The 56552-nt window shown below is 71.2% G+C and carries 56 protein-coding genes and 2 pseudogenes (1 of these 58 running past the window's edge); 26 read left to right on the forward strand and 32 right to left on the reverse strand.

The genetic code is table 11. The features are described from left to right. Nucleotides 1–62 precede the first annotated feature (62 nt). Nucleotides 63–857: a peptidase gene (locus FED44_RS14250; protein ID WP_138460969.1), complete on the reverse strand. Its 795-nt coding sequence runs from the start codon at nt 855–857 to the stop codon at nt 63–65. 23 nt (nt 858–880) lie between these two features. Next, on the reverse strand, nt 881–1417 hold the full coding sequence (locus tag FED44_RS14255) for a hypothetical protein (RefSeq protein WP_111701234.1): 537 nt from the start codon (nt 1415–1417) through the stop codon (nt 881–883). 230 nt (nt 1418–1647) lie between these two features. On the opposite strand from FED44_RS14255, the gene FED44_RS14260 reads away from it, so the two are divergent. Continuing rightward, nucleotides 1648–1914, forward strand: coding sequence for a transposase (locus tag FED44_RS14260; RefSeq protein WP_262367410.1), 267 nt, complete (start codon nt 1648–1650; stop codon nt 1912–1914). A gap of 12 nt (nt 1915–1926) precedes the next feature. Here the strand turns inward: FED44_RS14260 and FED44_RS14265 are convergent, their stop codons facing one another. Continuing rightward, nucleotides 1927–2586: a recombinase family protein gene (locus FED44_RS14265; protein WP_117408152.1), complete on the reverse strand. Its 660-nt coding sequence runs from the start codon at nt 2584–2586 to the stop codon at nt 1927–1929. 202 nt (nt 2587–2788) lie between these two features. Next, nucleotides 2789–3397, reverse strand: a complete 609-nt coding sequence (locus FED44_RS14270; RefSeq protein ID WP_111701231.1) for a TetR/AcrR family transcriptional regulator C-terminal domain-containing protein — start codon at nt 3395–3397, stop codon at nt 2789–2791. 62 nt (nt 3398–3459) lie between these two features. On the opposite strand from FED44_RS14270, the gene FED44_RS14275 reads away from it, so the two are divergent. Beyond that, nucleotides 3460–4125 (forward strand): DUF998 domain-containing protein, encoded by a 666-nt coding sequence (locus tag FED44_RS14275; protein WP_138460970.1) that lies wholly within the window; start codon nt 3460–3462, stop codon nt 4123–4125. Here the strand turns inward: FED44_RS14275 and FED44_RS14280 are convergent. The 4 genes from FED44_RS14280 to FED44_RS14295 all read right to left on the reverse strand — a co-directional run bounded on the left by FED44_RS14280 (nt 4084) and on the right by FED44_RS14295 (nt 7121). After that, the gene (locus FED44_RS14280) at nt 4084–4425 is read right to left on the reverse strand and encodes a hypothetical protein (RefSeq protein ID WP_138460971.1); all 342 of its coding nucleotides are present in this window, start codon (nt 4423–4425) and stop codon (nt 4084–4086) included. The two genes, FED44_RS14275 and FED44_RS14280, sit on opposite strands and share 42 nt — an antisense overlap. A gap of 411 nt (nt 4426–4836) precedes the next feature. Continuing rightward, a complete protein-coding gene (locus FED44_RS14285) occupies nt 4837–5415 on the reverse strand; it encodes an RICIN domain-containing protein (RefSeq protein WP_138460972.1) in 579 nt (192 codons plus the stop codon). 193 nt (nt 5416–5608) lie between these two features. Then, nucleotides 5609–6136, reverse strand: coding sequence for a DUF1524 domain-containing protein (locus FED44_RS36400; protein WP_316246891.1), 528 nt, complete (start codon nt 6134–6136; stop codon nt 5609–5611). Nucleotides 6137–6683: 547 nt separating this feature from the next. Further along, on the reverse strand, nt 6684–7121 hold the full coding sequence (locus tag FED44_RS14295) for a hypothetical protein (RefSeq protein WP_138460973.1): 438 nt from the start codon (nt 7119–7121) through the stop codon (nt 6684–6686). A 760-nt stretch (nt 7122–7881) separates the two neighbouring features. Here FED44_RS14295 and FED44_RS14300 point away from each other — a divergent pair. Beyond that, nucleotides 7882–8325 carry a tyrosine-type recombinase/integrase gene (locus tag FED44_RS14300; RefSeq protein WP_138460974.1) on the forward strand — a complete coding sequence of 148 codons (444 nt, stop codon included), beginning with the start codon at nt 7882–7884 and terminating at the stop codon, nt 8323–8325. 55 nt (nt 8326–8380) lie between these two features. On the opposite strand, the gene FED44_RS14305 is transcribed toward FED44_RS14300, so the two are convergent. From FED44_RS14305 to FED44_RS38435, 4 genes are all read right to left on the reverse strand, one after another. Then, nucleotides 8381–8713: a hypothetical protein gene (locus tag FED44_RS14305; RefSeq protein ID WP_138460975.1), complete on the reverse strand. Its 333-nt coding sequence runs from the start codon at nt 8711–8713 to the stop codon at nt 8381–8383. After that, nucleotides 8713–9060 carry a hypothetical protein gene (locus tag FED44_RS35785; RefSeq protein ID WP_167521471.1) on the reverse strand — a complete coding sequence of 116 codons (348 nt, stop codon included), beginning with the start codon at nt 9058–9060 and terminating at the stop codon, nt 8713–8715. The genes FED44_RS14305 and FED44_RS35785 overlap by 1 nt, the downstream gene beginning before the upstream one ends. 402 nt (nt 9061–9462) lie before the next feature. Continuing rightward, nucleotides 9463–10023 carry a hypothetical protein gene (locus tag FED44_RS14315; protein WP_133306021.1) on the reverse strand — a complete coding sequence of 187 codons (561 nt, stop codon included), beginning with the start codon at nt 10021–10023 and terminating at the stop codon, nt 9463–9465. A 237-nt stretch (nt 10024–10260) separates the two neighbouring features. Further along, on the reverse strand, nt 10261–10878 hold the full coding sequence (locus FED44_RS38435) for a phosphotransferase family protein (protein ID WP_167521472.1): 618 nt from the start codon (nt 10876–10878) through the stop codon (nt 10261–10263). Between the two features lie 204 nt (nt 10879–11082). Here FED44_RS38435 and FED44_RS14325 point away from each other — a divergent pair, with 204 nt between their 5' ends. The 4 genes and pseudogenes from FED44_RS14325 to FED44_RS38440 form a co-directional block, all read left to right on the forward strand. After that, nucleotides 11083–12585 (forward strand): DUF3375 domain-containing protein, encoded by a 1503-nt coding sequence (locus FED44_RS14325; protein WP_187406062.1) that lies wholly within the window; start codon nt 11083–11085, stop codon nt 12583–12585. After that, entirely contained in the window at nt 12578–13249 is a 672-nt protein-coding gene (locus tag FED44_RS14330) for a DUF4194 domain-containing protein (RefSeq protein WP_138460977.1), read from the forward strand. The genes FED44_RS14325 and FED44_RS14330 overlap by 8 nt, the downstream gene beginning before the upstream one ends. Before the next feature lie 2 nt (nt 13250–13251). Further along, complete coding sequence (locus tag FED44_RS14335) at nt 13252–16590, forward strand: ATP-binding protein (RefSeq protein ID WP_244301999.1); 3339 nt, start codon at nt 13252–13254, stop codon at nt 16588–16590. Beyond that, nucleotides 16587–17777 (forward strand): annotated as a pseudogene (locus tag FED44_RS38440) (Wadjet anti-phage system protein JetD domain-containing protein); the annotation flags it as partial. The gene FED44_RS14335 and the pseudogene FED44_RS38440, both read left to right, overlap by 4 nt. Nucleotides 17778–17840: 63 nt before the next feature. Here the strand turns inward: FED44_RS38440 and FED44_RS37305 are convergent. Beyond that, nucleotides 17841–18821: an alpha/beta hydrolase fold domain-containing protein gene (locus tag FED44_RS37305; protein WP_138460979.1), complete on the reverse strand. Its 981-nt coding sequence runs from the start codon at nt 18819–18821 to the stop codon at nt 17841–17843. Nucleotides 18822–19043: 222 nt separating this feature from the next. Between FED44_RS37305 and FED44_RS14350 the strand changes: the two genes are divergently transcribed. The 3 genes from FED44_RS14350 to FED44_RS14360 are packed head-to-tail and all read left to right on the forward strand — an operon-like array spanning nt 19044 to nt 21467. Continuing rightward, on the forward strand, nt 19044–19850 hold the full coding sequence (locus FED44_RS14350; RefSeq protein ID WP_244301924.1) for an ABC transporter permease: 807 nt from the start codon (nt 19044–19046) through the stop codon (nt 19848–19850). Nucleotides 19851–19856: 6 nt separating this feature from the next. Next, complete coding sequence (locus FED44_RS14355) at nt 19857–20645, forward strand: ABC transporter permease (RefSeq protein ID WP_111701221.1); 789 nt, start codon at nt 19857–19859, stop codon at nt 20643–20645. A 21-nt stretch (nt 20646–20666) separates the two neighbouring features. Further along, complete coding sequence (locus FED44_RS14360; protein WP_138460980.1) at nt 20667–21467, forward strand: ABC transporter ATP-binding protein; 801 nt, start codon at nt 20667–20669, stop codon at nt 21465–21467. Here FED44_RS14360 and FED44_RS14365 read toward each other — a convergent pair. Both FED44_RS14365 and FED44_RS14370 read right to left on the reverse strand, forming a co-directional pair. Further along, nucleotides 21397–21867, reverse strand: a complete 471-nt coding sequence (locus FED44_RS14365; RefSeq protein WP_138460981.1) for a hypothetical protein — start codon at nt 21865–21867, stop codon at nt 21397–21399. The two genes, FED44_RS14360 and FED44_RS14365, sit on opposite strands and share 71 nt — an antisense overlap. 103 nt (nt 21868–21970) lie before the next feature. Further along, entirely contained in the window at nt 21971–22999 is a 1029-nt protein-coding gene (locus FED44_RS14370; protein WP_138460982.1) for a saccharopine dehydrogenase family protein, read from the reverse strand. Nucleotides 23000–23107: 108 nt separating this feature from the next. Between FED44_RS14370 and FED44_RS14375 the strand changes: the two genes are divergently transcribed. Beyond that, on the forward strand, nt 23108–24073 hold the full coding sequence (locus tag FED44_RS14375) for a helix-turn-helix domain-containing protein (RefSeq protein ID WP_138460983.1): 966 nt from the start codon (nt 23108–23110) through the stop codon (nt 24071–24073). Here the strand turns inward: FED44_RS14375 and FED44_RS14380 are convergent. Genes FED44_RS14380 through FED44_RS14390 form a run of 3 tightly spaced genes read right to left on the reverse strand, consistent with a single transcriptional unit; the run spans nt 24063 to nt 27296 of the window. Further along, nucleotides 24063–25187: an ABC transporter permease gene (locus FED44_RS14380; RefSeq protein ID WP_244301926.1), complete on the reverse strand. Its 1125-nt coding sequence runs from the start codon at nt 25185–25187 to the stop codon at nt 24063–24065. The genes FED44_RS14375 and FED44_RS14380 overlap by 11 nt on opposite strands. Beyond that, the gene (locus FED44_RS14385; RefSeq protein WP_187406063.1) at nt 25174–26178 is read right to left on the reverse strand and encodes an ABC transporter ATP-binding protein; all 1005 of its coding nucleotides are present in this window, start codon (nt 26176–26178) and stop codon (nt 25174–25176) included. The genes FED44_RS14380 and FED44_RS14385 overlap by 14 nt, the downstream gene beginning before the upstream one ends. Beyond that, entirely contained in the window at nt 26175–27296 is a 1122-nt protein-coding gene (locus tag FED44_RS14390) for a LolA family protein (protein WP_244301927.1), read from the reverse strand. The genes FED44_RS14385 and FED44_RS14390 overlap by 4 nt, the downstream gene beginning before the upstream one ends. Nucleotides 27297–27452: 156 nt before the next feature. On the opposite strand from FED44_RS14390, the gene FED44_RS14395 reads away from it, so the two are divergent. From FED44_RS14395 to FED44_RS14405, 3 genes are read left to right on the forward strand one after another with little or no spacing between them, the layout of a single operon-like run. Further along, nucleotides 27453–28127 carry a response regulator transcription factor gene (locus FED44_RS14395; RefSeq protein ID WP_111697230.1) on the forward strand — a complete coding sequence of 225 codons (675 nt, stop codon included), beginning with the start codon at nt 27453–27455 and terminating at the stop codon, nt 28125–28127. A 2-nt stretch (nt 28128–28129) separates the two neighbouring features. After that, entirely contained in the window at nt 28130–29689 is a 1560-nt protein-coding gene (locus FED44_RS14400; protein ID WP_138460985.1) for an ATP-binding protein, read from the forward strand. A 20-nt stretch (nt 29690–29709) separates the two neighbouring features. Then, the gene (locus FED44_RS14405; RefSeq protein WP_138460986.1) at nt 29710–31167 is read left to right on the forward strand and encodes a pyridoxal phosphate-dependent decarboxylase family protein; all 1458 of its coding nucleotides are present in this window, start codon (nt 29710–29712) and stop codon (nt 31165–31167) included. 78 nt (nt 31168–31245) lie between these two features. Here the strand turns inward: FED44_RS14405 and folP are convergent, their stop codons facing one another. Both folP and FED44_RS14415 read right to left on the reverse strand, forming a co-directional pair. After that, a complete protein-coding gene (gene folP, locus FED44_RS14410) occupies nt 31246–32127 on the reverse strand; it encodes a dihydropteroate synthase (RefSeq protein WP_138460987.1) in 882 nt (293 codons plus the stop codon). 120 nt (nt 32128–32247) lie between these two features. After that, a complete protein-coding gene (locus tag FED44_RS14415) occupies nt 32248–33117 on the reverse strand; it encodes a LysR family transcriptional regulator (protein ID WP_111697233.1) in 870 nt (289 codons plus the stop codon). Nucleotides 33118–34417: 1300 nt separating this feature from the next. On the opposite strand from FED44_RS14415, the gene FED44_RS37310 reads away from it, so the two are divergent. The 5 genes from FED44_RS37310 to FED44_RS14440 all read left to right on the forward strand — a co-directional run bounded on the left by FED44_RS37310 (nt 34418) and on the right by FED44_RS14440 (nt 39883). Continuing rightward, nucleotides 34418–35365 (forward strand): neutral zinc metallopeptidase, encoded by a 948-nt coding sequence (locus FED44_RS37310; RefSeq protein ID WP_244302000.1) that lies wholly within the window; start codon nt 34418–34420, stop codon nt 35363–35365. Nucleotides 35366–36078: 713 nt separating this feature from the next. Continuing rightward, nucleotides 36079–37470 carry an LCP family protein gene (locus tag FED44_RS14425; protein ID WP_244301928.1) on the forward strand — a complete coding sequence of 464 codons (1392 nt, stop codon included), beginning with the start codon at nt 36079–36081 and terminating at the stop codon, nt 37468–37470. 100 nt (nt 37471–37570) lie between these two features. Next, complete coding sequence (locus FED44_RS14430; protein ID WP_111697236.1) at nt 37571–38932, forward strand: S8 family peptidase; 1362 nt, start codon at nt 37571–37573, stop codon at nt 38930–38932. Nucleotides 38933–39047: 115 nt separating this feature from the next. Then, entirely contained in the window at nt 39048–39320 is a 273-nt protein-coding gene (locus tag FED44_RS14435) for a hypothetical protein (protein ID WP_244301929.1), read from the forward strand. After that, on the forward strand, nt 39317–39883 hold the full coding sequence (locus FED44_RS14440) for a P-loop nucleotide/nucleoside kinase family protein (RefSeq protein ID WP_138460990.1): 567 nt from the start codon (nt 39317–39319) through the stop codon (nt 39881–39883). The genes FED44_RS14435 and FED44_RS14440 overlap by 4 nt, the downstream gene beginning before the upstream one ends. A 9-nt stretch (nt 39884–39892) precedes the next feature. Here the strand turns inward: FED44_RS14440 and FED44_RS14445 are convergent, their stop codons facing one another. Then, complete coding sequence (locus FED44_RS14445) at nt 39893–40528, reverse strand: TetR/AcrR family transcriptional regulator (protein WP_244301930.1); 636 nt, start codon at nt 40526–40528, stop codon at nt 39893–39895. A gap of 144 nt (nt 40529–40672) precedes the next feature. Here FED44_RS14445 and FED44_RS14450 point away from each other — a divergent pair, with 144 nt between their 5' ends. Beyond that, nucleotides 40673–41635 (forward strand): zinc-binding dehydrogenase, encoded by a 963-nt coding sequence (locus FED44_RS14450; protein ID WP_138460991.1) that lies wholly within the window; start codon nt 40673–40675, stop codon nt 41633–41635. A 29-nt stretch (nt 41636–41664) separates the two neighbouring features. Here FED44_RS14450 and FED44_RS14455 read toward each other — a convergent pair whose 3' ends face one another. From FED44_RS14455 to FED44_RS14470, 4 genes are all read right to left on the reverse strand, one after another. Then, complete coding sequence (locus FED44_RS14455; protein ID WP_138460992.1) at nt 41665–42261, reverse strand: HD domain-containing protein; 597 nt, start codon at nt 42259–42261, stop codon at nt 41665–41667. 45 nt (nt 42262–42306) lie between these two features. After that, nucleotides 42307–43095, reverse strand: coding sequence for an ion transporter (locus tag FED44_RS14460; RefSeq protein WP_111697240.1), 789 nt, complete (start codon nt 43093–43095; stop codon nt 42307–42309). A gap of 304 nt (nt 43096–43399) precedes the next feature. Beyond that, complete coding sequence (locus FED44_RS14465; protein ID WP_138460993.1) at nt 43400–44815, reverse strand: PQQ-dependent sugar dehydrogenase; 1416 nt, start codon at nt 44813–44815, stop codon at nt 43400–43402. Between the two features lie 466 nt (nt 44816–45281). Further along, complete coding sequence (locus FED44_RS14470) at nt 45282–46433, reverse strand: ROK family transcriptional regulator (protein ID WP_138460994.1); 1152 nt, start codon at nt 46431–46433, stop codon at nt 45282–45284. A gap of 244 nt (nt 46434–46677) precedes the next feature. Between FED44_RS14470 and edd the strand changes: the two genes are divergently transcribed. Genes edd through eda form a run of 3 tightly spaced genes read left to right on the forward strand, consistent with a single transcriptional unit; the run spans nt 46678 to nt 50188 of the window. Continuing rightward, on the forward strand, nt 46678–48519 hold the full coding sequence (gene edd, locus FED44_RS14475) for a phosphogluconate dehydratase (RefSeq protein WP_244301931.1): 1842 nt from the start codon (nt 46678–46680) through the stop codon (nt 48517–48519). Next, nucleotides 48516–49571, forward strand: a complete 1056-nt coding sequence (locus FED44_RS14480; protein WP_138460995.1) for a glucokinase — start codon at nt 48516–48518, stop codon at nt 49569–49571. The genes edd and FED44_RS14480 overlap by 4 nt, the downstream gene beginning before the upstream one ends. Further along, nucleotides 49571–50188, forward strand: coding sequence for a bifunctional 4-hydroxy-2-oxoglutarate aldolase/2-dehydro-3-deoxy-phosphogluconate aldolase (gene eda, locus FED44_RS14485; protein WP_111697242.1), 618 nt, complete (start codon nt 49571–49573; stop codon nt 50186–50188). Before FED44_RS14480 ends, eda begins: the two co-directional genes overlap by 1 nt. 352 nt (nt 50189–50540) lie before the next feature. On the opposite strand, the gene FED44_RS14490 is transcribed toward eda, so the two are convergent. Together FED44_RS14490 and FED44_RS14495 are read right to left on the reverse strand one after the other, a co-directional pair. After that, nucleotides 50541–50918: a GntR family transcriptional regulator gene (locus tag FED44_RS14490; protein ID WP_111697243.1), complete on the reverse strand. Its 378-nt coding sequence runs from the start codon at nt 50916–50918 to the stop codon at nt 50541–50543. Continuing rightward, complete coding sequence (locus tag FED44_RS14495) at nt 50915–51730, reverse strand: hypothetical protein (RefSeq protein ID WP_138460996.1); 816 nt, start codon at nt 51728–51730, stop codon at nt 50915–50917. The genes FED44_RS14490 and FED44_RS14495 overlap by 4 nt, the downstream gene beginning before the upstream one ends. Nucleotides 51731–51974: 244 nt before the next feature. Here FED44_RS14495 and FED44_RS14500 point away from each other — a divergent pair, with 244 nt between their 5' ends. Next, nucleotides 51975–53159 carry a hypothetical protein gene (locus tag FED44_RS14500; protein ID WP_138460997.1) on the forward strand — a complete coding sequence of 395 codons (1185 nt, stop codon included), beginning with the start codon at nt 51975–51977 and terminating at the stop codon, nt 53157–53159. Between the two features lie 16 nt (nt 53160–53175). Here the strand turns inward: FED44_RS14500 and FED44_RS14505 are convergent, their stop codons facing one another. Further along, the gene (locus tag FED44_RS14505; RefSeq protein WP_138460998.1) at nt 53176–54141 is read right to left on the reverse strand and encodes a ketopantoate reductase family protein; all 966 of its coding nucleotides are present in this window, start codon (nt 54139–54141) and stop codon (nt 53176–53178) included. A gap of 90 nt (nt 54142–54231) precedes the next feature. Here FED44_RS14505 and FED44_RS14510 point away from each other — a divergent pair, with 90 nt between their 5' ends. Then, nucleotides 54232–54801: a TetR/AcrR family transcriptional regulator gene (locus FED44_RS14510; protein WP_138460999.1), complete on the forward strand. Its 570-nt coding sequence runs from the start codon at nt 54232–54234 to the stop codon at nt 54799–54801. Nucleotides 54802–54840: 39 nt separating this feature from the next. On the opposite strand, the gene FED44_RS14515 is transcribed toward FED44_RS14510, so the two are convergent. From FED44_RS14515 to FED44_RS14525, 3 genes are all read right to left on the reverse strand, one after another. Beyond that, entirely contained in the window at nt 54841–55320 is a 480-nt protein-coding gene (locus tag FED44_RS14515) for a helix-hairpin-helix domain-containing protein (protein WP_244301932.1), read from the reverse strand. Nucleotides 55321–55533: 213 nt separating this feature from the next. Next, on the reverse strand, nt 55534–55761 hold the full coding sequence (locus tag FED44_RS14520; RefSeq protein ID WP_138461000.1) for a hypothetical protein: 228 nt from the start codon (nt 55759–55761) through the stop codon (nt 55534–55536). Between the two features lie 15 nt (nt 55762–55776). Further along, the gene (locus FED44_RS14525; RefSeq protein WP_138461001.1) at nt 55777–56088 is read right to left on the reverse strand and encodes a DUF6247 family protein; all 312 of its coding nucleotides are present in this window, start codon (nt 56086–56088) and stop codon (nt 55777–55779) included. Nucleotides 56089–56234: 146 nt separating this feature from the next. Between FED44_RS14525 and FED44_RS38615 the strand changes: the two are divergent. Then, nucleotides 56235–56531: pseudogene (locus tag FED44_RS38615) on the forward strand (IS701 family transposase); the annotation flags it as partial. Here FED44_RS38615 and FED44_RS14530 read toward each other — a convergent pair. Further along, on the reverse strand, nt 56528–56552 hold the end of the coding sequence (locus FED44_RS14530; protein WP_138461002.1) for a hypothetical protein. It continues 749 nt past the right edge of the window; the window shows 25 of its 774 coding nt (coding positions 750–774); its start codon lies beyond the right edge, outside the window — the gene reads right to left on this strand; it ends in the stop codon at nt 56528–56530. The pseudogene FED44_RS38615 and the gene FED44_RS14530 sit on opposite strands and share 4 nt — an antisense overlap.

The raw sequence follows: 56552 nt of genomic DNA on the forward strand, positions 1-56552 counted from the left end.
ACGACCTGGCAGAGCGGGGAGTCGTCCCAGATGACGGGAGTTCCTGAACTTCCCGGACAGGTCTATGCGCGCGTGTGAGAAGAGTTTCTGGACTTTCCCGAAACAGGTCTACGTGCATGCGCGAGCGTGGTCCCGGTCTGCACGGTGAACGGGCCCGCGTGCAGGCTTTTGCCTGACAGGCTCAGTTCGCCGCTGAGGTCCAGGGCGCGGCCGCCGGTGTTGCGCACCTGCGCTGACACGATCTGCTGCCCGGTAGGCGCGCGCTGGGCGGTGAGGGAGTCGATGGTGAAGTCCGCCGCTGGCGGGTTGCCGCCGCCGACCGACAGGTACATGCGGATGCCGACACGGTTGATCTCCCGCACGCCTCCGCCAGGCGGCGGGTCTTTGGTCATCTCGGCCCAGATCATCGAATAGTGCTCGCCCGGCGCGGCGTCCTTGGGCACAGTGACGGTGGCGGTGACCAGTGAGCGGGTGTGCGGGGCCAGTATCACCTCGTGCCGGTTGATGCTGGTCCAGGTGGACAGCTCGTTGGCGGTGTGGCCGGGGGCGAACTGGAACTTGTGCTGCTGGATCTGTGCTCCGGCCGGGTACAGCGCGACATGCTGGGGCGAGCGAGTGGTGTTGGACACCTCCAGCCGTCGATGGATGACCGTCCCCGGCGCCAGGTGGTCGATGATGTAGCGGCGGGCCCGGGAGTCGGCGCGCAGTTCGACTGGCGCGTCGACCAGGCGGATCCCGATCCAGCCCGTACTGGAGTGCGCCACAGGCGCAGGCGGCGCGGGAGTGGTGAGCGTGCTGGTGGCCGAGGTCAAGGCCCCGGCCATCAGCAGCCCAGCGGCGATGTTGTGAAGGCGCACGGTCGCTGTGGGATCGGTTTTGGTCAGCCGACTGAGTGGGTGACGGTGCCGGTGTAGGTTCCCGCGACGGTCCCGGACGGAATGTTGATCGTCAACGTCGGGTTCCAGGTCGCAGAGTTGTTCCCCTGCAATTCGGTTCCGGTGAACGCCACCCGCGGCACGTTGATGATGCCGCCTGGGCCGGGGGTGAAGGTGCCGGTGCCGGTGGTGGCGGTGGCCGGGCCGGGTGAGTAGGTGACGTTGATATTGGGGATCGTCTCGTGTGGGGTGGCTCCGCCGGTGGTGAAGTCGGTGCTGATAGCGGTGGCGGTCCAGGTGCCGTTCAGGGTGCCGCGCTGGTCGGTCACCGTGACCGGGCCTATCTGCCCAGAGATGCTGGTGGCGCCCGATACCACCGATCCCAGGTTCACCGAGGCCGGTGCGCTGATGGTCAAAGAGCCGCCGGTGATGGTGAAGGTGACGACGGTGTCAGCGGTGTCGGCCAGCGCCGGCAGGGCAGTCGCTGTCATCAGGCCAAGGGCCAGGCTGGCGGCTGCGGCCAGGAAAAACGGTCTGCGCATCGTTGATCCAATGTTCAAAGCGGATGTAAGAGGCGATGCCAAGTTCGACCACCTGACCCCAGGGTGTTCGAGCACACCGACGCGTCGCTACGCCTCGCAGCAGACAATAACGATCAGTAACCAAATCGCGATCAAGGACGCGGCCGCGTGTTCGTCTGGAGTGCTGAAAATCCCAAGAAGATCATGACCTGTTCACCGAAGCCGCCCCCTCGCCCTGCACGGCTGGGCTCCTGCCCGCCCCCGTCCGACACCAGGGCGAGCACCGCGGCGAGGAGCATCAGGAGGTCTCCATGCTCAGCCTTCACCTGCTCCAGTCGGCGCTGGTCTTCATCAACACCTTGCTGGTTCAGTCCGTCCTCAAGGACCCCGCCTGGCGGAAGAAGATGACCGACGCCGACAAGCGAGGACTCTCGCCACTGTTCTGGTCCAACGCCAACCTCTACGGCACCATCGACATCGATATGGGCCGCCGTCTTGACCTCGACCTGGTCGCCTGACCCTTCAGTCGATCACGCCGATGGCCGAGGCAGGACGCCCTGGCCGGGCAGCAGGTCGGCCAGGGCGGTTCGCACGGCCGCCCGGCTCACCCCATGAGCCCGTGCCAGGGCCGCGATCGAGGCGCCCTCGTGGAAGGCCGCCCGCACGTCCTCTCGCCGGTCACCGTCCAGCGCGGGCGGCCGGCCGCGGTAGCGGCCTTCGGCCTCGGCGGCGGCGATCCCCTCGACGGTGAGCTCGTTCTGGATGTCACGTTGGAACTGGCCGACAGCGGTGATCACGTTGATGATGACGGCGGTGGTGGCGTCGCCTGCGGCGAGGTCGTGGAAGTTCGACAGTGGTCCGGACAGGACGCGCAGGGCGACGCCGCGGGCTTGGCACCAATTGCGGACGGCGTGGATGTCGAGCAGGTCGCGGCAGAGCCGGAACAGCTCCGAGACCGTCAGGGTGTCGCCCGGGTGCGCCTTGGCGGCGATCTTGCCGAACGCGGGCCGGTCGAGGGCGGGGATCTTGGAGGTGGTGGCGGGGTCCTCGAAGAGGAGGACGCCGTCGGCTGGCCGGAATCCCTCGGCGACGCCTTCGGTGCGCACGAGAAGGCCTGCCTCGGTGAGGATGTGGCGCTGCCGCAGCAGGGACTGGGCCGCGGTGGAGACGCGGGAGTAGACGATCTGCACCAGGCTCTCCTCGGGAAGGGCTGGAGCCCGATTCTTCTGTCGGAAATCCTGTCGTCAATTCGTGTGCGGAATCGGCCATCCGGCGTCACGGTTCGTCGCTCGATGTCCGATTTTCGAGAGGGCTTGCGAGGCTCGATCAGAGGGTGTCGTTAAATCTTCTAATCCCGACAGGTCATCCTGTCCGAGAGCCAGCGCGTATCGATCAGCTGTCCAGGCCGTTGATCAGGGCACACAGGCCGTGTTCGAAAGTCTCCTCGCTGTACGCCGCACCGCCCTCGCCAATCGCCTTGAGGAGCGTGGGCGCCTGCTCCAACAGCGGCAGGAGATCGTCGGCCGGAGGGCGGGCGGCTTGCTCCTGGAGCACAAAGCCATTGACGTACTGCGTGCATGCGGTAATCGCGCGCAGGGCGGACAGCGGCGTGAGGCCTTGCGCGACCAGGGCGGACAACTCCTGCTCGAACAGCTTGAGCGTCTCGGTGCTTAGCCGAGTGGCAGTGGCGACGATGCGGGCGCTGTCGCGGTGGGCCAGGAGCGAGCGGCGGTAGGCGCGGGCACGCCGGGCGAGCCAGTCCTGCCAGGCCTCGCCATCGCTTGGCGGGCCCATCCCGGCAGCCAAGATGATCGCGTCGGCGATGCCGTCGAGCAGTTCCTGCTTGCTGCGGATATGCCAGTAGAGCGCCGGGGACTGCACTCCCAGCTCGCTGGCGAGCCTCCGCACGGTCAGCCTGTCCAGCCCGACCTCGTCAAGCAGGCTAAGCGCCGTTTCGATCAGGGCGTGTCTGCTGAGCGGCGGGCGCTTGATCTCGCTCATCGATTGACAGCTTAGCAGTGCTAAGGAAGCATGGTCCCTTAGCACTGCTAAGGAGGTAGAGGATGAGACTGACCAGAGCCCTATTGACATGCGGTGTTGTCGCCGGCCCCCTGTTCATCGCTCTGATCCTGATCCAGGACTACACGCGTCCCGGCTTCGACCCCAGACGGCAACCGCTCAGCCTGCTCAGCCTGGGCGACTTGGGATGGGTCCAGATAGCCAATTTCATCGTCACCGGACTGCTCTATGGCGCATTCGCCGTGGGCATGATGCGCTTACTCCACCCGGATCGCGGAGGGACATGGGGGCCACTGTTGATCGGCGCATTCGGAGCCGGCCTCATCATCGCTGGCGTCTTTCGCACAGCACCCGGGTGGGGCTATCCGGCGGGGGCGCCATCCGGCATACCCACCGAAACCAGCGTGAGCTACGTACTGCACGGCTTCGGCTTCTTCGTGGTGCTGGTGTCCCTGATCGCAGCTTGCTTCGTGTTCACCCGGCGGTTCGCGGCGTTGGCCGATCGACGCTGGGCGATCTCATGCGCGGTGACCGGGGCGGTCCTGCCGACGATCTATGTACTCTCCGGCGTACTGTCGCAAGGCGGCGAGCACCCGCAGCCCCTGAGCCTCCTTCTTCGCCTGCTGGCGTTCGTGGGCTGGGGATGGGCATCGCTTCTTGCAGTACGGCTATGCCGAGAAGCCACAGCCGGGCAGCGTCCTCGTGCTTGACCGGGATGCCTTGGGCCCGCTACCTGGCGGCTGGGGACGTGTTCGGGAGCGGAGGGCCGTGTCGGCATTGCGCGCGGTGTAGTACACCGCCACCAGAGCGACCAGCCCGGTCGTGATCGCCAGCGCCCGCCCCCGGATCGCGTCCAGCGCACCCGCCAGATCCTTGCCGGTGAGCGTGACCCCGTCGAAGTGCACCAGCACCCACGCCGCGCCCGGGCCGAGCACCCACACCAGGCCGGCCAGCACCGCCACACCCAGCACTGCCAGGACGGCCCGGGGAAGCCATCGCCAACGCCTCATCCCGCAACGCTGACCCATCCCCAACCACCGGCACCCGACCTCCACCACAGCGATGGCCGATCGTGATCACCCGGTGATAGCGCAAAGCGCGCCGTTACCTGCTGCACGCACATCCCCGGGGGTAATTTCCAGCCCGACAAAACAGCCAAAAGGTCAGAATGGCGGCTCGTCGTTGGTGACCTCACCGGGCCACCCGCCGACCGAGCCGTTCGCCACGGCGGCCGCGGAGCCTCCCGGTACGGGACGACGCCCCGTGACTCCGCCGACAGCCGTTGCGGCCCGGCCTGGTACCCCTGGCATTCCGCGGCCACGGGGCCGTTGGGGCCCCTGGCCCAGCCGGGTAAAAGCGAGGCCCTCACCGCCGAAGCGGTGAGGGCCTCATCCGAAAGAACAGGCCGACAACGGCCTGCCTCAGAGATGCCAGGGCTCGTCGTTGGGGGCGATCCGCCACAGGCGGTCGGCGCTGGGGTAGGCGGTGCCCAGGTGCAGGGTGTCCCAGCTGCCGTCGTTGTAACGGTTCAGCGTGATAGCCACGTTCTTGTTGACCTTCGGCCGCCATACCCACCAGCCGGTGTACTTGCCGTCGACCTTCTCGCCCGCCAGGATCCATTTTTGCAGGTCTGACCCGTCGCAGTTCTTGACCACGATGGCGGTGCCGCGCTGCGAGGCGGCGTCCGCGGGCTGCAGGCACTTGTTGGCGGCCTGATTTTTCAGCACGACGGTCCATGTGCCGGCCTCGTCAGCCTGCCATTTGGCGTCTTGCTCCCACACCTCGGTGCGGTACTTCCACGCGGGGTCCCGCAGGGTGATGGCGATCGCCCCCTCCGCGGTGCTGTCACCGTACAGGGCCAGCCGGCCTCCGCTGGTCTTGTTGATCACGTCGTGGTCGGGGGCCTGCGCGGCTGAGGCCGGTGTCGGTCGAAGCGCCAGGCCGCCTGCCAGGCAGGTGGTGACGGCGAGTACGGCGGTGGTGGCAGTACTGATGCGCACGGGGTTCCTTTCGTTGCCGGGTCACCGGTCCTTGGCTGCGTGGCCGAGGGGTCAGCGGTCCGGGCTGGGAATCGGCTGGTCGGGGCAGGCGCGGGCGAGGGCGGCCAGGGCGTCCTTTTCGGCGGGGTCCGCCGACAGCCGCCAGCGGAGTTTGACCGCGGTCCATTCGGCGGCGTACCGGCAGCGGGCCGGCTCATGCGGGGGCAGCCACTGGGCGGGGTCCTTGTCTGCCTTTTGCCGGTTGCTGCGCGGTGACCGCGACCAGGTGGTACGGCTCGTCCAGGTCGTTGGCGTATGCCTCGCGCTGAGCCGGGCTCCAGGCGTGGGCGCCCGAGTCCCATGCCTCGGCCAGCGGGACGAGGTGGTCAGCGTCCAGTTCGGAGGCATTATCGATGAGTTGGTCGTCGTAGTAGGAGTGCCAGGTTCCGCCCGCCAGCACGCAGCCGGGGCCAATGTCTGGCGGGCTGAGCGCCTCGTCGATCAGGACCTCTGCGCGGGTGCTGCAGCCGTCGTGGTCGGCGTCGATCCAGTGGCGGAAGCTGGCGCGCTTGTAGCCGGTGCGTTCCTCCACCGCCACCGGCAGGCTCTGCACCGCCTCCCGCAGTAGCGGACCTTCGGCGGTCGGGACGGATGACGCCGATGCTGCGGTCGGGGCGGCGGCGTATCCGCTGACAACAGTGGCGGCCAGGAGCGCCGCGATGGTCGCCAGGGTGCGCCGCACGGGGACAGGCATGATCCTCCAACCGGAAACGGATGTCACCCAGAGTCGCGAATGATGACCTTAAGTAATCAACATTGGCGAGCATGCGTCACTGGCGTCACAGTGATAGATGCCTGTCCCCTGCGTGAAGGCGACGTGGACGGTCAAGTGGCGGTCCCGGGCCGGGAGGCGGGTGCCCGGCGGCCATGTAGATGGGCCTCGACAAAGACCTGCTCGGCCGCGACGCCGAGCATCACCAAGCAGGCCAGGTAGCAACCGCCCCGCCGTGGTGCCGCCGCGGTCCCGGTAGGTCTACGCGGTCTCGTCTGGGCTCCCGCTGGACTACATGACAATCTCCCGCCTACCCAGTACATGCAGGAAGTCTTCGGGGTGATGTTCCGGCGGGTGATTGTGTCCGTCGGTAGCAGCAACGTTTGTTCATCGGTTCGAGTGACGCCGACGAGATCCGGGAACGATGGCCGTCCGTCGTTCCCGGTCTCTCCGCTGCGGCCGTCGGCGGCTAGTCAGACCCCGTGTGGTGCCGTGGCAGGCAACGCTTTGGTTCGGCTCAGGTTGGGCTCACCCAGTGCGCCGTGACTGTGGTCCGTCCGTCGGAGTTGCTGTAGACGGCGGCGGTGCCGGCCTGCCCGATGCGGAAGGCGTGGAGCGTCACGGCGTCCCCGGCGGCGAAGGTGTCGGTGACCGTCTGCCCGATGGTGTTCTGGGTTCCCGGGACGTTCGAGGTGAGGAGGCCGGACAGTGCCTCACTTCCGGGGATGAGCCCGCCGTTCTTGAACAGCGCTGTGGTGACCCACAGTGCCGTGTTCGCGGTTGGGTAGGTCGCTGTGCGGGCGTGATAGGAGATCTCCCACACGCCGGGAAAGGGGATCGTGAGCGCCGGAACCTCGGAGACCTTCTCGTAGACATTGTTGGCGCCGGTGAGAGTGTGGCTGAAGGTGAGCGGGCCGGTCTGGACCCATTCCTGCCCTCCCGATCGGGAGGGCACGGTGGCTGCGGATGCGCGGGCTTTGCCGGAGACGTTCGGCATTCCGCCAGCGTGAGCCGGCGCGGCCATGAGGGCCGTCAACAGCGCGCTGCCGACGGCCGCGTTGACGACGGCGATTGACCATCTGGATCGAGTGTGGGTTCGTGTGGTTGCTGCCCGCATGGAGGATCTCCGTATCTGTTCGCGGCTTCGAGGCTGGTGCACCCTTGCCGGGTACCGTGTGCCACTGAATCATTACCATGTGTTACCGAGCGCATCGATCACCAGGCCCATGCGGTGCGGCGAGCGCGGCCAGGGCCACGCGGTGAGCGGCCGCGACCGGTTACGGCCTGGCGGCGAGCTCGCGCTCGGCACAAACCTTGTGGCAGGGGCGGCGCCCGGCGCACCTACCGCTCCCGCGTGCGCATGTTCCTGGCCTGGCTGGCCGACTACACCGCCACCTACACCGCCGATCCCCTGACCGACCGCCAGGCCCGTGACTGGGCCGTGCGCGACTACCGGATGTGGCTGCTGCGCGACGGCCCCGCCAGGCGCAGCCGCGTGTACGTCAACTCCACCCTCACCGCGCTGGACGACTTCTGCACCCGCCGGGGCCTTGGCAAGGCCGACATCGCCCGCGAAGACCTGCCCAAGAACGCGCCCCGCGCCCTGGAGGAACGCGCCCGCATCCGCTGGCTGCGCGCCGTGGAGGCGCATCTGTCGCCCCGTGGCCGGTGCATCGCGCTGATCCCGTACTACGCCGGCGCCCGCATCAGCGAGGTTGTCCACCTCGACGTCGACGACGTCCAGATGTCGGCCCCGCAAGGGCAAGCTGCGCCTGTACGGCAAGGGCGGCAAGTTCCGCGAGGTCGATATCCACCCCAAGCTCCGCACCGAGCTACAACTCTGGCTGGATGAACGCCCCAACTGGCCCCGCGCCGACGACAACCGAGCGCTATTTCCCAACGCCAAGGGCGGGCGGCTGAGCGCCCGCGCCGCCGGCGGCATCATCGCCGAGATCGCCCGCACAGCCGGGCTGGACGACCCCACCGCGGCGCACGTCCTGCGCCACACGCTGGCCACCACGCTGGTTCGCGGCAAGGCCGACCTGGTCCTGGTCGCCGAGATCCTCGGCCACGCCCGCCTGGAGACCACCCGGCGGTACAGCTTGCCGTCCGACAAGGACAAGGAAGACGCCCTCAAACTGATCACGGTTGACCGCTGACCGTACGTCTGCATGGGGAACTGGCGTCAAGATCGACTCATGGCCGGTTTTCCCGCTATCTCGGCTGGACCCGATCCTTGGGGCGGGAGGTGCCAGCATGCTCTACCGGATCCTGGCGGACACGATCACGAGCTGGGTGGACGCGGACATCCCCCGCGACGACGCGCCGCCCGCCGACGCTCTTGCGGAAGGGGCCGGCGGCCGGGCGCACCGCCTTGATCAGCCGCTCGAACCGCCGCACCGGCGCCTCGGAGGAGTGAAACACCACACCTGCTACGATCAGCAGCACCGCCAGGGCCACCACCCCGAGCGCCACCGCGGCCGAGGGCGAGACCGCGGCCGCCGCCAGCGTCCCGCCGCCGCCCAGCACTGCGGCCGCCCTGCCCATCACCCCACCACCCGATGCCCGGGCGCCTTGCGGCGCAAGACCCACCCCATGCTCACGGCGCCACGCAGCTGAGAGACCACGAAGCGAGCCCGGGCCCGCCGGGTGCCGAGCTCGGCCAAGGTGTTGGTCCACTCCTCGCGGTACCGCTCCCGCGCCCCGGTCGGCAGCAGCACGCACGCCGCCTGCACCAGACGCCGCGAGCCCTCCCCGCGCCACCGGCCCCGCCGTACCACCCGCCCCTGCGGGTTGTTGCGGAGCCGCCGCCCCACCTTCGCGGTAGCCTGCAGCGCAACGACCGCGGCCCTCAGCGCCTCGATCGCCGCCGCCTCCATATCAGCTTCTGCCATGTCCACCGCGTGGGCCGCACGATACGCCACGATCTCCGCCGCGTCCGCCGCATGGGCCGCCCGAAGGGCCGCCGTGTTCGCCGCATGGACCGCCGCCGTGCGTGTCGGGTCCGTTGCACGGGCTGCCGCACGGGCCGCGTCCGCCGCCGCACGGGCCGCGCTCGCCGCACGGGTCGCCGCAACGGCTGCATCCGTTGCACGGGCCACATCCGCCACACTGCAACCGGGGCGCGCCACGCCTGCGGCGAAGCGTTCAGCGAGGGGATCGCCAGGAAGGATCGTGACCTTTGGAGACTGCCGGCGCTTCTCAAGTTCGGCCTTCGCTTCAGCGACCCACGCGGCCACCACATTGTCACGAGGAGCGATCAAGCGACAGTGCCGCCGCAAGCAGGCTCCGTCATCTCACAGCCGCTCCCTCAAATCAGAAAGAGAGTTTCGAACGACCGCATCACACCCACGCATATCAGGAAGGCTGGATACCGACTCCAAGAAGAAGACCGCTCGTTCGGTCATACCTCTATCGAAAAGCCCGCACGCCGTGATCAAATCGATGCAAGCTGTTCGCGCGTCCATATTCGAACCCGTCTCAAGTATCTCCGCATACATACTGAAGCCAAGCGAGACCTCATTTAGGCACTGCAGATGGACCGCCGAATAACGCCCACCTTCCGACTCATCCTCTTCGAATCCAGCTGCAATATCGCAAAGCAAGCCGAGAGCGAGATCAATCACGGTCTCGTCGCAACGCCAGAGCCCATGCACAAGCGCCGACGCCGTCGCCACCGACGCTTCCGACAACTTCTCGCCTGTCGGCAGAACCCGATTTATCCTGCGAACAGCCAGTTCAGCCGCCCCGCGCTCAGACGAAGTACACAACTCCCGGATTGCCTCCGGAAGAGTAACCGCATCTGAGTACGGACTGCCGAGCGTCGGCCAGTCATGACGCGCCAGCTCAAATTCCATCGCCACCCAAACCACTCGAATAGGCGTAGCACATCAGTGTCAAACATCGTCTCGGCCAAGTGCTTCACCGGCACAAGCATCAGGAACAAAATTGAGATGGACGGATGGTGAGGGTAGGCTGCCTGCTCGGCTCTATAGAAAGGATGAGACCCCTTCGGATTTCGCCGATAAGACGTGAAGTCTCTGCAACTGCGAACAGGCCATCCGTCACACGAGGTACGTTGACGTGCCCGTCGGTCAGGTGCACACCGACCCCGGAGGGGTGGACACATACGATCCACACTCGACGACACAGCCGACGAGTTCAGGCGGTAAACAGCCCCACCATGAGGCGGCATGCCATGGATGTCTCTGGCTTCTACCATGACGCCCGCACCCCCTCCCTCGATTGCGCCAGCCGCTTCGAGGAATCGATCTTCCCATGCGGAACATCCCACTCCACCCGGGAACAGCGTGAATGGGGGCACGTCGCGGCCGCTGCGGCCCCCATCGGTTCAGAGTGCATTCCACCCGCGTGCGCTGTCTGCTGTCATGAGGGAGAACAGCCGGTTGAGCAGCTCCTTGCGGGCGGCCGGGTTGTGTTCGGGCGCCGCGGATGAAGGCGCTGAGCCTGCGAACCCGCGAATTTGTGCCAGGTTCAGGTCGCCGTCCTCCACTGGGTCGGTTTCCTAGGCCGTACAGAAGCCGTGCCATAACGAGTGCGGGTAGGCGAAGCGGGGGGCGCAGGTAGATGGGCATGAAGTCGTATGCGGGCGGGCCGAGGCCGACGGAGTCCCAGTCGATGAGCACCCAGCCACCTTCGGGATGAGGGAGAAGGTTGTTGGTATGGGCATCGACTATCACTGGCTGGGGCACGTCGAGCGGCCTCAGCGTGGGAAAGCCCTGCTCGGCGAGCCAGGCGGCGGTCTCTTGGCCACCTCGACGCGGGCTTCAACGACGAGACGACCGAGAAAATCGCAGGTGAGAGCGCCGTAGATTTGCGACGTGTCTGACCAGGGGCACGTACCGAATCTCGGCGCAGGCGCCCCTTGTCGTACCCCGGTCGTACGCTACATGGCGATGGGTACACGAGGTGTAGAAGGCGCTTACCAGGGCGCGCTCCGGGCGTTCCAGAATCCGATGCTCGCCCTGCTCCACCAGACGCACGCGCCGTTCGTCGTGACGGTGTTGGCGATGGTCTTCACCGCGGAGCGGCCGAGGGTGGCGGTGGCGGACTCGCACGCGGAGATCAACGACGCTCTCGACCAGTTGCGGGCCGCGGGCTACGGCGACGAGGACAACCAGCCGCTGCCCACCGGGAACGCACGGGACCTGTGCAGGCAGTGGGTGCAGGCCGGCTGGTTGGTGCGGCAGGTGTCCGACGACGACGTCGAGGTGTACCGGCTGTCCGCGTACGGCGTCGGTGCGCTCGAGGTCGCCGGGCGGGTCGGCGGAGCGCGGACCAGGGTGTCGGAGTCCCGGGTCAGGACCCTGCTGGAGGCGATCGAGCGACTCGCGCAGGACGCCGATCCGGACGTGATGGCCCGGATATCGCGCCTCCACGAGGAGATCCAGCACCGTCAGAAGGAGCTCACCCGGCTTGAGCAGGGTGGCGTCGTCGAGACCGTCGAGGACGAGCAGCTGCTCGAGGCGGCCGAGAACGTGCTGCACCTGGCGCGGGAACTGCCTGCGGACTTCGCCCGTGTGGCGGAGTCGATCAAAGCCATCCAGCGCGACGTCGTCGCGGAGTTGCGGCACGATGCGCGGCCGACCGGTGAGGTGCTCCGCGAGTACCTGGCCCGCGGCCGGCGCATCCTGGACGCGACACCGGAGGGCCGTGCGTTCGCGGGGGCGTTGCGTCTGATCGGCGACCCGGCGCAGATCGAGGACCTGTGGAACCAGCTGCGCACGGTGCTGCGGCACCGGTTCACCGGTCTGCTGCCGGAGCAGCAGCGGCGGGAGCTCACCGAGATCTCACGCCGGATCGAGCAGGGCGTCAAGGAGGTGCTGACCGCGCAGCGGCAGGCATCCCATGTGATCACCACTCAGGTCCGCAACCACGATCCGATGCGGGATCGCCAGGTGGACGAGCTCCTGAGGGACGTGATGTCCGGTCTCCACAAGTGGGTTCCCGGTTCACGCCGCGGTGAGGCCGTCGAGCCGCTCCGTCGCCTGCCGGTTGCCGATGTCGGAAACCTGCGGCAGCGGACGAGCGACCTGCGGCCACCACAGCCGCCCGCGCCGTTGGCGGAATGGGACGAGGCCGAGGACATGCCGGCCGCGGACACCCGGGCATGGGGTGGCCCTCGGTACGCCGAGTTGCGCGCGCACCTGGCGTCGTTCGCGGGTGACGCGGACAGCGTGGACGTCATAGCCGCGTTCCGAGCGGCGGGCGAGGACATCCGGCGGCCGGTCGACCTGCTCGGCCTGCTGGAAATCGCCCACGACGCCGGGATGACCGAGACGGCCGAGGTCGCGGTGGTCGACACGGTCCGGCCCGACCGGACCCGGCGACGGTTCGCTCTCGGCGGTGTGGTGGCGGCGAACCCGGCGAACGCGGACAGGAGCGGTGGCGATGAGTGAGCCGGACGGCGCCGACGACGGCTGGTCGGCGGGCACGCGGACCGGGTTCATCGACCCGATCTCGATGGAGGACGATCCGGCCGAGTTGTACGCCGGCGACGCGGGCACGCTGGACGCGGACGTGCGGCGGGTGCTGGTCCAGTTGTTGCGGCGCAGGTTCCTGCTGGCCGAGAAGAACCCCGCGCAGTGGCGCACGTTGCTGGAGAACCAGCAGATCATCGAATCGCGGATGCACGACCTGTTCGTCCGGCTCGTGGTCGACCACGACCGAGGCGTCGCCTACAAGCAGCAGGTGCGCTCGGCGGAACTGGACGTGCCGATCCTGCTCAAGGACGACCCCTACACCCGGGCCGAGACCTTGGTGCTGGTGCACCTGCGGACCGTCTTCCAACGGGAGCGCGGCACGGGCGAGGCGTCCGTGAGGGTGGACATCGAGGAGCTGGAGCAGACCGTGCTGACCTACTTCGATCCGAACGACCACAATCTGGCCCGCGGCCAGCAGGAGGTCCGCAACGCGGTGCAGCGGCTGGTCACCGAAGGTCTGCTCACGGAGGAGTCCGCAGGCCGTTATCGGATCACCCCGATGGTGGAGGTCGTGCTGAGTACCGCGAGGCTCGCCGAACTGGAGCAGTGGTTGCGCGGACAGAACGAGGCCACGGCGTGAGCATGATCGACACGCTGTTCGGGTTGATCCCGGCGGCGTCACGGGGCCAGCAGTGGGTGGCGCGGGCCCTGCAACTGGTCAACTGGGGCGGCTACGACGGATATCACCACCTGCGGCTCGCACCTGGCGCCACCCTGTTCAGCGGAGGTTCCGGATCCGGCAAGTCGACGCTGATGGACTCCTACATCGCGCTGCTCATGCCGCACACGACTCCCTTCAACGGGGCCTCCAACGGCGGGGTGGTCGGCAGGCCCCGGGGCAAGGACCAGCGCAACATCCTCTCCTACGCGCGCGGCAAGCTCGACGAGTCCCGGACCGACGGCGAGACGAGGTCGCGGGTGCTGCGCGGGGACGGCCGCGACACCTGGTCCGCCATCGCGATGACATGGGCCGACCACACCGGCGCCGAGTTCACCGCGCTCCGGGCCTGGTACGTCCTGTCGTCCGCCCGCAGCCTCGACGAAGTCGTGGCGGTGCGCGCCACCTGTGACCGCTCGTACGATCTGCGCACGCTGGAAGGCCCGGCGAACAAGAAGCTCGCCCGTGCCGAGGTCGAGGCGACCGGCTTGAAGTGCTTCGACACCGACCGCGATTTCACCGCGCGTCTCCACACCACGCTCGGTATCGGCGCCGCGGGCGACGGGCACAAGGCGGTCGCGCTGCTGGGCCGGATCCAGGCCGGTCAGCAGATCACCACCGTCGACGCTCTCTACAAGACGATGGTCCTTGAGGAGCCGTCCACACTGGCCACGGCGGACGCGGTGGTGCAGCAGTTCGACGAACTGTCCGGCACCCGGACCAGGATGATCACCGCCCGCCAGCAGGTGAAGGCGTTGACCCCGATCCGCGAACACCGGCGCACCATCGACGAGGCAGTGGACCGGTCGCGCCTCATCGACGAGGTCGGATCGTTCGCCGACACGTCGTCTCCTGCCGCGTTGTGGCGTCATGAACGCCGCCTCGACCTGCTGCGCGCCGCTGAGAAGGACCTGGCTGAGCGGCACCGCCGAGCCGAGGACGAACTGTCGGAGACCACCGCCCTGGTCAAGGCGACCGAAGTACAGCGTGATGGGGTGGCTGACACGCTTCGCGCGTCCGGTGGTGATCGCCTGGACACCGCACTCCGGGAGATCCGCGGCGTGGAGCAGCGACTGGCCGATGTCGAACGCTCGCGGGAGCGGCTGAACCGGGCGCTCGCCACGATCGGCGCCGGCGTGTCGAACGGCGATGACTTCGCCGCACTGGTCGAGACGGCGCATCGGTCGTTGGCCGACGCCGACGCCAGGAGGGCCGTCCATGAGCGGTTCGCCGACGCGAGGTCGGAGAAGAAGGACGCCGACCGCGAGCTGGCCGGGTTGCTCGCCGAGCACAAGGCGGTCGAGAACCGGCGGGGCAACATCCCGACCGAGCTGCACGTGGCTCGCGCGGCGTTGGCCGAGGCCGCCGGGCTCAGCCCGGACGACCTGCCGTTCGTCGGCGAGCTGATCGAGGTGCGGACGGAGTTCGAGCCGTGGCGCGAGGCGTTCAACCTGGCGCTCGGCGGATTCGCCACGCGGATGCTGATCGACATCGGCCGGCTGAACTCGTTCCGTGAGGCGATCAACGCGGTGCCGACCGCCCGGCGTATCCAGTTCGAGGGCGTGCGTACCGGTCTGCGGGACGAGGTCGGGCTGAACGACAAGACGCTGCCCGGCCGGCTCGACTACCGGCCGTCGCCGTTCACCCCCTGGCTCAAGAGCGAGTTGGCCCGGCGGTTCGACTTCGTCTGCGTCGAGACGCCCAGGCTGCTGGGGCAGTACCCCAAGGCACTCACGATCACTGGCCAGACGTCGGAGAGCGGTCGGGGCGCGCACGGCGGCCACGGCCGCGCCAACCTGCTCGGTTTCACCAACACCAGGTTGCTTGCCGACCTTGAGAACCGGATGAGCCTTGCGCGGGAACGCCGTGACGAGGCCGTCGCCCGGGCGACGAAGGCGGAGGAGGACCTCGACTCGGTCGAAACCAGACGCATGGCCTACCAGATCCTGACCGAGTTGTCCTGGGACCAGGTGGACGTCGAGTCCGTCACGGCGGAACGGGACCGCTGGAAGCGCATCGTCGACGAAATCCGCGCAGGCGATCCGCGCATCGACCAGATGCAGCGCCAAGTGGACGAACTAAAGGAGCAGGCCAGGGAACTGACCGAACGCGTCGGCCGGCAGAAGGAGAACGTGCGGATACTCGGTGAGTCCTGGCAGGCGACCGTCGACGAGGTGGACCGCGCACAGCAGGCCCTCGACACGGCCGCGGAGACAGGCACTGATGTCGGTCAGGAGCATCGGGCTTACCTGGAGGCGCTGTTCGGCAGCGACCCGGACGGCACCGCCCCGGCGGGGGCGCTCGCGGAGTTCGACGCGGCGGTGAAACGGGCCGCCGAGCGGCTCCGCGCCGACCGGCAGGCCGCGGCGGAGGCGATCGGCAGGTCGAAGAAGGCGCTGCTCGACACGTTCTCGACGTTCGTCGAGCGCTGGCCGAACCCGAACCTCGGCATCGACGCGGACGACTCGTACCGCGACTTCGATCGCCTGCTCACCGACCTGGAGACCAGCGGGCTGCACGAACTGGAGATCGAGTGGCGGGACAGCCTGCTCAAACTGTCCGGCAACGACCTGACCGGCCTGGACAGCGAACTCGCCGCCGCTGTCCGGGAGATCCGCGACCGGATCGACCCGGTCAACCGCATCCTCGCCGAACTGCCGTTCGCCGACGACAGGCACCGGCTGCGCATCGACCCGCAGGAGAGCCACTCCACGGTGCGTGCCCGGTTCCGCAAGGAACTGCGCGAAGTACGCGCCTTCATCGACCAGGCGGCGACGGACGAGGACCGGGAGCGCGCCTATCACCGGATGGCCAAGGTGATCGACCGCATCCGACGCACCGCGCCCGACTTCGCCGACCTCGTCGACGTGCGCAACCATGTTCGGATCAGTGCCGAGAAACGCGATCTCGAGGGTGGACACGTCGCTGTGTACGACCACATCGGCGAGAAGTCCGGCGGCGAATCGCAGGAGCTGGTCGCGTTCATCGTCGGGGCCGCATTGCGGTACCAACTGGGCGACGCGGGTGCCGACCGCCCCCGCTACGCCCCCGTCTTCCTCGACGAGGCGCTGATCAAGGCGGACGCGCACTTCACCGGCCGGGCCATCGGCGCGTGGCGTGGTCTCGGCTTCCAGCTCGTCATCGGCGCCCCCAACGACAAGCACAGCGCGATCGAGCCGCATGTGGACGCGGAGTACCTGATTCTCAAGAACTCCCAGGGCCGGTCCTGGGCGAAACCCCTGGTCGGTGTTCCGGACGCATGAGCGTACTCGTCACCCCGAAGGACGCCGTCGAGGCCGTCCGCCGCAAGATCGACCAGAAGTGGGCGGAAGCCGTGTGCGCGGGCCTCGGTGTCGGCGACCAGGTCGTGTTCTCCGTTCCGCTCCGCCCCGGCGTGTCGACGGGCAAGGCCGTCGAGCGGCTCGGGCACGCCGCCTGGCACGAGTGGCACATGCAGTGGCGCGAGTTCGCCGGCCGGCTCCCCACCGGTGTGGAACTCGTCCTTAAGGCGGTGACCATCCGAGGAGTCTCCGGCGACTTCCCCGCCACGCTCATCGCGGACCTGGACGGCGCCGTCTCGCTCATGGCCGACGCCCGTACCGGTGCCGAACCTCTGGCCGTGGACATCGACCGTGCCCGTGCGCTCGCGTCGGCGCTGCGGTCCGCCGGAGCGATCCTCACCCCGGCCACGCTCCGGGCCGTCTGCCGTCTTGCGGCCGTCGACATGGAGGTTCTGGTCAGTGCCGTGACCTGGCTACGCCGGCACCCCGACGCCGGCGCGTGGACTCTGCGGCAACTCCCGGTCCCCGGCATACACACCAAATGGCTCGACACCCACGGCGCATTACTGCGCGACGTCGCCGGACGCGATGTACGAGGGGAAGTCCGGCCCCGGCCGACCGTCATGCACCTGACCTACGTCGACCCTGACCACGCCGCGTCCGGCCGCCGCAGGCACGACGCCTGGACCACCGGTGACGTGCACGACATCGCCTACCGCCCACGCGTGGTCCTCGTCGTCGAGAACCGCGACTCCCGCCTCTGGTTCCCGCCGGTCAAGGACACGATCGTGGTCGAGGGCGGCGGCAAGGCCGCAGCTCCCCTGCTCGCGAACGTGCCGTGGATCCGCGCGGCGGACCATGTCGTCTACTGGGGCGACATCGACGCGGACGGCTACACGATCCTCGACCGGTTCCGCGCCGCACTGGCCGAGCCCACCCCCGACGGCGCACCGCCGAAGCCCGTCGCCTCCATCCTCATGGACGCCACCGACCTGCACCAGTACTCCGAGCACGGCGTCAACCACGACAGGGCAGGCCGCCCCATCAAGCCGTCACCGGCGAACCTCCCGCACCTCACCGAAGCCGAGAGCATCGCGTACGACACCATCGCGACCGCAGGCTCCACCCCGTTCCGCCGGATCGAACAGGAAGCCATCCCTCTCACCCACGCCGTAAGCCGACTGCTAAAGATCTTGCCCGACCCAGCAGTGCCTTCCGTCCCTGACCGCTGGTCAGGCGGCCTCGGGGGCGGCGGTGGCGTGGTGGTCGCGGACGGCGTCGAGGAAGCGGGAGACGTGCTCGAAGAACAGGCGGCCCTCGGGGAGGACGTCGGCGAGGAGGGGGAAGATGTGCGGCATGCGGGTCCACTCCTCGTAGGTGACCTGCACGCCGTTCTCCCGGGCGCTGAGGGCGACGCGGCGGGCCTCGTCGCGCAGGACCTCGGTGGAGCCCGTGACGATCATCAGCGGGGGGATCCCGGTGTAGTCGCCGTACACGGGGGACACGAGGGGGTCGCGGCAGTCGAGGCCGTCGGTCCAGCGGCGGGCCAGCCAGTCGACGCGGCCCGCGGGGAGCATGGGGTCGGACCAGACGTTGACGCGGCGGCGGCTCTCGCTGAGGTCGGTCCAGGGGGAGAGGCAGACCCCGGCGGCGGGGAGGGGCATGCCTCGGTCGCGGAGGGCCAGCAGGGTGGCCAGGGTGAGGTGGCCCCCGGCGGAGTCCCCGGCCAGCAGGATGTCCTTGGCGGCGTACCCGAGGTTTAGCAGGCACTCGTACGCCTGAAGCGCGTCGGCCAGTGACTCGGCGAGGGTGTGGACGGGCCCCTGGCGGTAGTCGAGGGAGAAGACCGGGCTGCCCGCGGCGGCCGACAGCCGCCAGGTGATCGGCCGGTGGGTCGCCGGGGAGCAGACGAAGTAGGCCCCGCCGTGGAAGTAGAGCACCACCTTCCGCTCGTCCAGGTACGGCCCGCCGTACACCCACTCGCCCGTGCACGAGCCGAAGCCGTCGGGGACGACGGACACGTGGCCGGGCAGGATGCCGGGAACGCGCTCACCGAGGCACATCAGCCGGCTGGCCACCGCCATCCCCGTGGTGTTGCGGACGAGTAGGGTCGAGATCGGCTTCATGGTGCCGCGGAGCACGCCGTTGATCGCGGCCGCCTGCCAGCTGACCGGATATTCCGGACGAATATCAACATTAAGCTCATCTACCATGCAAGCCTCCTAAAAGGGATGTTCCCAGTTAGGCAATCCGTTCTACCGGTAGGTAGGTTTCATCCCCATTACGACGATGTTACGACAAGGTAACATCCGCAGGTCATGGGTTCCCCATGCGGAGATCCCGAAAACGGCTCGAAAACGGTCCGCTGCCCCACGCTCACGCCGTCAGTCCCCCAGTGTCGCGGCTCCGGGTAAAGTTTTCGCAAAACGCGCGGCGTGGAGGCGAGTTTGACGAGCGGCGCGGCGCTTCCCCTCTATCCCCGGCTGGCCTGGTACGGCTTCCGCAGGCATGCCGCCTACTGGCCGGCGGCCCTGGCCGGGGCGTTCACCAACACCGTCTTCGGGGTGCTGCGCGCGTACGTGCTGATCGCGCTGTGGCAGGCCCGGCCGGGCCTCGGGGGGTACTCCGTCGCGGACGCCGTGACCTTCTGCTTTCTCACCCAGGCGTGCATCGGCCCGATGCAGCTGTTCGGTATCGGGCTCGACCTGCCGCAGCGGATCCGCAGCGGCGACGTCGCGCTCGACCTGGTCCGACCGGCGCCCCTGCAACTGTGGTGCCTGTCGGAGGACCTGGGCCGGGCGGCGTTCCTCTTCCTCGCCCGGAGCGTCCCGCCCGCCCTCGCGGGCGCGGCGCTGTTCGGCATCGTCGCCCCGCGCGCCCCGGCCGCGTTCCTGGCGAGCGTGACGCTCGGGGTGGTGGTGAGCTTCGGGTGGCGCTACCTGGTCGCGCTGGCGTCCTGCTGGGTTATGGACGACCGTGGTCTCGCCACGCTCTCGCTGGTGCTCACGACGTTCTTCAGCGGGCTCATGCTGCCCCTGACGATCTTTCCCGGATGGTTCGGCTCGCTGACCCGCGCCCTGCCGTGGGCGGCGATGGCGCAGGCACCCTCCGACGTCTACCTCGGCACGGCCGAGCCGGTGCGCGCCCTGGCCTTCCAGGCGCTGTGGGCGACGGTCCTGCTGACACTGGGGGCGCTGCTGACGCGGGCCGCCCGCAGGAAGGTCGTGATCCAGGGTGGGTGAGCACCGGTGATCAGGACGTACGCGCTGCTCGTCTGGGCCTGGACGCGCGCCGCCGCGCAGTACCGCGTCTCGTTCGCGCTCATGGCCGCGGGCGCCTTCGTGATCGGCGGCCTCGACATCGCGGTAATCTGGGTGATCTTCGCGAACACCGACTCCCTGGCCGGGTTCGGACCGGCCGAGGTCATGTTCCTGTACGGCACGTCGGAACTGGCCTTCGCGACCTCCGACATGCTCTTCGGCAACGTCGACCGGATCAGTCAGCACATCAAGGCCGGGACGCTCGACGTGATGCTGGTCAGGCCGGTCGCCACCTGGGCGCAGGTGGCCGCCGACCGTTTCGGGCCGCACCGCATCGGCCGGGTCGTCATGGCGGCGGCGGTGCTCGGCGTCGCCCTGGCCCGGCTGGACATACCGCTCGGCAGGGCCTGGATGGTGCCCGTCATGGTCGTCTCAGGCATCGTGATCTTCACGTCGATGTTCACCCTCGGCGGCGCGCTGCAGTTCCTGCTCACCGACGCGCCCGAGGTGGCCAACGCGTTCACCTACGGCGGGGCGATGCTCAACCAGTATCCGCTGAGCGTCTACGACCCGCGCATCGTGCAGGGCCTCACGTACGTGCTGCCGCTGGCGTTCGTCAACTGGCGGCCGGGGCTGTACGTGCTCGACCGGCCCGACCCCCTCGGCCTGCCGTCCTGGACGGGCCTGCTGTCCCCCGCCGCCGCGCTCGCGCTGGCCGCCGTGGCCGCGCTCGCCTGGCGGGCGGGAATCCGCCGATACCGATCAACGGGGAGCTGACCAGATGACCGAGGTGGACCAGTGATCGACGCGGCGGAGCTCGGCCGGGTCTTCCGGGTGCGCCGCGAGATCGTGCACGCCGTACGGGACCTGTCCTTCCACGTCGCGCCCGGGGAGTTCGTCGCCTGCCTCGGCCCGAACGGCGCGGGAAAGTCCACCACGATCAAGATGCTGACCGGGATCCTCGCCCCCACCTCGGGCCGGATCAGGGTGGACGGCCTCGACCCGGCCCGGCGCCGTACGGCCCTCGCCCGCCGGATCGGGGTCGTCTTCGGCCAGCGGACCACGCTGTGGTGGGATCTGCCGCTGAGGGACAGCCTGGAGCTGAACCGGCTCCTTTACAAAGTAGATCGCAAGGTGTTCCGCGACCGGCTGGACGAGCTCTGCGTCCTGCTGGATCTCGGCGGCTTCCTCACGACGCCGGTGCGGCAGCTGAGCCTCGGGCAGCGGATGCGCGGCGACATCGCCGCCGCCCTGCTGCACGACCCCGCCGTGCTGGTGCTCGACGAGCCGACGATCGGGCTCGACGTCGTCAGCAAGGCGGAGGTGCGCGACTTCCTGCGGCGCCGCAACGCGGAGCACGGGACGACGGTGCTGCTGACCACGCACGACCTCGGCGACGTGGAGCGGCTGTGCCGGCGGGTGCTGCTGATCGACCACGGCAGTCTGGCCTTCGACGGCACACTCGACGACCTGCGGGCGCTGGTCCCCGGCCGGACGTCCATCGAGGAAGTGGTGACCGACCTCTACCTCAGTAGCCGAGGGTCTCCTCGTACTCCTCCTCTTCCTCCCGTTCCGGGCGGGACCAGCGGGACGGCATGAGCACCGGGAGGAACAACGCGATGCCGAGCAGGGCGTACACGCCGGTCGACAGCAGCGTGAGCGAGCCCCGGCCGGCCTGCAGCAGCTCCGCGTGCACCGAGGGCCCGGTGGGCACCAGGCTCGCGGCGCGCGACACGTCGAGGAGGTAGACCACGGTCCACGCCAGCAGCGCCATCGACGGGACGAACGTCGACAGCGGCGACACGCGGGTGACCAGCACCAGTCCGAGCAGCAGGCCGACGACGACCATGACACCCAGGGCGATCAGCATCCGCGTGTCCCTGACGGGGTCCACGTTCTGCACGGCCCCTCGCACCGCCTCCTGAGACGCCCATCCACCACCGACGAGAAGAGCCGCCGCGACGACAACGCCCAGGAGCAGCCCGAAGAAGTGCCGCATGAACACCACCTTGGGTGAGAGGTCCGCGGCAACACTAGCGACAAAGAGCGGTCAAGGTCATCACTTGTGAGCGGCGATGACGCCGACTTGGACGATTTGCTCGCTACGGACGCGGTTCCAGGGATATGTGCGGGGACAGCGCGCGCAGGAAACCGGGGGCGTCGAAGACCTCGCCGGCGGAGGCGACGCCGACGGCCCGGGTCTGTCCGGTGAGTACGCGGCTGACCGCCTCGACCGCGAGCGGCGCGGTGACGGCGTAGATGTCCCGGCCGCTCGCCACGGCGCGCCGTTCGGTCCCGCCGGAGCGTACGACGACGTCGACGAGGAAGGTCTGCGCGGACCGCCCACGCTCGTCCACCGGAACCGGCGCCGGTGTCTCCGGGGCCGACAGGTCCCTGGCCGCCTCCACCGTCATGTAGGTGCGCACATCGGGGATGGACAGGTGGCTGGGGATGGTGACGACGTCGGCCATCGTGAACTCCCCGATGACCGCTCGAGGTCCCATCGGGCCGGGGAAGGGCCACTCCAGGGTCGGCAGGTCGTCATCGTGGTACTCCAGCCGGCCGTTCCGGTAACGGACGCGCCGGCCGGCCCGCCGCTGCCCGGAGACCGCACCCGCGGCACGTGTCCCGGCGGTCGGGTGCCAGCCACTCAGCCCGTACGCGACGTGCGCCTCGTCGGCCGAGCTCCAGTCGCCCATCGCGGCCGTCGCCAGCAGATCGCCGAGGCCGCCGTAGAAGGCCATCGCGGGGACGATCAGCGCTCCCGCGGCGCGGGCGCGGTACGTGAAGTTCCGGAAGGTGTCGGCGTTGGCCTCGATCTCGGCGGCCACGTCCACGTACGGGATCCCCCCGCGGAGTGCGGCCTCGATCACGGGGGCGGACGTCGTGGCGAAGGGACCGGCACAGTTGATCACCGCCGCCACGCCGGCCAGCGCGCGGTCGAGCGAGGCGGGGTCGTCGACGGACGCCTGACGGGTCTCCAGCCCGGACTCGCATGCCAGCTTCGTCAGCTTGCCGGCGTCGCGCCCGGACGGAACCGGCACGAACCCGCGCTCAAGCAGGTGTGCCACCACGAACCGTCCGGTGTGCCCGTACGCGCCGAACACCGCCACCCTGAGTCCCGACTCCACGGCTTCCCCTCTACTTCATGATCCGCTGCGATCCATCGGGAACATCCTGACGATCGTGGGCATGCCACCGTGAGTGTCCGGAACGCCGTTATCCGTACAATTTCGGACGTGATCACTGTCGCGCTGGCCGTCACCGACGGGATGCTGCACTTCGAGCTGTCCCTGGCGTACGAGGTCTTCGGAACAGACCCCGGCCTGGCCGATCCCTGGTACGGCCTCGTCGTCTGCGGGCCTGGCGCCGTGCGGGCCGGGCGGTTCCTGCTGGAACCCGATCACGGTCTCGACCGGATCCGGCACGCCGACACCGTGATCGTCCCGGGGTGGGCGGACGTCGACGTCGAGCCGCCCACCGGCCTGGTCGACGCGGTGCGCGCGGCCCACGAGGCGGGCGCGCGCGTGGCCTCCCTCTGCACGGGCGCGTTCGTGCTGGCCGCCGCCGGCCTGCTGGACGGGAGACGCGCGACCACGCACTGGGCGCACACCGGCGACCTGGCCGCCCGCCACCCGAAGGTGCGGGTGGATCCGGACGTCCTGTACGTGGACGACGGCAGCGTGCTCACCTCCGCCGGCAAGGCCGCGGCCATGGACCTGTGCCTGCACATCGTCCGCCTCGACCACGGCTCGTCGATCGCCAACGCGGTCGCCCGCCGCCTGGTCGTACCGCCGCACCGGGACGGCGGCCAGGCCCAGTTCGTCACCACCCCGGTGCCCGCCCCGGGCAACCACCCGCTCGCCGCGCTGTTCCCCTGGGTGATCGAACGGCTGGACCAGCCGCTCACGGTGGAGGACCTGGCCCGCCAGGCGCGGATGAGCTCGCGCAATCTGGCCCGCCACTTCAGGTCGGTGACCGGCACCAGCCCGCTGCGCTGGCTGCTGACCCAGCGGATCCGCCACGCCCAGGAGTTGCTCGAGACCACGGACGAGACCATCGACGCCATCGCGGCGGCCACCGGCATGGGCACCGCGACGACCCTGCGCCGGCACTTCAACCGCACGGTGGGCGTGCCTCCGGACGCCTACCGCCGTACCTTCCGATCACGGACGACCGCTCGCGGGGCACCGGTCAGGCGGTGACGTCCTTGCTCGTGAAGCGCGCCCAGGCGACCGAGCCGAACACCAGGACGTAGGCGGCGAACGCCAGCAGCCCCTGCCCCATCCGGTCGACGTCTATCGGCGCCCGCAGGGCGCCGTCGAACGCGCCCCACCAGGTCGTGAGCAGGAACGGCCGTACGGCGGCGAGCTGCGGGACCGCGCTCAGGACCTGGCTGACCACCACCGTCACGACGCTCGCCGCCACCGCCCCGATCGGCGCCTCGGTCAGCGTGGAGACCGCGAGCGCGACGGCGCCGAGGGCCGCCATCCCGGCGGCGGCGTACAGCACGACCACCCCGATGCGCAGCAGGGCGGCGGACGCCGAGACCGTCGTGCCCGACAGCAGCGTCACCGGCCCGGCCGGGAACAGCACCAGCCCCGCCGCCAGCGCCGACAGCGCCACCAGCGCGCACGCGGCGAGGCAGAAGACCACCACATTGGCGTACTTGAGCGCGAGCAGCCTGGCCCGTCCCACGGGGGCGACGAGCAGGTAACGCAGCGTGCCCTGGGCGGCCTCGCCCGCCACGGCGTCGCCCGCCACGACCGCCACCGTGAGCGGCAGCACGATCGGCAGCATGATCGCGAAGGCGGCGAACGTCAGCATCAGCCCGTTGCCCGCGATCTGCCCGACGATCGAGCCGCCCATGTCGTCCGACGCGAGGCGCACCGCCACGCCGATCAGCACCGGCACGACCGCGAGCACACCGAGCATCGCGAGGTTGCGCGGCCGGCGGAACGTCAGCCCGGCCTCGGAGGCGAGCAGCCGCGCCATGTGCCGCACGGACGACGGGCGCGGCGCGGCCCCCGTTCCGGACGCGCCGCCCAATCCATCGCCTGGCGTGCCGTGGACCGCTGTGCCCGGCCCGGTGCCCGGCCCGTCGCTTAACGCTGCGCCCGGCCCGCCGTCCGACGCCATGCCCGGCTTGCCGTCCAACGCTGCGCCCGGCCCGCTATCCACGGCCGTGCCCGGCTTGCCGTCCAACGCTGCGCCCGGCCCGCCGTCGGACGCGCCGCCCGGGGTGCCGGGCGTGGCCTCGTCGAGCGGCGCCCGCTCCTCCGCCTCCGGCGCGGCTGTCCCGGTCTCATGCCTCGACATCGAACCCCTCCCCCGTCAGCCCGACGAAGACCTCCTCCAGCGTGGGACGGACCACCCCGAACCCCCGCACCGCCACGCCCTCGCCGACGAGCAGCGCGCAGATCCGCTCGGGCGGCTCCTCCCCGGCGTGCGCCGTGACCTCGCCGTCCCCGGCGCGCACGCCGTCCAGCCCGGCCCGGGACAGCGCGGCCGCCGCCACGGCGACGTCCGGGGTCTCCACGCGCAGGCGCGGGGCCGCGCCCGCCTCGCGCAGGGCGGCGACCGGGCCCTGCGCGACGAGCCGGCCGGCCCGCATGACGCCCACGTGGCCGCACATCTGCTCGACCTCCCCCAGCAGGTGGGAGGAGACGAAGACCGTCGTGCCGTCCTCCGCGATCTCCCTGATCAGCGTGCGGACCTCGCGGGTGCCCTGCGGGTCGAGGCCGTTGGTCGGCTCGTCGAGCACCAGCAGTTCGCGCGGCCCCAGCAACGCCGCCGCGATGGCCAGGCGCTGGCGCATCCCGAGGGAGTAGGCGCGGTAGCGCTTGCCGGCCGCCGCCGTCAGCCCGACCCGCTCCAGCGCGGCGCCGATCCTGGCCCGCGCCGTACGGGGGTCGGCGCCGGGGTCGGCCGCGTCGAAGCGGCGCAGGTTCGCCTCACCGGACAGGTACGGATAGAAGGCCGGTCCCTCGACCAGCGCGCCGACCCTCGGCAGCGCGCGGGCCAGCCCGCCGGGCATGGGCGCCCCGAGCAACGACCAGGCGCCGGACGTCGGGGTCACCAGGCCGAGCAGCATGCGGATCGTCGTCGTCTTGCCCGAGCCGTTGGGGCCGAGGAAACCGTAGACCGATCCCCGCGGCACGGCCAGGCCGACGCCGTCGACGGCGAGCTGACCACCCCGGAAGCGTTTGGTGAGACCGGTGGTGACGACGGCGTGCGCGCCGCCCTCCGGAGAGGGCGGGGGCGCCGCCGCGTCCTTGCGCGACGCCCCCGCGCGCGTGCCCACCGTCACCGGGCGGCCCGGTAGAGGGCGTCCGGCGTCACGGCGCCGGCCAGCAGCCGGCCGTCGTCGGTGAGCAGGATCGACACGACCTTGGTGCGCAGCAGCCGGCCGCTGCCCCACTCCCCGCTCACCGGCGTGGCCGCGGAGCGGACGCCGCCGAGCAGCGCCGCCACGTCGGGTCCGTCGCCCTTCCGCTCGTTCCGCTTCTCGTCGGTGGCGGCGGGCAGCGGCGCGACGAGCACCCTGTCCCAGCCCGAGCCGACGACGCGGGTCCCGTCGTGTGCGCCGGGGGCCGTCTCGGGGCGGCGGCCCGCCGCGGGGACGTCCACCCCCTGCTCGACCTTCGCCCCCGGCGGGGGCGTGAAGGCGAAGTTCTCCGGGGCGGGGCTGGTGAAGGACAGCGTCTCGAAACCGACCTCGAACGCCGGCTCGGCGGCCCCCTTGGCGTACACCTGGACGCGCAGCGGCATCAGCGTCTCACCGTCGAGGGCCACCCGGACGTCCCTGACCAGCGAGTCGGACGACTTCGGGGTCAGCACGAGCTGGTAGGCCCCCCGCCCGGCGACCGTGACGTCGTCGCCGACGCTGATCGCGGTGTCGGTCCCGGCCGCCTTCAGCACCTCCCGCGCGGCCTGCTCCGGCGTCGCCGGCAGCGACGCGGGGCGGGACGGCAGCGGGAAGGGGGTGGCCGTCCCGCCGGGGGCGGCCGGGGCGGTCAGGCGGGTCGCCTTGTTCGCCGCGCTGTCCCACAGCCACACCTTGTCGCCGTCTGCGATGAGGTCGGTCTCGCTCATCTCCCCCGGCAGCATGATGCGGAACCGATTCTCCCCCGCGTACCAGATCTTGAGCTGGTGCGACCCGGACAGGAGGGACACCGGCGAGGCCCCGGACGGCCCCGGCCCGGACAGGCCGGGCAGCGAGGGCAGGCCGAGCGACGCGGTCTCGACGATCGTGCCGGACATCTGCGGCATCGGGCCGTGCTGCCAGGTGCGCGCCACATCGGCCAGCAGCTGCTCCGCCGTCCTGTCGGGCAGGGACGGCTCGCCGCCCACCGACGCGATCACCGGGCCGGCCCCCACGGCCGCGGCCACCACGGCCGCCGCCGCCACCGGAATCCCCCACCTCACGACACGAGCTTTCTTCGCCATCTCACATCTCCAACTATGGGCGGAAAACCTGACAACCCGAGACTGCCGGACCACTCCTGAGCCGACGCTGAGACCGGCTGAGAGCCCTCTCAGGCGGCGCCCCGCGCCATCGGCGAAATGGTCCACTATGGGGCAATGCGGGTTCTGGTGGTGGAGGATGAGCGGCGGATGGCGGAGGCACTGCGCCGCGGGCTGCAGGCGGAGGGGTTCGCCGTCGACCTGGCGCACGACGGGAACGAGGGCCTGCACCTCGCCCGCGCCGGCGACTACGACGCGGTCGTGCTCGACATCATGCTGCCCGGCCTGTCCGGCTACAACGTGTGCAAGCAGTTGCGCGCGGAGGAGAACTGGGTGCCGATCCTCATGCTGTCGGCCAAGGACGGCGAGTACGACATGGCCGACGGGCTCGACCTCGGCGCCGACGACTACCTCACCAAGCCGTTCTCCTACGTGGTGCTGGTCGCCCGCATCCGGGCGCTGCTGCGCCGCGGCGGCGGACGCAGGCCCGCGGTGCTGCGCGCGGGCGACCTGTCACTCGACCCCGCGGTCCGGCTGGTCACCCGGGGCGACACCCCGATCGAACTGACGCCCCGGGAGTTCGCCCTGCTGGAGTACCTGATGCGGCGGCCGGGCGAGGTGGTGTCGAAGCCGGAGATCCTGGAGCACGTGTGGGACACCTACGACACCGATCCCAACGTGGTCGAGGTGTACGTCGGCTATCTCCGCCGGAAGATCGACGCGCCCTTCGGCCGCGCCGCCCTGCGGACGGTGCGGGGGGCCGGATACCGGCTCTCCGGCGACGGAGGCTGAGCGTGCCCGATCCACCCGCACACCCGCTCGCACCCGGCCCGTCCGCCACGGCGACGCCGGCCGCCACCAGGCCCGCGCGGCGCTGGGAATCAGAGCCCGCGCGGCCCGCGGCATCGGAGCCCGCTCGGCCCGGGGAACCGGGGCGGACGGGCGGCCCGGTCGTGTGGTGGCGGCGGCGGAGCCTGCGGTTCCGGCTCACCGCCACCGCGACCGCCGTGCTGGCGCTCGCCCTCGCCGTGTCGGCGTACGTGTTCGTCGTGGTGCTCGGCGAGTCCCTGATCCGGAACATCGACGACCAGGTCTACCAGCGAGGCCGCGAGATCGTCGCGTTGTCCGACGCCGGCCGGCTGCCCGACCCGGTGACCTCGGTGAACAACACGATCGTCCAGGTGCTCGGCCCGGACGGGCGGATCGTCGACGCCACGTCCGACACCGACCGCCTGGTCCCGCTGCTGCCGGCGCGGGCGCGGGAGTCGGCCGCGCGCACCGGCGCCCCGCAGTTCGTGAACGGCCGGCCGTACGCGCTGCCGGGGCCGCTGCGGGTGCGGGTGCTCAGCGCGGACCACGGCGTCACGGTGATCGTGGCGCGGTCGTTCACCGAGGTGGAGAGCAGCCTGGTGACCACCGGGCACGTGCTGCTGGTCGGGATGCCGCTCCTGCTCGCGCTGCTCGCGGCGGCCTCGTGGCTGGTCATCGGGCGCACGCTGCGGCCGATCACGCTGCTGCGGCGGGGCGCCGCCGCCGTGGGCGGCACGGCGCGATCGCGGCGGCTGCCGGTGCCCGAGGCGCGTGACGAGGTGCACGCGCTCGCCACGACCCTCAACGACATGCTCGGACGGCTGGAGGAGGCCGAGGCCCGCCAGCGGGCGCTGGTCTCCGACGCCGCGCACGAGCTGCGCAGCCCGCTCGCGAGCATCCGGCTCCAGCTGGAGGTGGCGCTCAGCCATCCGGAGGGGCAGGACTGGACCGAGACGGCGGAGGGCGTGCTGGAGGACACCCTCCGGCTGTCCCGTCTCGCCGAGGACCTGCTCGCCCTGGCACGGCTCGACGAGGGCCGGCTGAGCCGGCGGGAGCCGGTCGACCTCGGCGTCCTGGCCCGTCGCACCGCCGAGCGGTACGACCTCGGCCTCGACCTCGGCCTTGGCTCCGACCCTGGCTCCGGCCTTGGCTCCGACCTCGGCTCCGACGCCGCCCCCGGCTCGGCGCCCGTGGTGCTCGGCGACGAGCTGGACCTGCGGCGGGTGCTCACCAACCTGGTCGACAACGCGCTGCGCCACGCGGCCTCGGCCGTCCGGCTCGGCGTGCGAACCGGAGGAGCCGCGGGAGCCGGCGTCGCCGAACTGACCGTCACCGACGACGGGCCGGGCATCCCGCCCGAGGACCGGGAGCGGGTGTTCGACCGGTTCACCCGGCTCGACGACGCGCGCAGCCGCGACGACGGCGGCGCTGGGCTCGGTCTCGCGATCGTGCGCACCACGGTCGAGGCCCACGGCGGTACGGTCCACCTGGAGGACGCCTCCCCCGGACTGCGTGCCGTCGTGCGGCTCCCCCTGGCACGTTGAGACCGCCCGATAGGAGACCGATGCTTCCCGACCACGGCAGGCCCGCCGCCGAACTGCTCGCCGAACTCAACTCGCTCAGGGCCGCCGACCTGCCGGTCCGCGGCGGCAAGGTGACGGCCTACGTCTACGACACCGGCCTGCCGGAGGTGCACGAGGCGGCGCACCGGGCGTACGCGGAGATGCTCGAGGTCAACATGCTCGACCCGACGGCCTTCCCCAGCATGGTCGCGCTGGAGCGGCAGGTGGTCGGGGCCGTCGCCGAGACGCTCGGACGGCCCGGCGCGCCCGGGATCTTCACCAGCGGCGGCACCGAGTCGATCATGCTGGCGGTGAAGGCGGCCCGCGACGCCCGCCCCGGCGCCACCCGGGTCGTGCTGCCCGTGACCGCCCACCCCGCGTTCCACAAGGCCGCGCACTACCTCGGCCTGGAGATCGTGCCGGTTCCGGTGGATCCGGTCACCTACCGCGTCTCCGTCCCGGCCTTCGGGGACACGCTGGACGAGCGCACGGCGCTGGCCGTGGTCTCGGCGCCGTCCTACCCCCAGGGCGTGGTCGATCCCGTCGGCGAGATCGCCGCGCTGGCCGCCTCGCGCGGCGTGCTGTGCCACGTGGACGCCTGCGTCGGCGGGTGGCTGCTGCCGTGGCTGCGCGAGGCGGGGGCCGCGATCCCGCCCTTCGACTTGGCCGTGCCCGGCGTCACCTCGATCTCCTGCGACCTGCACAAGTTCGGGTACGCGCCGAAGGGGGCGTCGGTGCTGCTCTTCCGCGACGCGGAGCTACGCCGCCGGGCCTACTTCGCCTCGGCGGCCTGGCCCGGATACACGATCGTCAACGCGACCGTGCAGAGCTCGCGCTCCGCCGGGCCGCTCGGCGGGGCCTGGGCCACCCTGGAGGCCCTCGGCCGGGAGGGCTACCGGGAGCTGGGCCGCCGGACGCTGGAGGCGACGAGGCGGCTGGCCGAGGGCGTGCGGAAGATCCCCGGCCTGCGGGTGCTGGGCGAGCCGGAGGCCGCGCTGGTCGCGATCGCCGGGTCGCCGGAGGTGGACGTGTTCGTGCTCGCCGACGAGGCGCGCACGCGCGGCTGGTTCCTCCAGCCGCAACTGTCGTACGCCGGGATCCCGGCCAACATCCACATCACGGTCACCGGCGTGACGCTGGCGGGGGTGGACGCGATGCTGGAAGTGATCGAGGAGGCGGCCGAGGCGGCCCGGCGGCGCGGGCCCGCCGAGGTGCCCGAGGGCCTGCCCGAGCTCATCGCGTCCCTCGATCTCGACGCGCTGGACGACGCCACGTTCGCCGAGCTGGCCGCGTCGGCGGGGATCGCCCTCGGCCTGCCAGCCGGGAACGGCCCCGCGGCGCAGCCCGGGACGGCGCCCGAGATGGCGGTGGTGAACGCGATTCTCGACGCGTTGCCGGCGGCGACCCGCGAGGCGATCCTCCTCCGCTTCCTGTCCGTGACCTACTCCCCGCCAGCGTGATCGGAGTCGCCGGGCCCCTTCAGGGCTGAGCGACTCGGAGCGGGCGACTCGGGAACAGGCGACTCAGGAACAGGCGACTCAGGAACGGGCGGCGGCGAGGCGGCGGACCACGGCGAGAGCCGTACGCGCGCTCGCCGCGTCGTGGACCCGGAAGACCCGCGCGCCCTGCAGCGCGGAGACCGCGAGCGTGGCCAGGGTGCCGGCGTGCCGTTCTTCGACCGGGAGCCCGCCCAGCGCCTCGCCCACGAAGTCCTTGTTGGAGACGGCGACGAGCACCGGCCAGCCCGTGGCGGTCATCTCGCCGAGCCGCCTGCTGACCTCCAGCGAGTGCCAGGTGTTCTTGCCGAAGTCGTGGGCGGGGTCGATGAGGATCGCGTCGCGGCGGACCCCCGCCGCGACCGCCCGCTCCGCGAGAGCCGTCGTGTAGGCGATCACGTCGGCCACCACGTCGCCGTACGCGATGCGGTGCGGCCGGGTGCGCGGCTCCACCCGCCCGGCGTGCGCGCACACCAGGCCGACGCCGTACGCCGCCGCGACCTCCGCGAGGCCGGGGTCCACGCCGCCCCAGGTGTCGTTGAGCAGGTCGGCCCCCGCCTCCGCGACGACCTTGGCGACCTCCGACCGCCAGGTGTCGACGCTGATGATCACTTCGGGGTGCCGCTCGCGTACCGCCGCAACGACGTCGGCCACCCGGCGGATCTCCTCGGCCGGGTCGACGTCCGTGCCGGGACCCGCCTTGACGCCGCCGATGTCCACGATGTCCGCCCCGTCCGCGATGAGGCGGGAGGCGGCGTCCACGGCGGCGGAGAAGGCGTAGGTCGAACCCCTGTCGTAGAACGAGTCGGGAGTCCTGTTGACCACGGCCATCACCGCGAAGTCGCCGGGACCGAAGGCACGGCCGCGCAGGCGCAGTACGGATGGCGGGCCGGGCACCGCGACGGGTTTCGGCGAGTTCGGCATCGCCGTCACCCTACTAAACCGGCTCCCCGGGTTCCGCGCCGGCACCGGGCGGCGGAGGCGCGGTCCACGCGCCCTCTGTTCGGAAAGAGTGGAACGATCCAAACAAAGGAAGAGGCGCGGTCACGCCGCCGAGCCGCCCTCGGCCAGGGCGAGGAAGTCCTGCGCCATCGCGGGCAGCCGCCGCCGCGCGTGCACCACCGCGATGATCTTACGCAGCGACGGGTCGAGCGAGCGGACCACCAGTCCGGCCCTGACCGCCTGCTCGGCCATGCCTCGGTACCACAGCAGCGAGGCCCGGCCCTCCCGTACGGCGCGGAGCCAGCCGCGGCGTTCGTCGGACTCGACGGCCGGGATCGGGCGCACCCCGTGTGTGGCGAAGATCTGGTCGAACTCCCTGCGGCGCGGGCTGCCGGGAGCGGGCAGCACCAGCCGCATGCCGTTCAGCCGCGTCACGGGGAGAGGATCGGGCAGGTCGAGGCCGGGCGGGGAGATCAGCACGATCTCCTGGCGTTCCAGGGGATGGCTCACCAGGTCGGTGGGCACCGGAAGGTCGGTCAGGCCGAGGTCGGCACGCTGTTCGCGCACCGCGCTGACCACCGCCTCCCGGCCCTCGCACCGCACGATCTGCACTCGTATTCCGGGGTGCTCGGCGGCGTACGCGGGCAATAGGCGCCCGGCGAGGCCGGGCTCCAGGCTCGGAGTGGACGCGATCCGTAACTCGGCCCCGGAGGAGTGGCCCTGGGTCGCGAACGCCTCGATCTCGGCCACCGCGTCGAGGGCCTCGCGAGCCAGCTTCACGACCCGGCGGCCCTGGGCCGTCACGACGACCCCACGGCCGGAACGCGCGAAAAGCGTCATTCCGAGTTCACGTTCCAGGTCGCGAATCGCGCGCGACAGAGCGGGCTGCGCGATATAGAGCGATCGGGCGGCATCGGTCATGGTGCGGTGCTCCGCAGTGGCGACCACGTAACGGAGCTGCTGCAGATTCATGCCAAAAACGCTAGGGCAGACGAGCCCGGCGATTCCGGAACATCGCAGAGATCACGTCGGCCGATTACGGATTGTGCCCGGTATCTGCTACATCCGTGATGGATGAGAAACGAGTATCCTTCTGCCCCAAATCCACGAAGGGGGCAAAGTCGTGGCGCAGCAGTACCCTCCCCAGCAGCCGCCCGGGGGGTCTTCTCCCTATTCAGGGCCGCCTTCAGGCCCGCCTTCAGGGTCGCAACCGGAGGAATCGGCCGGTTGGACCCCCGGACCGGAATCCGGGGCACAAATCGGCGCGGCCCATCCGCACGGGGGTTGGACCGGGCCAACCGGAACGGGTGATTGGGACGGCCCACAGCCCTACGGCATTCCCTTTCCGCAAAGCGGACAGGGCAACGGCATTCCCTATCCGGAGGGCGGACAGCATCAGGGCGTCGCCTATTCGCCGGGCGCCCATCCTCCGCCCGGCCCGTACGGCGGTCACCCGCAGGCCGCCCCACACGGCGGCTCGCCCCGGGGCGCCCCTTATCCACCCGTTCCGCAGCCCCCGGCCCCCGGCGGGTTTCCTTCGAACGGTGCTTTCCCGGCGCCTCCGCAGAACCCGGCCGCGTACGCCCCCGGGCGGAACCCACAAGACCCGGCCGCGTACGCTCCCGGCCAGGATCGGCAGGATCCGGCCGCGCACCCTTACGGTCGGGGTCGGCAGCCCTATGGGAACCCGCCCCCTATGCCGTCCTATCCGCAATCCCCGGCAGCACCGCCGCCGTCACCGCCGCAGAGCGCAGGCCACCATTTAGAGGGCCTACCCCAGGGAACGCAGCCCCAGGGAGTGCCGTCCCAGGGACAGCCCTACTACCCGGCGCCTCAGGGCGCGCCCTACCCAGCACCTGAGGGCGCGCCGTTCCAGGGGCCACCGCAGGCAGCGGCGTTCCCGGCCGCACCGCCGCAGGGACAACCGTTCCACGGGGCGCCGCCGCAGCAAGCACCCTTCCAGGGGGCGCCGCCGCCCCAAGGCGCGCCGTTCCAGGCGGCACCGCAGCACGCGCCGTTCCAGGCGGCACCACCACCCCAGCAGGTTCCCTTCCAGGCGGCACCACCCCAAGGGGCACCGTTCCAAGGAGCGCCCTTTCAGGGGGCGCCGCAGCAGCACGCGCCGTACCAGGCGGCTCCGCCGCAGCAGGCACCCCCGCCTCCGCCGGGACCGCAATGGGCGCCGCAGCCTCCGCCGCCTCCGCGCGGGCCCGCCGCCCCCTACCCGCCGCCCGCGTGGCGTCCGCCCCGTCGCCGGTCGTCCGGGGGAGCGGTGATCGTCGCGCTGATGGGCATGCTCGCGCTCGTGTTCGTGCTGGTCGTGGTCGCGAGCGCGATGGCGCGCGTCTCCCGCGCCGAGGACCCGGTCTCCCCGATCGCGCTGCCCACCTACAGCCTTCCCCCGCTCCCTTCGCGGGAGCCCCGGGAGGACGACACGGCGGCGCCGGCCAGGCCGTCCGCCAAGCCGACGTCCCAGGCCACGAGGCGTCCGACGACGCCCACGCTGAACCGTACGGCCAAGAGCAACAGTCTCTACCGCGCCGGTTCGCCGGCCAGGACGAACTGCCCGGCCGGGAACGCCAGCATCTACAACCACGCCCAGTTCAAGGCCCTGATCCTGAAGACGGGAAGGTGCATGGGCAACGCCTGGGCGCCGGCACTCACCCGGGCGGGCATCCCCTGGACGCCCCCGCATTACATGATCGCGGCCCGCAAGGGCAGGGGCGCCTGCGGCGACTACCCCTCTCCGGGCAGCAACGTGCCCTACTACTGCCCGAGCAACAGCACGATCTACGCGTCCACCTCGGCGATGGCCCGGGAGTACGGCCCACTCGGCTCCTGGAACGGGATCATCATCAGCATGATGGCCCACGAGTACGGACATCACCTCCAGAACGTGTCGGGCATCTCCGACTCCTGGTGGCAGCAGACGGTCAACTCAAGCTCCCGCAGCGGCAGGATGGCCCTCAGCCGGCGGCACGAACTGCAGGCGACCTGTTTCGGCGGCATGTTCATGCGCTCGGTCGCCGCGAGCTACCCCATCGACGGCACGCGGCGCAACACGCTCCTGTGGGCCTACAGCCATCTGGGCGACCCGCCGGGAGGGCCGCGCGACCACGGGAACACGCGCAGCAACGCCGCCTGGTTCCGCCAGGGCTACACCCGGCCGATGGCCTACCAGTGCAATACCTGGGTAGTCGGCTCCGCGTCCGTCTCCTGACGGTCGACCCCGACTCCTATCTCCAGGTTTACGTCTACCTTGTCCGGATATGGTGGTTAGAATCCCTAGCCAAGCCACGGAGGAAAGAGCGGTGAGCCATGCGCGGCGGGGGTCCCGCTGACGCGGCCGGGGGTTCCCGGAAGCGTCGGCGCGAAGGTCAGCGTGGCGGGAACGGGGAGCGCGGCAAAACTCCCGGCCCGCCGCCTTCACGCGACGAGGCCACCGGCTCGTCGCGACCGCGCGAGGACTCCCCCGGTCCCTCGCGAGCGCGTGCCGAGGCCTCCGGCTCCTCTGCCACCCCCGGCCCTTCGCCGGCACCCGGCGAAGCCCCTCACGGCTCCCCCGGGGCAGCGCATGAGGATCTCCACGACGCGACCATCCCGAGAAGGCTCCGGAACGAGGCCTTCCCAGGCTCCCCGCCGGGCCCTCCGTCAGGCTCCCAGGCGGCCCGGGCGGAGTCCCGGGACGACACGGTGCCAGGGACCCGGGACGAGCCCTCCGGAAACCCTCAGGCCCCGGCAGGGCCCAGAGCTCCCCGACCCTACGGAGCCCCGGGCGGTTCCCACCCGGCCCCGAGGCCGCGCGGCGGAGCGCCGCGCTTCGGGCCGCCCCTGACCCCCGCCTCCCTCATCGGCTGGACCGCGCTCTCGGCCTTCGTACCCGGCGCGGCCCACCTGCGGGCGGGCAGGCGCCGGACCGGGATCGCCCTGCTCGTGACGTTCGGCGCCGCCCTGGCCGCCCTGGCGGTCGTGGCCTGGCGGCTGGTGGGGAACGCGGGCGCGGTGGTGCGCCCCAGCACGCTCACCGCCATCATGGTGGGCGCGGCCGTCTGCGCGCTCGCCTGGTTCGCGCTGGTGGTCCTGTCCTTCGTGGCGCTCCGCCCGCAGCGGCTGTCGCAGACCGGGCAGGTGGTGGCGGGGATCGTCGCCGGCGTGCTGTGCGTGTCGGTGATGGCGCCGTTCGCGGTCACCGCGGGCTACATCAGGACCGCGAGCCAGACCCTCGACGCGGTGATGGCCCCGGTCGAGGGCACGACCCCCTCCCCCATCCGGGCCGAGGACCCCTGGGACGGCCGCAAGCGCGTCAACTTCCTGCTGGTCGGCGGGGACGCCGCGGGCAACCGGGTCGGGGTGCGCACCGACTCGATGACCGTGGCGAGCGTGAACGTCGCGACCGGCAACACCGTCCTGTTCAGCCTGCCGCGCAACCTGCAGTACGTCCGCTTCCCCGCGAGCAGTCCCCTGCACAAGGTGTTCCCCGACGGCTTCAACGTCGATGGAGAGGGCCTGCTCAACTCGGTCTGGTACTACGCCGACAACAACCCGCAGGTCATGGGGGGCAAGAACCGGGGCGCGCAGGCGCTGAAGGACGCCATCGGCTACACGCTCGGCCTGCACATCGACTACTACGCGATGGTCGACATGTTCGGCTTCGCGGCCATGATCGACGCCCTGGGCGGCCTCGACATCCGGGTCGAGCGGGACATCAAGTGGGGCGGCCACTTCGGCACGGCCGGGACCATCAAGGCCGGCTACCGGAGGCTGAGCGGCGAGGAGGTGCTCTGGTACGGCCGTTCCCGGGTCGACAGCGACGACTTCTCCCGGATGTCCCGCCAGCGGTGCGTCATCGGCGCGCTCGCCCAGCAGGCGACCCCGTCCAAGGTCCTCGCGAACTTCACCAGGATCGCCGCCGCGGCCCGCCACATGTTCCGCACCGACATCCCCCGCGACCTGCTGGAGCACCTCGTGCCGCTCGGCATGAAGGTGCGCAGCGCCAAGATCACCAGCCTCCAGTTCGTGCCGCCGCTCATTCACACCGGCAACCCGGACTGGGACAAGATCAGGGAGCTCACGAAGAAGGCGATCCGCGAGTCCATGGCCGACCAGGTGCCCATCGCGGCGACGGCCTCCCCCATGGTCACCGCCGGCGCCTCCGGCACGGCCTCCGCGTCCGCCTCCGGTTCGCCCGGCGCGTCCTCCTCGTCCGCCACCTCGTCCACCCCGTCGCCGTCCCGCACGCCGATCGTGGCCGACGCGGGCGGCAGGAAGACCCCCACCCCGAACGACAAGGCCGCCAAGACCCTCGCGGAGCTGTGCGGCTTCTGACCGCGCCGCTGAGGATTTCCCGCGAAGCCGTGGACGGCGCCGCCGGTATGCAGGAGGGTTGTCACGTAACGTATCCACCCCGTCACGAAGTGGAACCGTCGTGCGCGTACTCATCCAGTTGCGTCCGTCCCCCGATGTGGTCGCCGCCGTCGCCGACCCGTCGGTCCCGTCCTCGGCCTCCGACGTGGCCGACGATCTGCCCGGGATCGTCATCGACCACTCGTACGCCCCGGTGGCCGTGCCCCAGCCGATGCCCGCGGTCCCCGGCGGGGACCCGCTGTCGCTCAACCAGCCCCTGATCTTCTCCATGGCGCCGCAGGACGCCTCCGTCGTGGTCCGCGGGGAGATCGCCGACGACGAGCTGACCAGCAGGATCACACTGCTGCCCGCGACCCGCCGCGACGTGGTCGCGGTGTACGCCGACCCGGCCATCGAGACCACGCTCACCTGCGCCGGCGACCCTCCCGTGGGCGACTGGCACGACGTCGAGCGGCTGCTGTGCCTGCCCGATCTCGCGGCCGAGGGCCTGGACGGCTCCGGCGTCCCCCTCGCGGTCGTCGACACGGGCATCAACGCGGCGTACGTCTCCGCGGCGCGCGGCCGGGAGGTCACCGTCGATCACGAACGCAGCTGGAACCCCAAGAGTGTCTCCGGAACGCCGGGGGACTTCGCGGTCGACCACGGCTCGATGTGCGCCTTCGACGCGCTCATCGCCGCGCCGAAGGCGTCTCTCGTCGACGTGCCCGTGCTGCTGTCGCGGCGGCAGGGCGGTTCGACGCTCGACGGCCTGCTGTCCGACGCGATCTCCGCGTACGCGCACCTGCGCGAGGTCCTCGACGCCCAGCCGGCCGAGTCCCGGGCGCTCGTCGTGACCAACAGCTGGGGGTCGTTCTCGCCGCGCTGGGACTTCCCGCCCGGCCATCCCGGCAACTACTCCGACAATCCCGCCCATCCGTTCAACCTGATCGTCGGCAGCCTGGCCGAGGCGGGGGCGGACATCCTGTTCGCCGCGGGCAACTGCGGCACGCAGTGCCGCGACAGCAGGTGCGCCTACCCGGACCGGCCCATCGTCGGGGCCAACTCCCACCCGCGTGCCCTGTCCATCGGCGGGATCGACACGGGCGGGACGCGCGTCGGCTACTCCTCCCAGGGCCCCGGGCGGCTGGCCGCGCGCAAGCCGGATCTGTGCGCCTACACCCACTTCACCGGTTCCCGCGCACTCGGCGACACCGAGCCCGACTCCGGCACCTCGGCGGCCTGCCCCGTCGCGGCGGGGCTGGTCGCCGCCGTCCGCACCCGGTGGCCGTCGTCCACGCTCTCACCGGCCCAGCTCAGGACCCTGCTGCGGCGGACGGCCGACGACCGCAGTGCCGTAGGGTATGACCACGACTACGGGTACGGCGTGGTCGACGCCGCCGGCGTCATCGCCGCGCTGCGCCGCCGGGCGGCCAAGGCCGCCTGAAAGCCGCTCGGGCGGCCAAGGCCGCCTGAAAGCCGCTCGGGCGGCCAAGGCCGCCTGAGAGCCGCCGCGTGGCCCCGGCCGGGCGGCGTCGTACACGACAGGGGAAGGCGGACCCGTGGCCGATGTGCTGATCACCGTGCGACTGCCCGCACCCGCGACCCTGGAGTCGGCCATGCGGCATCTCGACCTCGCCGAGGACGAGGTCGACACCGCGTACGGGCTGGTGCCGGTCGACCCCCGCAGGAACCTGTACGTCCTGCGGGTAACGGAGAGCGCGGGACGGCGCGTGGGCGACACCGGCGCCGGACCGCGCGGCGGGGACCGTCCGCGTGCGGAGGGCGGGCCGTACTCCGATCCGCCGATCGAGCCGTACGGCCCGCCGCGATGACCGGCACCGTCTGGATCGTGTCGGGGCCGCCGGGGGCGGGCAAGTCGACGGTCTGCGATCTGCTGCTGGCCCGCCTCGACCCGGTCCCCGCCCTGCTCGACAAGGACACGATGTACGGCGGCTTCGTCGGGGCGACCCTCGCCGCGTACGGCAGGCCGCCGGGCGAGCGCGAAGGGCCGTGGTACGACGAGCACGTCAAGCGGTTCGAGTACGACGGCATGACGGCGACCGCCCGGGAGATCCGGTCCCACGGCTGCCCGGTCATGCTGGGCGGTCCGTTCACCTCCCAGGTCCACGACGCGGCGCGCTGGCACGCGTGGGTGGAGGTCCTGGGCGGCCCGGAGGTGCGCCTCCTCTGGATCCGCTCCGACGGCCCCACGCTGCGCGAGCGGCTGGTGCGCCGGGGCCTCGCCAGGGACGGGCAGAAGCTGGAGAGGTTCGCCGACTACCTGCGTGCCATCCGGGTCGACGAACCGCCCGCCGTGCCGTACGACGAGATCGACAACCGCCTCGGCGCGCCCCCGCTGGAGGCCCAGATCGACCGGCTCCTGGTGAGAAGGTAAGCGGGGTCCTCACCCATTCCCGAGTGGCGCTCCGGATGCCGGCGGTGCGTCACGCGTCAGCGGTGATCGTTCCGGGACGGCTTGGAACGCCTGGATCACGAGTGCGGCGAAGCGCCTGGACGCCGCGATCCGGACGGCCGCCGACGTCGCGTGGATGCCCCGGTGGGCGGAGAGCATGAGGATCAGGTCGTCCAGGACGAAGTCGGCACGCAGGTGACCGGTCTTCTTGGCGCGGCGGGCGAGTCCGGCGACCGCGTTCAGCGTGCGTTCACGGCCCGCCGCGAGATCCACCTGGCCGGGATAGGCCGCCATGAAGGCGTCGGTGAAGCCTCGGTTGCGGGCGTGCAGGTCACAGATCTTCTCGACGACGAGGCGGAAGCCGCGCCACGCGTCCGGGTCGGCGCTCCCCTCGTCGACGATGGCGTAGCAGGCGCGCATCTCGTCCTCGAACGCTTCGGTGACCAGCGTCTGCTTCGTCGGGAAACGGCGATACAGGGTGGCGGGGCCGACTCCGGCGCGCCGGGCGATCTCCCGCATCGGGACGTCCAGGCCTTCGGCGGCGAACAGCGCGCGAGCCGCGCCGAGGATGCGCTCACGGTTGTCCAGGGCGTCGGAACGCAGGATGTGAGGCGGAGGGTCGGTCACCGCTCTCACTTTAGCCAAGTGGACGGTGGCGTCCGTTACGGTCCGAGAGCACGGACGCCGCCGCGCGTCGTGGAGCATTCCCAGCATCCGGCCGGTACCGGCCCATCCGCCGGTACCGGCCCATCCCAGAAGGTGGAGACGACAGTGTTGGCAGTCGCGATCCGGGAGTTCGGAAGTCCAGAAGGCCTGGCGCTCATCGACCGGACGGCCCCGGTTCCCGCCGCCGGACAGGTACTGATCGCCACGGAGGCGATCGGCGTCGGCGGCGTCGACGCCGTGATCCGGAGTGGCGCCCTGGCCGCCTACGGCTTCGAGAAGGGCCACATCCCCGGCAGTGAGGTGGCGGGCGCCGTGATCGCCGCGGGCGACGACGTCGACACCTCGTGGATCGGTCAGCGGGTGTGGGCGTTCACCGGGCTGGGCGGCGGCTACGCCGAACAGGCGATCGCCTCGGTCGAGGAGATCGTCCCCCTCCCCGCCGGCCTGTCCGCCGTCGACGCGGTGACGCTCGGCAGCTCCGGTGTGGTGGCCCACTTCGGCCTCTCCCATGCCCGCTTCGCGCCCGGCGAGTCGGTGCTGGTGCGCGGTGCGGCCGGCAGCATCGGGATCATGACGGTCCAGCTCGCGGCGCGCGGCGGCGCCGGCGCGGTGGCGGTCACGACCTCGTCGCTCCAGCGCGGCGAGCGCCTGCGCGCGCTCGGCGCGACCCACGTGCTGGACCGCTCCGGCGACGGCGGCCGGCACGCTCCCGCCGGCTACGACGTCGTCATCGACGTCGTGGCCGGCCCCGACCTGCCCTCCTTCCTCGCCATGCTCAACCCGAACGGCCGCATGGTCGTCGTCGGCGCCGTCGGAGGGCAGCCGCCCGCGGACTTCGGCACGACGATGATGGCGGCGTTCCGGAAGTCGACGTCCTTCGCCACCTTCAGCGCCGACACCGTGGCCGCACCCGACCGGCGGGCCGTGCGGACCGGGCAGTTCGCCGCCGCGAGCCGCGGCGAGCTGCGCACGGTGGTGCACGAGGTGCTGCCGCTGGAACAGGCCGTGTCGGCGCACTACAAGATGGACGCCGGCGAGGTGTTCGGCAGGATCGTCCTCACCCCGTAGTCCTCACCCCGTAGTCCTCGCGTCGCAGGTCACACGATCTCGTGGCCGTACGCGGCGGCGAGGGGCTGCAGGTCGGGGACGCCGAAGACCGCGCGCATCGACGCGAACACCTCGGCCTTGTCCTCGCCGTACCGGCGGACATGGGCCGCGTAGGCGTCGGCGGTGACGAATCTCGGCGGGTCGGTCTTGGTGTGGAACTTGTCCGCGAACATCACGAGCTCCTCCTCGGCCGACTCCGCGAGGTAGTCGCGGGGCGGCAGCGGCAGCCCCTGTCGCAGCACGTCCTCCCGGCTGATCCCCACACCGGTGTGGTGGGAGCAGAACCGGCACAGGCTCTCGGGCAGGCCCTCCGCGCGGAGCAGTTCGTGACCGAGGATCCCGTGGCGCACGTAACCGGCGTGGTCGAGCCGTCCGTCCTCGTCGTAGAGCCGGTAGACGCCGATGTCGTGCAGGAGGCTGCCGGCCCGCACCAGCTCGGCGTCGACGTCGAGCCCGGCGTGGTCGGCCAGTCGCAGGGCGATCGCGCAGACGATCTCGCAGTGCGTGTGGACGAGGTCGAACGCCTCCTCCGAGGGCGCGTGTCTCTCGTGCAGCGCACGGATCTCAGCGTCCGTCGGAAGCCGCATGCGCGGAGTCTAGCAACCGACGATCATGGGCCCTGAGACCCCTCCTCAGGAGGGGACGCGGTCGGTGATGGCCTGACGCAGGCCCTGGATCTCCGCGCGCAGGGCGGCCATCTCGGCCAGCACCTCGACGTCCTCCCGGCGCTCCGCCCTGCGTTCCTCCTGGTTCTCCTCCTCCATCGCGCTGACCACGACCGCGATGAAGAGGTTGAGCACGACGAAGGTGCAGACCAGCACGAACACGACGAAGTAGACCCAGGCCGAGGGGTGGGTGTCCATGACCTCGCGGTTGATGTCCGACCAGCCGTCCCCGGTCATGACCTGGAACAGGGTGAACAGCGAGGTCGGCAGGTCGCCGAAGTATTCGGGTGCGGAGGCGCCGTACAGCTTGGTGCCCATGACCGCGGCGACGTACAGCACGAGGCCGAGCAGGACCACGATCGAGGTCATCCCGGGGATGGCGGTGAGCAGCGCGGAGACCACCCGCCGCAGCGACGGCACCACCGAGATCAGCCGCAGCGCCCGCAGCACGCGCAGGGCCCGGAGCACCGACAGCCCGCCCGCCGTGGGAAGGAACGAGACGCCGATGATCAGCGTGTCGAAGACGTTCCAGGGGTCGCGGAGGAAGCGCCACCGGTAGACGTAGGCCTTGGCGAGGATCTCCGCGACGAAGACGTAGAGCGCGGCGTGGTCGGCGACGTGCAGCACAGTGCCGTAGCGGGCGACCGCCCCGGCAGAGGTCTCGACGCCCAGCGTGGCCGCGTTGATCAGAATCACCACGGTGATCGCCTGCTGGAACCGCGGCGACTCGATCACCCGGCGGACACGTTCACGCACGAAGGACTCCTGGGGGAGGGAAGATCGCCACAGAGCCTAGTGCCACCGGCCGGCATCTCCGTCTCCGCGCGGCACGCCCGGCCGGGACGCTTTCGTGATGGCGTCTCGGTGCCGGTGCGCGGCGTACGGAAAAGCTCGACGGCCACGATGAAGGTCACATCCGCGCATGGCGGACGGAGAGTACGGAGACGGACGACCCGCCGTCGCGGCAGGCCGTATGGGCGGAGGGCGGGAGCCCGGACCAGGGCCCCGCCCGTGACGTCCTCGCTGGGCGCGGGTCGCCGCTGACGGATCTCCCGGAGCGTCACCTGCGCGGGGCGACACGCCAGACGGTGTCGCCCGCGTCGTCGGCGACCAGGAGGCCTCCCGCCTTGTCGAGGGCGACTCCGACGGGGCGTCCATAGGTCGTGCTGTCGCCGGGGTCGGGCTTGAAGCCGGTGAGGAAGTCCCGCGGCCTGCCGCTGGGCATGCCATGGGCGAACGGCACGTAGACGACCTTGTATCCGACGGGGTCGCCGCGGTTCCAGGACCCGTGCTCACCGATGAAAGCGCCGCCCCGGTAGGCCGGGGGAAACGCGGTCCCCGTGGAGAATGCGAGCCCCAGGGGGGCAGTGTGGGCGCCCAGTGAGTAGTCCGGTCGCGACGCCCTGGCGACCAGGTCCGGGCGTGCGGGCGTGACCCGGTCGTCGACGTGGTGCCCCCAGTAGCTCCACGGCCAGCCGTAGAAGTCGCCGTCGCGGACCCTCGTCAGGTAGTCCGGGGACACGTCGTCGCCGAGGACGTCGCGTTCGTTGACGACCGCCCAGAGTGTCCCGGTGGCCGGGTCGAGGCCGAGACCGTTGGGGTTCCTGATCCCGGACGCGTAGACGCGTGCGCCGCCTCCGCCGGGATCGACCTGGAGCACGGCGGCGCGCCCGCGCTCGGCCTCCAGGCCGTGTTCGCCCGCGTTGCTCCCGGACCCGACCGTGACGTAGAGCTTGGAGCCGTCTGCGGCGGCGAACAGGTTGCGGGTCCAGTGGTTGTTGTATCCGCCGGCCGGCAGATCGAGGATCTTCTCTCCCGGAGCGGTGATCCGGGTGTCGCCGAGCCGGTACGGGAAGCGCCACACGCCGTCGGTGTTGGCGACGTAGAACATGGCTCCGGTGCCCGGCGGAGCGTCAGGTTCGACCGCGTACGGCGGCGCCGCCCTCAGCAGGGCCATGCCGAACGGCTGGTTGAGGTGATCCAGGAACGTGCCGCGGAAATCGGCGACGCCGTCGCCGTCGGTGTCCCGCAGCAAGGTGATCCGGTTCGCGCTCCGTTCCCGCGTCGCGCCGTCGTTGCGGCGCAACCAGGACAGCACGCTCATCACGATCGACTCGGCGGGCTTCGGCGAGGTGGCGGATTCGGCGACGAGCACGTCGCCGCCGGGAAGCAGGTAGAGCCAGCGAGGGTGATCCAGCCCGCCCGCGAACCGGGTGACGGTGAAACCTTCGGGCGCGGTGGGCGTCACGCCGGCGGGCCAGCCCACGACGTCGGGCGCCTCGACCTTCGGGATGGGGAACGTGTCCGGCTCCTCGAGCCGGGGATCCGCCCCCAGGCGCGCCTCCGTCTGAGGCGGGCCGCCGCGTCCGACGACGGCGAAGACCCCCGCCGTCGCGAGGACGGCGAGCAGGACCAGCGCGAGGAGGGCGCGGACCGCGATCCGCGCCAACCGGCGGCGCCTCACCTCCGGGGACATCTCGCACCTCCCGGCGACGGCGGGGAGATCGGCGAGGACGTACGGCCCGGCGGCCGGCGAAGTGGCTGACCCGGAGGATCCGCGTGTTCCACGGCATGACCTTTCGACGGCGGTCTCACGACGACTCCCACCGTGGTGGATCAGCGGGGTGCGCGGACTCCGTCCATGGGCGCGTCATGGTGACCGCTCGGCCCGGCCGGCCTCGCCTGCTGGGCCGGCCGGACGGGCCACCTGGCGGAGTCGTACCGGCCGTTCGGAGGAGCCGGATGTGCAGGCCGGGACCATCCGATCCGCCGCGCCGGCTCACGTCGGCGAGCCAGGCGGCGGCAGGTGGCAGCAGGTGGCGGGTGGCGGGGGCGGGGGGTCAGGGCGCGGCAGGATGAGGCGGGTGACGAGGTCAGACGGGTGGGTGGCTGCTCAGCGGATGGCAGAGCCTGCGCGCGGCGAGATCGGCGCGGCCAGGGGCTCAGCGGGCGGCGGCGTCGACGGCCTGGGCGGACAGCACGTGGTCGAGGACCATGAGGGCGCAGCCGGTGATCCCGGCGCCCGGCCCGAGGCGGCCGCGCTCGATGCGCAGGCTGCGGGTGGCGAGCTGGGTGGAGCGCCGGTAGACGATCTCGCGTACGCCCGACACCAGCGGCTGGAACATCTCGGCGACGTCGCCGCCGAGGACCACGACGGCGGGGTTGAGCAGGTTGACCGCGCCGGAGATGACCTCGCCCAGCCAGCGGCCCGCCTGCCGTACGACGGCCATGGTCTCGGCGTCGCCGGCCCGTACCAGGGCGGTCACGTCGGCGAGGGACGCGACGTCGCGGCCCTTGGCGCGCAGGTCGCGCAGGATCGCGGTGCCGCTGGCCACCGAGTCGACGCAGTCGAGGTTGCCGCAGCGGCACAGCACGCCGCCGCCGTCCCGCACCGGGATGTGCCCGATCTCTCCGGCCGCGCCGAGCGCGCCGCGCAGGATGCCGCCGCCGGAGATCACTCCCGCGCCGATCCGGGTGGAGACCTTGACGAACAACAGGTCGTCGAGCTCGGCGGCGTAGACGCTCCGGTGCTCGCCCATCGCGATGACGTTCACGTCGTTGTCGACGAGCACCGGCACGCCGAACCGCTCGGAGATGACGGGCGGGATCACCACGCCGGTCCAGCTCGCCATGACGCGGGCGCTCTCGACCCGTCCCGCCGCGAACTCCACGGTGGCCGGGACGCCGAGGCCGATGCCGGCCACGTCGCCGCGCCCCTCCAGCAGCTTCTCCCAGGTGTCCATGAGCAGGGGAAGCACGACGCCGGGGCCCTCCTCGACGTCGATGTCGATGTCGGTGCGGTGCAGCACCTCCCCCGCGAGGTCGCAGATCGCGATCTGGGTGCGGCGGGCGCCGAGCGAGGCCACCGGGACGACTCCCCCGCCGGCGTGGAACCGCAGCCGCATGGGCGGGCGGCCGCCGGTGGACGGCCCCTCGGCGTCCTCCACGATCAGCCCGCGCTGGAGCAGGTCGGAGACGCGGTGCGCGACGGCCGGCCGGGACAGGCCGGTCACGCGGCCGATGTCGGCGCGCGTCACCGCCTCCCCGCTGCGGATGAGCTGGAGGACTTCACCAGGAGTGGCTAAACGTGACATCAAGCAGAAGTGAAGCACACGCGCTCACCGAAGTTCAATGACTTATTCATTTCGAGTTACAAAACTAGGCTTGATAACTGGCATAACTACCCGATACTGTCCCTCCTGTGCCGGATCGACGCCTTCGCCCGGTCAGCGGACGTGGCGTCGGGCCGGGCACGAGATCGACCTCGCCGGTGCCAGGGGGCTCCGGCGGTAGCAGGACCCGCCGCAGCGGCCGCGCCCGGCACGAGGAGGACCTTCCGTGACTGACCCCGTGATTTCCCCTGTGGTCTCCGAGGTCACCCACCGTGTCGTCACGCGCAGCCGCGACACCCGCCGGGCCTACCTGGAGCGGGTGCGTCGCGCCGGGGCCGAACTGCGCGAGCGGGGGCCGGCCCGGGGGCGGCTCGCCTGCGCCAACCTGGCCCACGGCTTCGCCGCCGCCCCGGCCGAGGACAAGCTCGACCTGCGGGGCGCGGCCAAGCCCGGCGTGGCCATCGTGACCTCGTACAACGACATGCTGTCGGCGCACCAGCCGTACGAGACGTACCCACCGGAGCTCAAGCGGGCGGTCCGCGAGGCGGGCGGCGTGGCGCAGGTGGCGGGTGGCGTGCCCGCTATGTGCGACGGCGTGACCCAGGGCCGCGCCGGCATGGAGCTGTCCCTCTACAGCCGCGACCTGATCGCCATGGCGACCGCGATCGCGCTGTCGCACGACATGTTCGACGCGGCCCTGCTGCTCGGGGTCTGCGACAAGATCGTCCCGGGGCTGCTCGTCGGCGCGTTACGCTTCGGCCATCTGCCCGCGGTGTTCGTGCCCGCCGGGCCGATGACCTCCGGCCTGCCCAACAAGGTCAAGGCCCGGGCCCGGCAGGCCTTCGCCGAGGGCAAGATCGGCCGTGGCGAGATGCTCGACGCCGAGGCGGCCTCCTACCACTCCCCCGGCACCTGCACCTTCTACGGCACCGCCAACTCCAACCAGCTTCTGATGGAGGTCATGGGGCTCCACCTGCCGGGCGCGACGTTCGTCAACCCGCACACCGAGCTGCGGCAGGCGCTGACCCGGGCGGCGGCGCGGCGGGCCGTGGAGATCACCCCGCACAGCGAGGAGTACACCCCGCTCGGCGAGGTCGTGGACGAGAAGGCGATCGTCAACGCGGTCGTCGCGCTGCTCGCCTCGGGCGGCTCCACCAACCACACGATGCACCTGGTCACGATGGCGGCCGCCGCCGGGATCACCCTGACCTGGGATGACATGGCCGCCCTGTCCAAGGTCGTGCCGCTGATCACCCGGATGTACCCCAACGGCCAGGCGGACGTGAACCACTTCCACGCCGCGGGCGGCATGGCGGTGTTCATCGGCGACCTGCTGGACGCCGGGCTCCTCCACGCCGACGTGCTGACCGTGGCCGGGCGCGGACTCGGCCACTACCGCACGGCTCCCGCCCTGAAGGAAGGCGTGCTGGTGTGGGAGGAGCGGACCGAGCCCAGCACCGACCCCGACGTCCTGCGGCCGGTCGCCGAGCCGTTCTCCCCCGACGGGGGCATCCACATGCTGTCGGGCAACCTGGGCCGCGCGGTGAGCAAGGTCTCCGCCGTCAAGCCCGAGCACCTGGTCATCGAGGCCCCGGCCCTGGTGTTCGACGACCAGCTCGACCTGCTCGCCGCGTTCGACCGGGGCGAGCTGAACGGGCGGGACTTCGTCGCGGTCGTCCGCTACCAGGGTCCCCGCGCCAACGGCATGCCGGAGCTGCACAAGCTCACGCCGCCGCTGGCCGTGCTGCTCGACCGCGGCCAGAAGGTCGCGATCGTGACCGACGGCCGCATGTCCGGCGCCTCGGGGAAGGTCCCCGCGGCGATCCACCTCTCCCCCGAGGCCGCCGACGGCGGGCCGATCGCGCTGCTGCGCGACGGCGACGTGATCCGCCTCGACTCCGCCGCCGGGACGCTCACCGTGCTCGCCGACCTCACCGGACGCACGCCCGAGGGCGCGCCCCTGACCGACGAGCAGTGGACCGGCACCGGCCGCGACCTGTTCGCCTCCTTCCGCCGCACGGTCGGCCCCGCCGAGCGCGGCGCGAGCGTCTTCGGGGGCACCGCGTGAGCCTGCCCTGGCTGGTCGCCGACGTGGGCGGCACCAACGCCCGGTTCGGTTTGGTGCCCCGGCGCGGAGGGCAGCCGGAGGCGGTAACCGTACTCGACGTTTCCCAGCATCTCGGCCTTGCCGATGCCGTAGCCGCCTATCTCGCAGACCATGCGGGCGGAGTTCGGCCGGGGGCCGCGTGCCTGGCGATCGCCGGTCCGGTCGACAGGGACCGGTACCGGCTGACGAACGCGGGATGGTCGGGTTCCGTGAACGACCTGGGCATCCCGCGTACGGTGCTCCTCAACGACTTCGAGGCCCTCGCGATCTCGCTGCCCCACCTCGCGGGCGGTGATCTCGTGTCGCTCGGCGGCCCCCCGCCGTCGCCCGGCCTGACGAAGGCCGTGCTGGGCCCGGGCACCGGACTCGGGGTGGCGGGGCTGGTCCCCGTACGGGAGGGCTGGCTGCCCGTGGCCGGCGAGGGCGGGCACGTCGCGGTCCCGGTCGTGACGGACCTGGAGATGGAGATCGTGCGGGCGCTGCGCGCCGACGGCCTGCCGTACGTGGACGCCGAGCACCTGCTGTCGGGCACCGGGCTGCCGCGCCTGCACCGCGGCCTCGCGCTCGTACGCGGCGTCGCGCCGGACGCGTGGACGGCTCCCCAGGAGACGGCCCAGGAGACGCCCCGGACGGCGGGTACCCTGACGACGGGAGCCCGGGCGACGGCGGCCGGGGCCGCGGCGCCCGGGTTGACGGCGGCGCAGATCACCGCGTCGGACGACCCGCTGTGCGTCGAGACCGTGGAGGTCTTCCTCGCGCTGCTCGGCGGGTTCGCCGGCGGCGTGGCCCTGACGTTCGGCGCGCGGGGCGGGGTCTACCTGGGCGGCGGCGTGCTGCCCCGGCTGGCCGCGCGCATCCCGGGCAGCGCGTTCCGGGCCCGGTTCGAGACGACCGCTCCGGCGCTGAAGGACTACGCCGCCGCGATCCCGACCTCGCTGATCGTCGCCGAGCAGCCGGCGCTGACGGGTGCGGCCGCCTGGCTCGCCCAACGATTCCCCGAAGTGGAGCTGTGATGAGCAACCTTCTCGACCTCGCGCCGGTCGTCCCGGTGGTCGTCCTCGACGACGCGGAGAGCGCCGTCCCCCTCGCCCGGGCGCTGGTGGCGGGCGGCCTGCCGGTGATCGAGGTGACGCTGCGCACCCCGGCCGCCCTCGACGCGATCCGGCGGATCGCCGCCGAGGTGCCGGAGGCCGTGATCGGTGCGGGCACCGTACGGTCGCCGGAGGACGTGGAGTCCGCGGTCGCGGCGGGTTCCCGGTTCCTCGTCTCCCCCGGCACCACCCCCGGGCTGCTCGCGGCCATGCTCGCCTCGGGTGTGCCGTTCCTGCCGGGCGTGGCCACGGCCACCGAGGCGATGACGCTGGCCGAGCGCGGCGTGCGTGAGCTGAAGTTCTTCCCGGCGGAGCCGGCCGGCGGCGTCTCCTACCTCAAAGCGCTGAGCGGCCCGCTGCCCGACGTCCGGTTCTGCCCCACCGGCGGGATCACCCCCGCGAGTGCGCTGTCCTATCTGGCCCTGTCCAACGTGGGGTGCGTGGGTGGAAGCTGGCTGACACCGCGTAGCCTGGTGTCCGCAGGCGACTTCGCGAGGATCGAGAAGCTCGCCGCCGAGGCCGCGGCGCTGCGTCCCTGAGCCCCTTTCGCCCGCACGGAATCCCCCGACCGGCCCTCCGGCCGCGCCGGGACCCCGAGCGGGCCCCGGGGCCGGGGGCCTTCCCGCGCCCGACCGCACAAGCTCGCCGGCCGAGCCACCCTCCCTCGGTGACGCCGGTGGCCATGCTCGTGGACCGTGACCCGGCCACACGTTCATGGACTCCGGGCCCGTGCGCCGCTCACCCGCGGCGTGCGGGCCCTCTCCCTTCAAGGCTTGCTCCCGTAACGGCCGGAGAGCGGCGCGGCTCGCCGACCCCCGAGGGCGTGATGCGCTGGTGGTCCCCGGCGCGGCAGGCTTCGGCCGGCGACGTGGCCCCACGGCCGGGTCGCGGTCATGACGAGGCCGGTGTCACCGTCCCAGAGGTCAGCGCCGCCTGCACGATGCGGATCGCCTCGCCCGTGTCGATGCCGACGCTGGCGATCACGGCCGCGTAGTCGGCGGCGGCCCGGCGGGCCCGCTCCAGGCCATCTTCGCCGGCGGCCGACACGAACGAACCCGCCCGCCCGCGCGTTTCGATCAGCCCCGCCTCCTCCAGTTCCCGGTACGCCCGGCCGACCGTGTTCACGGCCAGACCAAGGTTGGCCGCGAGCTGGCGGATGGTCGGAAGGCGGGTGCCCACGGCCAGCGTGCGATCCTGAATCTGCCGGGCGAGCTGGGCTCGCAGCTGCTCGAACGGCGGCACCGGCGAGGCCGCGTCGATGACGATCATCGGACGCTCATCACCCGCCGGGCCACCGTCGCGCTCGACGGCGTCCTGGCACGGAGCGCGACGTACGCGACCACGCCCAGGATCACGTTGGCGACCGCAGCGGCGCTCAACCAGCCGGGCGCGGTGCCGAACAGCAGCACCATGGGCAGCGCCCACTGCACGCTCGGCGTGGTGAGGTCGCGGGCATCCTCGACGCGCATGATGACGTCGGCGGTCAGCGACTCCTCGTCCTCCGCCACGACCGGGCGCCGCAGCAGGTGGCGCAGTTGCACGGCGGTGATGACCGTCACGCCGAGCAGGCCGATCAGCAGGACGACGGCCAGTTGCCGCACGGTAGGGCCGGGAACGGCCAGCGCGCTCCCTGCCAGCGCCATCGCGCCGGCGAGCGTGGCGACCGCGAAGACGGCGTACGGCAGGCCGAGCACGGTCCGCCAGCTGGGCTGGATCGGATGGGCGGCCCTGCGGGACAGCGTCGCGGCCGCCCGCTGATCGACGCGTCGCACCCACCAGTCGAGCAGCGATTGCGCGAGCAGCAGCCCGGCCACCAGCGCGGTCAGGGCCAGCAGCGGCAGCGGGCGATGCGGCTCGCGGCCGTCGAAGGCGGGAACGGCGGCGAGCGCGCTCGCGACGATCAGCAGGGCCGGAATCATCGCAGCGGCGAGGCGGGCACGTCCCCGGACCGCCAGCCGGCCGGCCAGCAGCGGGGTCGCGCGGGCACCGGACAGGCCGTGCCGGGCCAGCCATGCGTCCGCCGGCCGCAGGTCGGTCGCACGCGCCGACGGGCTGGCGTCCGGTAACGGTTCCTCGGCCATAACCCCTCCTTTTGTCGCAATGTTTGTATCAACATCATGAGACATGCATTAAGACAAAGTCAACGCCCGTGGTGCGGTGAAGGCAGCCGGGTGCATGAGGATCACGTGCCGGAGCAGCGCTGACCGCGGAGCCCGCCGGCGGATGAGAGTGCCGTACGGACCGCATGCCTGACCGAGGGCGCTCGACGCCTACTGTTCACCTTCGAAGGCGCAACCGGGGGCCGGTGATCGCCGTCTCCCTAGTGTGGACGGTTATCGCACCCTCTTCGCCCTCGTGCTGGCGGCCGGCGTCGGCCTCGCTCCGGTCTCTTCGGCGACGGCCGATCCGGCGCCGGGGTGGCAGGTGAGCCTGCGCGGCGGGGCCGGCTCGTTCGTCGCCGACCTCGCCGCCACCGGCCCCGCCGACGCGTGGGCCGTGGGCGCGCGCAGGACCGGGACGCTGGACCCGAGGAACGGCTCCTACTTCACGGCTCCCCTGATCAAGCACTGGGACGGGCGCAGCTGGGCGACGGCCGCGAACCCCGCGGGGCCCACGGGATTCCCGCTCCGAGAGGTCACGCTGGTCGAGGCCTCATCCCCGGTCAACGTGTGGGCCGCCGGCACGGCCGTCGCCCCGGGGACGGGAGACGTCTCGGCCGCCACCCGGTCGGTGCTGTCGCGCTGGGACGGCAGCCGATGGCGGCTCATGGGCTCGGGCCGCACCTCGATCACCGACCTGGAGGTCCTCGACGCGACGCACACGTGGATCCTGGGCCGTGACGACCGCACAGGGAAGGGGTTCTTCAAGCGCTTCCGCAGCGGCCGCTGGACGAGCCTGCCCTTCCCCGCCACTCTGAAGGGCATCAGCGTCCGGTCGCCGGGCGACATCTGGGGCTTCGGGCCCTCGTCCGTCATGCGCTGGAACGGCCTGGCCTGGAGCAGAGTGCGACTGCCCGAGACAGCCGTGCCCGCCGCCCCCACCCCGGCGTACGGGCCCGTGAAGCTCCGGCTCGACGCGCTGGTCACCTCGGGAACGCAGGACGTCTGGGTCGCCGCGGGATTCCAGCAGGGCGACTGGTCCCAGCCCGGAGCCGTCCTGCTGCACTGGCACACTGGTAGCCGAGACGGCGCGAAATGGCACCAGATCCGCCTGCCCGGCGACGTCATCACGGACCTCGCCCCCGACGGTCGGGGCGGTGTGCTCGCGGCCTCGTACCGGCAGTCGATCACCGCGACGCCTGACGGGCAGGATCCCTATGCCTACACCACCTTGTCCGTCGACTCCTTGCGCCACACCGGCCGGAAGCTGATCCGCCAGACCGTGACTCCCTTGTCGAGCGGCTTCGAGTGGTCGGACCTCGTAGCCATCCCGGGTACCGGTTCGGCGCTGGCCGCGGGTTTCAACCGGCGACCTCCCCAGGGCCACGTCGTCTTCCGCTACGACGGCTAGGACCTCGCGTGGGCCTTCAGGCTCGGCTCGTCCCCTCACGGGCGAAGGTCGGTTCCGCCGCTTCCAGGCGCGGTACCGAGATGCCCAACCGTCGCGCTTCGGCCAGGGTGTCCCGGCAGACCTCACGCGGTTCCTCGGCCTCGGGGTCGGAGTGCGCCGCGAAACCCACGCGCAAGAGCGCGACATGAGCGGTCAGCCAGGCGAGCGCGGGGGCCGTCAGCCAGGTGGGCGCACGGAACAGCAGCACAGCGCCCCGGTGACGGCGCAGGTCGACGCCTCGCGCCTCGAGCAGCGGCAGAAGCTCGCGGCCGGTCAGCAGCGCCTCGCGCAGGTCGCCCGTCACCCCGGCCAGCTTGGACAGGGAACCCAGCCGCAGGCCCTGCGAGAACAGGCCGGCGTCCGACGCGAAATGGACCCACAGCCAGCCGCGGAAGTCAGGCCGCTCCTTGAGCCGGAGCCCGGCCTCGCGAAACGCCTGGCGCACGGCCCGCTCACGGTCGGTCGGGGGCCGGTCGAGAGTGCCGAAGACGACCGACGGCAGCAGCGCCCCACGGAGCACTCCGTCCGCGCCGAAACCGCCACCGGCCTGGGGAAAGCCCCAGGCGATCCGGTCGACGGGGAGTGCGCCGATCGCGGCCGGCGGCTCGGTCCAGAGGTTGCCGAAGACCAGCACCGTGGCCTGGCCGACACGCGGGGACAGGAAGGCCGTCGCCTCCGGGAGGCGGTGGTGCGGCACGCTGAGCACGATCAGGTCGAAGTCGTGGTCCGGCTCCAGCGCCTCGCGGCAGCGCACCGGCCACCTCTCGACGACGCGCCGCCCCCACACCCGGCGCCGCATATCGATCAGGTCGAGGTCCACCGCGTCTCCGTACGTCGCCGCGCGGCCCGGCCGGACGTAGAACTCGACGTCATGTCCCGCCTGTCGCAGGGCCCAGCCGTAGATGGTGGCGATCACGCCTCGGCCGAACATCAGGATCTTCACGCTGCACCTCGTGGGGTACGATCGATTCGGAGACAATCTCCACTTTGCAAAATATGGAGGCCATCTCCACTTGTCAACGCGAGGTAGCTCATGACCGCCGCCAAGCCACTGCGGGCCGACGCCCAACGCAACCGCGACGTCCTGATCGCCAAGGCACGAGAGATCTTCGACGCCGGCGAGTTCTTCGACCTGCGCTTCGATGACTTCGCACGCCTTGCCGGGGTGGGCACCGGCACGTTGTACCGCCACTTCCCCACCCGGGAGGCACTGGCCGAGGCGGTCTACCACGGGGAAGTCTCCGCGCTGTGCGACCGCGCCCGCCGGCTACAGGCCACGCTGCCCGCGGCGGAGGCTCTGGCGACCTTCCTGCGCGGCATGGTCGACCACATAGCTGCCCACAAGGGCCTGGCCCGGACGCTGGCCACGCTCATGGCCGATCGCTCGGGTGCCCTCGCCGAGGGCAGCCTGGCACTGGAGCAGGCTGTCACCGACCTGGTGGCCGCCGCCGTGCGGGACGGCGCCGTTCGCGACGACGTGGATGCCGGTGCCGTGATGATGGCGCTGCACGGCATCGGTGCGGCCCATGACCGCCCCGCTTGGCGGGCCGAGGCCGACGATGTCATCACCCTCGTGCTGGACGGGCTGCGCCGCCCGCTGTGACAAGGTGCGACGGTCGCATGCCGCGAGCGAAGGGTCCGGTCAGTGGTACGGCGGCGCCGGCATGCGACAACCGTACGGTGATCCCAGCCCGAGTCCCGGGGCACCGGCGGACGAACGGGGTCGCCTACAACAGGTGCGCGAGGGGACGAGCTTGTCGATGAGGTCGCTCAGCTCGGCCAGGTCAGTGACGATCACGGGCGCCTTCTCCGGGCCGATGCCGTCCACCTCCTGCAACCCCTCGGCGTCGGCCGCACGGACGGCCTCCATCGTGCCGAAGTGCCGGGCGATGCGGCGGCTCATCGAGCGCCCCGTCCCCCGTACCCCGAGCGCGCAGAACACCCGGCTCAGCGGTCTGGTCCTGGCCCTGCCGATGGCGGCCAGGAGGTTGTCGGTGGACACCTCCCCCATCCGCTCCAAGCCCAGCAGCTGCTCGCGGGTGAGGAAGAACAGGTCGCCGAAGTCGGCGATCAGCCCGGCGTCCAGCATCTGCTGAACGCGGTTGTCAGCCAGCCCTTCCACGTCCAACTGGTCCCGGCCCACCGCATACCGGATCGAGGCGATCGCCCGGCAGCTCCGGCGGGGCGATCACACCGGTCCGGACCCTGCATGCGGCAGGGTGAGTGCGGGGGGTACGTCTTGGACACGATCGTTGTCTCGGAGGTCGAGCGGGGTGACCTGCCGTTGATTTCGAGCTGGACGAACGAGAACTTCAGCTGAAAGGTGACGCGCGATTCAGACAGGGAAGCGATCCACGCGCAGCACAGCGACCTCACCCTGCCGGTCGAGCAGGACATAGGTCACCGAGATGTCCTTGTAGTCCCAGAGGTACATGTTGCCGGTTGGACTGAGCTTGCGGCCGTTGTCGGGAGTCAGCCGGAGGACTTCGTAGATCTCCAGTAGGACATTGATCTCGGCGTCGGACAGGTGGTCGATCTGGGCTTCGGCAACGTCGCTGCCCATCCGGATGGTGCACACCTACCGCTGGACTCCGCGGCGGGCCAGTACCTCGGCCAGTGTCGGGCCTGCCGTACGCGCGCCGGACTGCAGTTGCTCGGCCTCTCGGTGCATCCGGTGCCAGTCGGACGGATCAGCGGCGGCGCGGGTGGCGATGCGCCACCACGCGGACAGGAAGTCATCCAGCGCCGCCAGGTTGACGACGGGCGCGTGAGTGATCTCTTCGAGTTCGGCGTCGAACGCGGCGATGTTTGCCGAGGGCAGGGCCGCGCGTACGGCGGTGAAGGTTCGCTCAATCTGCGGATGGGGACTGTCGTGCCGCTGGACGGTCATGACGACGCCTTACCTCCTGCCCGGTCACCTTGTACCATCTCAGCTTATTCGAGCGGGCCGGACAAAACGCGGCACTGCCAGGATGCCTGTTCAGCTTCCGCGAAAGTGGGAGGTCTCCACGAGCGGGCGGTCCCCACCCGCCGAAACGGACACAGACGTCCTGGTACCGGTGGACCACCCTGGCGATGCTCGCCCACGCCTTCCTCGCCGCGGTTACCGCCCACCAACGAGCCGACCAGTCGGCTGGACCCGAGCTGGCGCCATTAACGCTCGGCGAGACCCGGCGCCTACTCGTCCGGCTGCTCATGCAGACCGCCCACAGCATGACTGACCTACTCCGCTGGTCCCGCTGGCGGCGACATCATCAAGCCCGTGCGCGGGTCAGCCATTACCGGCGACAAGCTTTTACGAGCCCAGATCAGGAACTACGGCTGGAGTACTAACCCCCAGAAATTCCGTTTCTC

It is taken from the genome of Microbispora triticiradicis (assembly GCF_005864065.1).
Taxonomy (GTDB): Bacteria; Actinomycetota; Actinomycetes; order Streptosporangiales; family Streptosporangiaceae; genus Microbispora; species Microbispora triticiradicis.

Bases quoted from the DNA above. Each gene is read 5' to 3' on its own strand.
- FED44_RS14255 (WP_111701234.1), bottom strand. From the start codon at position 1,417: ATGCGCAGACCGTTTTTCCTGGCCGCAGCCGCCAGCCTGGCCCTTGGC.
- FED44_RS14270 (WP_111701231.1), bottom strand. From the start codon at position 3,397: ATGAGCGAGATCAAGCGCCCGCCGCTCAGCAGACACGCCCTGATCGAA.
- FED44_RS14275 (WP_138460970.1), top strand. From the start codon at position 3,460: ATGAGACTGACCAGAGCCCTATTGACATGCGGTGTTGTCGCCGGCCCC.
- FED44_RS14280 (WP_138460971.1), bottom strand. From the start codon at position 4,425: ATGAGGCGTTGGCGATGGCTTCCCCGGGCCGTCCTGGCAGTGCTGGGT.
- FED44_RS14305 (WP_138460975.1), bottom strand. From the start codon at position 8,713: ATGGGCAGGGCGGCCGCAGTGCTGGGCGGCGGCGGGACGCTGGCGGCG.
- FED44_RS35785 (WP_167521471.1), bottom strand. From the start codon at position 9,060: ATGGCAGAAGCTGATATGGAGGCGGCGGCGATCGAGGCGCTGAGGGCC.
- FED44_RS14315 (WP_133306021.1), bottom strand. From the start codon at position 10,023: ATGGAATTTGAGCTGGCGCGTCATGACTGGCCGACGCTCGGCAGTCCG.
- FED44_RS14325 (WP_187406062.1), top strand. From the start codon at position 11,083: ATGGGTACACGAGGTGTAGAAGGCGCTTACCAGGGCGCGCTCCGGGCG.
- FED44_RS14330 (WP_138460977.1), top strand. From the start codon at position 12,578: ATGAGTGAGCCGGACGGCGCCGACGACGGCTGGTCGGCGGGCACGCGG.
- FED44_RS14335 (WP_244301999.1), top strand. From the start codon at position 13,252: ATGATCGACACGCTGTTCGGGTTGATCCCGGCGGCGTCACGGGGCCAG.
- FED44_RS37305 (WP_138460979.1), bottom strand. From the start codon at position 18,821: ATGGTAGATGAGCTTAATGTTGATATTCGTCCGGAATATCCGGTCAGC.
- FED44_RS14365 (WP_138460981.1), bottom strand. From the start codon at position 21,867: ATGCGGCACTTCTTCGGGCTGCTCCTGGGCGTTGTCGTCGCGGCGGCT.
- FED44_RS14380 (WP_244301926.1), bottom strand. From the start codon at position 25,187: ATGTCGAGGCATGAGACCGGGACAGCCGCGCCGGAGGCGGAGGAGCGG.
- FED44_RS14395 (WP_111697230.1), top strand. From the start codon at position 27,453: ATGCGGGTTCTGGTGGTGGAGGATGAGCGGCGGATGGCGGAGGCACTG.
- FED44_RS14405 (WP_138460986.1), top strand. From the start codon at position 29,710: ATGCTTCCCGACCACGGCAGGCCCGCCGCCGAACTGCTCGCCGAACTC.
- folP (WP_138460987.1), bottom strand. From the start codon at position 32,127: ATGCCGAACTCGCCGAAACCCGTCGCGGTGCCCGGCCCGCCATCCGTA.
- FED44_RS14415 (WP_111697233.1), bottom strand. From the start codon at position 33,117: ATGAATCTGCAGCAGCTCCGTTACGTGGTCGCCACTGCGGAGCACCGC.
- FED44_RS14440 (WP_138460990.1), top strand. From the start codon at position 39,317: ATGACCGGCACCGTCTGGATCGTGTCGGGGCCGCCGGGGGCGGGCAAG.
- FED44_RS14455 (WP_138460992.1), bottom strand. From the start codon at position 42,261: ATGCGGCTTCCGACGGACGCTGAGATCCGTGCGCTGCACGAGAGACAC.
- FED44_RS14465 (WP_138460993.1), bottom strand. From the start codon at position 44,815: ATGTCCCCGGAGGTGAGGCGCCGCCGGTTGGCGCGGATCGCGGTCCGC.
- FED44_RS14470 (WP_138460994.1), bottom strand. From the start codon at position 46,433: ATGTCACGTTTAGCCACTCCTGGTGAAGTCCTCCAGCTCATCCGCAGC.
- eda (WP_111697242.1), top strand. From the start codon at position 49,571: ATGAGCAACCTTCTCGACCTCGCGCCGGTCGTCCCGGTGGTCGTCCTC.
- FED44_RS14490 (WP_111697243.1), bottom strand. From the start codon at position 50,918: ATGATCGTCATCGACGCGGCCTCGCCGGTGCCGCCGTTCGAGCAGCTG.
- FED44_RS14495 (WP_138460996.1), bottom strand. From the start codon at position 51,730: ATGGCCGAGGAACCGTTACCGGACGCCAGCCCGTCGGCGCGTGCGACC.
- FED44_RS14510 (WP_138460999.1), top strand. From the start codon at position 54,232: ATGACCGCCGCCAAGCCACTGCGGGCCGACGCCCAACGCAACCGCGAC.
- FED44_RS14520 (WP_138461000.1), bottom strand. From the start codon at position 55,761: ATGGGCAGCGACGTTGCCGAAGCCCAGATCGACCACCTGTCCGACGCC.
- FED44_RS14525 (WP_138461001.1), bottom strand. From the start codon at position 56,088: ATGACCGTCCAGCGGCACGACAGTCCCCATCCGCAGATTGAGCGAACC.